This is a genomic window from Methylocystis sp. Uni0008, from assembly GCF_056838045.1.
In genome coordinates this window covers 3497753-3555423 of the sequence record NZ_CM166370.1, presented here as the reverse complement: position 1 = coordinate 3555423, position 57671 = coordinate 3497753, and the positions used below count along the sequence as shown (strand labels likewise).

The window sequence follows — 57671 nt, the reverse complement described above, 5'->3', positions numbered from 1 at the left end:
CGAGAAAGCGGCGCTCGCCAGGACGACCGCTGTGGCGCTCGCCTGCTGCAAAATCTTGCTTCTTGCCGCTCGGCCTCATAGGGTCATGCTACGCCCGCCGCGCCCTCAGGACAAGCGGCGCAAATCACGTAACTAACTGCCTTGACTACGGGACGGGGCGCGGCAGGAGCATGATGCGCTCAAAATTCTTTTGGTTCGCGCCGCTAGCGGTCACGCTCGCGCAGGGAGTGGCGACGGTGTCGCTCGCGGAGCAGGCGAGCTTCGCCTCTGCGGTCGTTAAGAGCGCCGCGTCGAGCGCTCGGCTCCTTTCCGCAGGTCCGCCGCAGAGCGGCTCATATCGGGCCGCCGTCGAGATCGCGCTCGATCCCGAAACCATCACCTATTGGCGCCAGCCTGGCGAAGCAGGCTCCGCGCCCACCTTCGATTTCTCAAAGTCCGTCAACGTCGCGAAGGTCGAACCGTCCTTTCCCGTCCCAAAACATATCGACGAAGCGGGAACCATCGTCGCGGGCTACGCTTCTCGGGTCATTCTGCCGTTGAAGGTCACCGCGCGCGATCCGAACGCGCCGGTGACGCTCAATCTCGCGCTCGACTACGCGTCATGCGGAAAGATCTGTCTGCCGGCGCGCGCCGATCTGTCGCTGCAACTGCCGCGTGATGGCGCTTCGCCACACGCCGCCGAGATCGCAGAAGCCGAACGGCTGGTGCCCAAAAAGCTTTCCGCGACGGAAGCGAAGAAGCGTTTCGCGCTCTCGCGGAGCGGCGCAGAAGGATCGTGGCGGCTGCGCTACCTGGGGCCCGGCAAGGCCGAGGATGTCTTCGCCGAAGCGGACTCGCCGTTCTTCATCGAGAGCGCGCGCGTCGGAGAAGGTTTCGAACTCAAGCTGTTTTCCGGCGATGCGCCTGCGAAGGCCGCCGATGCGACGCTCACCATTGTCACCGACGCCGGCGCTTTCGAGGCCCCGGCGCGGCTCGAGTGACGCGGCCCGTAACGTCCCTTATTCCACTTCGGCGTCGATCGGCGCCGCAGCCTCATGATCGAGCTTCGGCGTGCGCTTGAACGTCGATTTACGGCCGCGCAGCGTCTGGAGAATCTTCGCGCCGTTGGCGAAGGCGAGATAGATCATCAGCGGCGGAATTGACGCGACGGTCTTCACGTAATCGCCGACGCTCCCGCGCTTGAGCGCCAGATAGGGCGGCAGCGTGATGCCGAGCGCCACCAACGCCGTCATGATCCCGATGATCTCCAGCATGCCGGCATAGGGCGCGAGAGACCCGTGGAGGATTATGCCAAGAACGAAAGCGATGAATCCGATCGCGGCGACGGGGAAGAAAATCTGATGGGCGATGAGAGAGATCGCCATGACGCGCCGCGTCAGGCTCCAGGGCGAGCGCCAGATCGGCACGATCGTCTTCTGCGCGACCTGCACGAAACCATTGGACCAGCGTCTCTGCTGGCGGCGGAAATCGCGAATGCCTTCCGGCACCTGGCCGGGAATCGGCGGCTCCGAGACAAACAGCCCATGCCATCCGTTGAGCGCCGCGCGCACCGTGAGGTCGAGGTCTTCGCACAGCGAATAGTCTGACCAGCCGCCGGCGTCCTCGATCGTCGCCCGTCGCCAGATCCCGCCGGTGCCGTTGAATTGGAATAGCCAACCCGCATGCGCGCGCGAGCGCTGCTCGACGAGATAATGGCCATCCTGAACGAGCCCCTGGGCGCGCGTCAGCCAGTTCTTTTCGAAGTTCTGAAACTCGCAGCGCGACTGCACGAAGCCGACGCGTTCGTCGGTCAGAAACAGCGGGACTGTCCGCTTGAGCCAATTCGTCGGCGGGCGGAAGTCCGCGTCGAGCATCGCGACGAAGGGTTCATCGGTGAGCGTGAGGCCGTGCGCGCAGGCGCCGGCCTTGAAGCCCGAGCGATCGGCGCGCCGCACGTGATCGATGACCGCGCCGCCGAGGCGAAGCTCCGCGGCCACGGCGTCCGCGCGCGCGCTGGTCTCGTCAGTTGAATCGTCGAGCAGCTGAATGCGCAGCTTCTCCTTGGGCCAGTCGAGAAGCGCCACGCAGCGCAGCGACTGCTCTGTGACGAGCGGCTCGTTAAACACCGGGATCTGCAGCACGACGCGCGGCAGATCCGAGTCAGGCGTGGCGGGCGCTTGCGGATCGCGGACGCCGCGCAGCTGGTCGTAAAAGAAGCGGCCGATGACGATCAGATAGCCGATCCCGATCGCAGCCAGGATCGAAGCGGAGGCAAACGTGATCGCGTCGGCAAGGAATCGAAAAAGCCCCAGCACCAAACGGTCTATCCTTCTTCATGCGGAACCGGCGAGGGCTTCGCCCCGGCGCGCGCGTTCACGCTGTCCCTCGCCCAGACCACCTGGTCAGTGACCCAGGCGTTCAACCAGACCGCCAGCATCGTCGCCTCGCGAACCACAAACACGATGGGCGCAGCCCAAGATAACTGCCATCCTTTGACTATGGAAAGCAATGTTTCGAGCGTAAACCACAGAAGAAGCGTCGCCGACGCCGCTGAAAGGGGGGCGACCCCGATAAGCGGCGCCGCCAGCGCAGATGCGATAACCGCTGGAACTGCTTGGCATATCGGTTCAGCGAGGAAAGAAATCAGCTCGTCCTTCCGACGAACGACGCTCCAGCGCAACTGCCGCTGATACACGTCGACGAACGCGCGCGCGCCGAGTTCCTGTCGCACCGGCCAATGGGAGAAGACGGGCCGTTTGCCTGCGCGCCGCATAGCTTTCGCCAAAGCGTTGTCTTCGCCGACGGTATGAGAAATCGCGTCGAACCCTCCCGCGCGCAGGAAGTCCGAACGCCGAAACAGCATGATCTTGCCGACGCCATGCCCCTGCCCCAGGGCCGAGGCGAGAAACAGCATACGGGCATGCGGACCGTTGATGATAGCCGCCTCGACGTGAGCGGCGAAATTCTCGAGCCGCGCGCAATAGGGGATCGCGCAAACGAGCCCGACGTCCTCCGTCAGTTGCCTGACATGCTGCGCCAGCGCGTCCGGCTCCAGCAGCACATTGGCGTCTTTCATCAGTATCACGTCATGCGTCGCCTGCATGAAGGGCGCGTAGAGATTGTCGACCTTCGGACTGACCGCGAATCTCGCCGTCGAACGGAGAATGCGCGACGGCACTGATGGGTGACGCGCGAGAATGGCGCGCATGCGCTGGACCGCCGGCGCGTCAAGGTCGGTCGCCGAGACAGTCACGTCGAACTCGGGATAGCGCTGCGTCAGCGCCGATTCCTGCGTGCGATCGAACTGATCTTCGAGCAGCTTGACGGGAAGGACGATCGAGATCGGCGGCCGATCCCGCCGTGTGGCGCGGCGCGCGGCGAGCCAGGGTTGCGCGATCGTCGCCGCCACGGAGACGAGAAGCAGAGCGACGGCGATCATCCAGTAGGCGCCTGCGGCGCCAGCGAAGACGGTGTAGGCCGTCACGAGATCTCTCGTTCCGTCGTCTCAGGCACATCGACATGGAAGCGCCGCATGACCCCGTCGACGACGGCCGGCGGCAACAGGGCGAAGAAACGCATCGCCGCATACATGAACAGCGGAAAGGCGATCACCGGACGGCGCCGCTCCAACCCGCGCTTGATGATCAGAGCGGCGCGCTCGTCGGACATGGCGCCGGGCTGCCAGGACTTCGTGCGCGCCGACATCGGCGTCTTGACGAAGCCCGGCACGATCAGACTGACCGAAACGCCATGCGGCGCCAGCGCGCCGCGCAGCGAATCCGCCCACATGTGCGTGGCGGCCTTCGCGGCGCAATAGGAGGGCGAATACGGCAGGCTGCGCACCCCGGCCATCGAGCCGACGATGGCGATTCTGCCGCTCTTGCGCGCGCACATCGGCAGGATGGCGGGCTCCACGGTGTTGAACACGCCCTCGACATTGATCTTGAGCATCGCCCGCACGGCCTCGGGCGTTTCGAGAAGCTGGCCGCGCAGCAGCCCCGTCGCGACGCCGGCGTTGGCGACGAGAATGTCGATGGGGCGTTTCTCATGGGCCGAATGAACGATGCCCGCCATGGCGTCCCGGTCGCGCACGTCGGCGACGTAAGTCTCCGCCTCTTGCGCGCCCGCCGCGCGACAGGCGCTGGCGGCGGCCTCCAGCCGTTCGGCGTCGCGGCCGAGCAGCACGAGGCTCGCGCCCTCCGGCGCATAGGCGAGCGCCAGGGCGCGCCCGATGCCGCTCGAGGCGCCGGTGATCAGGACCCGAGGGGCGCTTCTACCCACCGGCGCGCTCCGTTCTCCGGTGCGCGGGGAAATTCATGTGGCTGCCCTCGGCCGCAGGGTGGCTTCGCCGATGACGCCAGGCGCCCGCGCAGCGCCATAGGCCGTCAGACGAACAAAGATCTCGTTCTCCGTCGCCCGCAGCACCCGGCCCGTCAGCCGCACCGTCTCTCCGCGCAGGATCGGCTGCACGAACTTTCCGCCGATGGAAGAGATCACGAGGTCGGCGCGCCACGCTCTCAGCATCGGCTCAAACGCGGCGATGAGCTTCATGCCGTGCACCGGCGGCGCGGCGAGCCCGATCGCCGCCGCCACGGCGTCGTCGAGATGCAGCGGATTGGCGTCCCCCGAGACCTCGGCGTAACGCTCGAGCGAAGGCGCGTCGAACGGGCCGATGATGGTCTCCGGCAATTTGTCGCCGACCTTGACGGGATCGCTCATGACGCGCTCCCAAATCCGGCGCGCGGGACGAGCCGCAGGATCGTTTCTATGCGAGCGCAGGACTCCCCCTCGGGCGTCGCGACCGTCGCGATCATCGTCAAGCGCGGCGGCGTTTCCTCGCGGCTCATGGTGACGCTCAAATCGTAGCTCTCGCCCGCGACAAGCGGCGCATCGTAAGAGAAGGTCTGCGCCTCATGAACGGGCACCACGTCGAGTTCGGCGCAGAGGTCTCGAACGACTGAAAACAGCGAGGGCTCGGCGAGCCAGACCGCCGGATAGGCGAGCGGGACGTTGGCGCCGTCGCCGCCCGTTTCGCGCGCATAGGCTGCGGCGCGCGCCGGATCCACGCGCAGCCTGAACGGCCCCAGCGCGAGCGACGGCTCAAGCGGCATGACGTACGATCAACACGGCGTTGATCCCTCCGAAGGCGAAGGAGTTGGACATGGCGGCGTCGATCCTGTGCTTGCGCGCGGCGTTAGGGACGACGTCGAGCGGGCACTTGGGATCCGGCTCCAGGAAATTGATGGTCGGAGGCGCGGTCTGCTCCCGCAGCGCCTGTATGGTGATGACGAGTTCGAGGCCGCCGCTCGCGCCGAGCGCATGGCCGTGAATAGGCTTCGTCGACGACACCGGCACTGCGCGCCCGTAGTCGCCGAATACGCGCAGAATCGCTTCCGCCTCGGTGATGTCGTTGGCGTGCGTCGCGGTGCCGTGCGCGTTCACGTAATGAATCTCCTGCGGCTCCATTTCCGCGTCTTCAAGCGCCAGGGCGATCGAGTTTGACGCCCCTTCGAGGTCCGGCCGCACCGGATCCTTCGCGTCGCTCGTCGTGCCGTAGCCGGCGAGTTCGCACAGCGGCTCATGGCCCCGCGCGCGCGCCGCCTCCTCCGTTTCAAGGATGAAGACCGCCGCGCCCTCCCCGAGCGACATGCCGTTGCGGCCTTTCGAGAACGGACGGCACAAATTCGGCGTCATTACGCGAAGGCCTTCCCAGGCGCGGATCGTCGCATTGATGACGCAGGCCTCGGCGCCGCCGACGATCGCCCTGTCCACGAGGCCCTGCCGGATCATCTGCATGCCGAGCCCGATCGATTGCGTCGCCGACGAGCAGGCGCTTCCAATCGCGAATGTCGGGCCGAGGCAGGAAAACCGCATCCCGATGGTCGCGGGGCATGCGCTCGGGATGAGCTTCGGGACGCTCAACATCTCGGGGCGCGTCCCCTCGACATAATAGCGGTAGATGCCGTCCTCGATCGTCGTCATCCCGCCGATCCCTGTCCCGATGATGACGGCGGTTCTGGGTCCGGCGATGTCCTTGCGCGCGAAACCCGCCTGCGCCATCGCTTCATCGGCGGCGACGATGCAGAACTGCGTGAAGGGATCGCAGAACGGAAGGACTTCCGGTTCGATGTAGTCGGCGGGATTGAAGTCGGGCACCTGGGCCGCGATTTTGATGCGGCCGTCGTAAGGGCGTTCCGTCCGGAGCGGCCGGATCTGGGCGAGGCCGTCGCGCGCCGCTTCCCACAGCTTTTGCGCGCCGACGCCCGAGGCGCACACCGCGCCCATCCCAGAAATTACGACGCGGCGTTCTCCGGCCCGCGCACGCGAGAACGCCATTTACTGCTTCTCGCGCTCTTTCTGAATATGATCGGCGATCGCCTCGATCAGACTCTTGACGTCTTTGGCTTCCTGCAGCGATCCATCCATCGGAATATAGACGTTGAACTTCTCCTCGAGCGCCGTGAGGATCATCACGATGTCCACGGATTTGAGGTCGAGGCTCTCGATCGACGCGTCGGGCGTGATCTTGGTTCGGTCGACCATGCCCTCAGACGCGATCACCTCGATGATCTCGTCAACGAGCTGGCTGTTGTCCTGCAGATTCTCTGTCACGAAATCCCTCCGTCTCAGGGTTCTTCGCCGCCTGGGCGACAACTCGCTTTCGCACGCGACGCGTTGACGCGGCGGCGCCGATCCGACGCCCTTTAGTTCGAGGCGCGCCGCCGGATCGCCCGCCTGAAGTCCGGCTATTCCGCCCCAGCGCCCTGTTTTCCGCCCTCAGAGCGCGGTCGGCACTGGTTAAGGCGTTTGGGCGCGAAAATAAAGCCCGCAGCTCCCGAAGCGGATTTGCAGTGGCCCGTCGGGTCGCTTCATGCGAAAAGGCCGGCCGAAACAATGGAGGGCGACAGCGAAAATGACGGGACAGGAGACGGCGCTCGCGGGGGTTTTTCCACAGGCCACGGAATCGCAGTGGCGCGTTCTCGTCGAGCGGGCGCTCAAGGGCGCGTCCTTCGAAACGCTCGTCTCCAAGACCTATGATGGCGTTTCAATTCAGCCGCTTTACGCCCGCCCCGCCGGTCTGCCCGTCCCTGCCCTGCGGAAAAATCCTGGCCGCTGGGCCATTCTCGCGCGCGTCGACCTCGCCGACGCCGACGCCGCCAACCGACTGGCGCTGCAGGATCTCGACGGCGGCGCCGACGGACTGCATCTCGTCTTCGCCGGCTCGATGGGCGCCTATGGCGGCGGATTGGCCAGCGACGATGATGAAACGATCGCCCACGCGCTCGCCAATATTCGCCTCGACTACGGCATTCCGCTGACGCTCGACTATTCGCCCCGGGCGCCGGGCGCCGCCCAGGCGCTCATGCGTTACATCGACCGCCAGCATATCGAGCCGTCGATCACACGGGTTTCCATGGGCTTCGATCCGCTCGGCGCGCAGGCGCGGCACGGGTTCGCGCCGGAGCCATGGGCGCAGGACGCAAAGCGCTTCGCGCGCGACGTAAAGGCGGCCGCCGACGCGGGATTCATCTACGCGACCGCGGTCGCGGACGCCCGCGTCGTGCATTCGGCGGGCGGGACCGAGGCGCAGGAACTCGCCTTCGCGCTTTCCTCGGCGCTCGCCTATCTGCGCGCGCTGGCCGACGCCAGCCTAGATCTCGATTCGGCGCGCAGCCTCATCGCCTTCCGATTCTGCGCCGACGCCGATGAATTGGCGGGCGTCGCCAAGTTCCGCGCCGCGCGGCGCCTTTGGGCGCGCGTCGAAGAGGCCTGCGGACTCTCCGCGAAGCCGGCGCTGGTCTTCGCCGAGACGGCGTGGCGGATGATGTCGCGCCGGGACCCGTGGAACAATATCTTGCGCGGCACGCTCGCGGTCTTCTCCGCGGCGGTCGGCGGCGCGGACGCCATTTCCGTCCTCCCCTTCACCCAGGCCCTCGGCGCCCCCGACGAATTCGCGCGGCGGCTGGCGCGGGACACGCAGCTCGTCCTGCAGGATGAATCGCATATCGACGCCGTCGACGATCCGACGAGCGGCGCCGGCGGCTTCGAGGCGCTGACGGATGAGCTGTGCCAGCGGGCGTGGACGCTTTTTCAGCAGATCGAAGCGGACGGCGGCCTTGCCCAAGCGCTGGAGACGGGAGCCTTCCAGGCGAGCGTCGCGGAGGTCGCCGCGCTGCGCGCGAAAAACGTCTCGCGCGCCAAGGACAGAGTCATCGGCGCGAACCAGTTTCCCGATATCCACGAGAGCGCGCTCGATGTCCTAATGCCCTATGACGCGGCGGGCGAAAGCGTCGAGCCGCCGGCCGGCGCGTTAAAGAGCGATCCGCTCGCGCCCCACCGTCTCGCCGAGCCCTTCGAGCGGCTGCGCGAAGACTCCGACGCGCATTTCGCCGTCTCGGGCGTCCGCCCCAGGATCTTCCTCGCCAATCTCGGCCCGGTCGCCGCATTCACCGCGCGTGCGAATTTCGCCAAGAATTTTTTCGAGGCCGGCGGCGTCGAGGCGGTTTTTGGTCCTGAAACCGAGTCCACGAGCGAATTGGTCGACGCTTACCGTGCGTCTGGCGCCAAACTCGCTTGCCTTTGTTCGTCCGACAGGATCTACGGAGACGCGGCGGAAACGGCGGCGCTTGCGCTAAAGGGCGCCGGCGCGCGGCTTTATCTCGCCGGACGGCCGGGCGAACTCGAAGAGCGTCTTCGCCAGGCGGGCGTGACCGAATTCATCCACGCGGGCTGCGACATGCATGGCGCGCTGCAGCGCGCGCTTTCGGAGGCCAAATGAGACGATTAGCGTTGGCGCTTGCGGCCTGCGTGGCGGCCCAGGGGGCATACGCCAAACAGCCGCGCGGCCCGAAGTCGAAGCCGGCCGCCGAACAGGCGCTGACCGGCCCCCTCGGCGATCCGAACGGCAGGTGGAATATCGACGCGACGACGACCGTCGGCGAGTGCCAAACGCTCATTCCGCAGTCCCTGGCGATCGTCGACAATAAGATCGTTCCCTCTCCAGGCCCCGCCGTATCGTCCTGGGGCTATGTCGACGAGGAAGGGACGGTCGTCGCGAGATTCACCGGCGAAGGAGAGCGCGTGGCGCGTTTCCATGGAACGCTGCGCGGCGGCAGGGGCTCCGGCGCCTGGTCGTCCTCGACGGACCTCTGCGGCGGAACCTGGCGCGCGTCGCGCAGCGACGCGGCGGCGCAATAGCCGCCGCCGTTATCGCGGGCGCTCCTCGAAATAGCTGTCGTCGTCGCCCGAGAACATCCCCTCGCCGCGCATCGGACGCGCCGCCTGCACGACCGTCGGCGCCGCCGAATCGGCGCCGGCCGACCGAACGCCGAGCCCGTCGCGCTGATAGATGTCCTCGCGGAACTGGGTCACGCCGTCCGGCGTCGCCCACGCCGTGATGTAGACCCAGTAGACCGGCACGGCCGGCGTGATCTTGACGTCCACGCGCTCGCCGGAGGCGATGACTTCGTCAATGTGGTCGCGATCCCAGCCGGGCGTCTCCTTCAGGAGCCAGGCGACGTAGTCGCGAACGTTCTGGAGCCGGATGCAGCCCGACGAGACGAAGCGGAAATCGTCGCCGAAAACGCCCTTGGCGGGCGTATCGTGCATGTAGACGCCATAGGGGTTGGCGATGTCGATGCGCACGACGCCCAGCGAGTTGAAGTCGCCGCCGATGTCCTGGCGGAATCGGAAATTCAGCGCGTCGAGCGAGCGCCAATTGATCTGCTCGGGCTGAAGCTCCTGGTTGTCCTTGCTGTAGACGCGGATGTGGTTGGCGCTGAGATAGTTCGGATCCGCCTGCATCTTGGGGATCAGATCCTTGCGGATGACCGAGGCCGGCACGGTCCAGAATGGGTTGAAATTGACCTGGATGGCCTTGGTCTGCATCACCGGCGACTGGCGGTCGATCTTGCCCACGCCGGCCATGTGATGGGTCATGACCTCCCCGTTCTCCACGGTCTCCACGGTGGCGGCGGGGATATTTGCGGTGACGTAGCGGTTGCCGAGATCGCGCGAAAAGCTGTGCAAGCGCACGAGGTTGGTCTCAAGCTGCTTCAGCCGGATCTCAGCCGGAACGTTCAGCGCCTGGATGGTCTGCTGATTGACGACGCCGCTCGCGATGAGGCCGTGGCGCGCCTGAAAACGGCGAACCGCCGCCTCGACGTAGGAGTCGAACACCGGGCTCGCGCCCGTTTCCTGGCCGATATCGCCCGAAACGATCAAGCGACGCCGCAGCGCCGACACCGCGGGACTGTTCGAGCCCAGCCGCAACTGCTGGCCGGCGGGCACCTGCGGCCAGCCGCCGTTGGCGACGATTTCGCGGATGCGCTCGATCGCCGCTTGAGTTGCGGCCACGGTATGGGTGGAGAGGATGGGAGTCGTCGAGCGCGACACGGTCAGGCGCGCGTCGGCGTCGTAGCGCTGCGCCCACTCGGCCTGTCCGTCCTGGTCCCAGGCCGCCGAGGCTGGCGTGAGAGCGACAGCGCCCAGAACGAGCGCGGCGCCGCGGGCAAACTGGAATATTGCGGATTCTCGCACAGATCGCTCCAATCGCATCGCCGGAGACCACTCCGGCGGTCAAGCCAAAAGACGGCGCCGCCTAGAGGACCGCGCCGGCTCTTTTGATCGAGTTGTGCATCTTCAGCGTTAACAAGGCGCGAATAGTCCGGCGATTTTGTGGCCTGGGGCGCAGCGACCAGTCAGCCCACCCGGATCCATCCGCTCATGCCGAGGCGTTCCTGGGGCAGGAAGCGCGATTTATATTCCATCTTGCGCGAACCCTCGACCCAATAGCCAAGGTACACATGCGGCAGACCGAAGTCCCGGGCGCGATCCGCATGATCCAGAATCATGAAAGCCCCGAGCGAACGATGCTCGAGTTCAGGCTCGTAGAACGAATAAACCATCGACAATCCGTCGGAGAGCCGATCGGTCAGGCAGCAGGCGACGAGCGGGCCGATTTCGCCATTCGCCTGCGCCAGACGGTATTCGATGAGGCGGGTGTCCACGTGGCTGTCTTCGACCATCATCTGATAGTCGACCATGCTCATGTCCGCCATGCCGCCATCGGAATGGCGGGCGCCGACATAGCGGCGGAACAAGGCGTATTGCTCCTGCGTCGCTCGCGCCGGACGCGTTTCGGCGACAAGATCGCCATTGCGCCGGCGCACGCGCCGCATGCCGCGCGTCGGCGTGAATTCGTCGACCTTCACCCGCACGGAAACGCAGGCGCGGCACTGCTCGCAGGCGGGCCGGTAAGCGATGGTTTGCGAGCGACGGAAGCCTGACTGCGTCAGCGTGTCATTGAGCGCCGGCGCGCGCAGGCCGATCAGATGGGTGAAGACCTTCCGCTCCTCGCGGCCCGGCAGATAGGGGCACGGCGCCGGAGAGGTCAGATAGAATTGCGGCGCGTCGCGCGGCTCTTTCGTCACGCTCTATGATCCCAGATTCTCAATTAATCTAGAGCGCCCGTACCGCGCGCGCCAAGGGCGATTTGCAGCGTAGAAGTTGCGAATTTTAAGACGAGCGCCGCAAAACGATGACGTCCGCGAGCATGTCGTGCAGGCAGCGCTTGTCGCTCGTGAAGAGCGATACGAGCAGCAGCGGCGGAAACAGCCAGGTGACGTAGAACAGCACGGCATGGACGGCGGCCTGCAGAAACGGCACGGGGTCGCCGTCCATGGTGCGCATCTCCAGGTCCATGAACGCCATGCCCGGCGTCGCCATTCTCGACCCGGAGACTGTCAGGCCATTGTAGAAAAAGGCGACGATCGGGAACAGCGGCGGCAGGATGAACGCCGACAGCCCCGCGCTCAGGATGAAGAGAGCGACGAACAGCGCCGCCGACATGCCGGCGACCAGGATCAGGTCAAGCATGACGGCGATGATGCGGCGCGTGCGCACGCCCTCGAGCGCCTGTGGCGGAATATAAGGGGCGGCGCGCGCGCCTATCGGGTCGAAGGGCTGCCCGCGTCTGGAAAAGGGATCGCGCTCGGTCATCGAGTTAGCCGCCTTTCGGTTGACCCGCCAAAGATCGGCGACCGCGGACGCGGTTTCAAGTGCGCCGCTCGGCCTGCGGAATGCGGGGATTAGCGCCCGCTCGGCCTTGACGGAGGCGGCCCCTTTGTCGCAAGCCTCCCCAGCCGGCGCGCGCCCCTGCCCGCCCGGAGCAGCCTCGGGAATGCACATGGACAGCAACGCCGTCGACGGCGGACATTTGCGCGCCTTCATCGAGCGGATCGAGAAGCTCGAGGAGGAAAAACGCGCGATCGGCGACGACATCAAGGATGTCTACGCCGAAGCGAAGGGCACAGGGTTCGACCCCAAGGTGATGCGCAAGATCGTGTCGCTCCGCCGCCAGGACAAGCACAAGCGGCAGGAGGAGGAGGAAATCCTCGACCTCTACCTTTCGGCGCTCGGCATGGAATAGGCCCGTAAGCTCCCGTTAACCATATTTCCCTAACGCTAGCTGGGCCGCCTTTGCGCCGACGCGCGAGGAACGCGCACGCGCGAGGGATGACGTGCCGCCGGACAGCCTGCCGAGCCGCGCCGCAGTTGCGGCGGTCTGCGTCGCGCTTGCGGCGCTGGCGGCTTCGCCGGCTTCAAGCCAGACCAGGCAACGCGCAATCGACGCTCGACCGGCCGCCCCGCCGCTCGCGCCGCTGGGCCGACCCGCGCCTCCCCTTCCCCAAATGGACGTCGAAGTTCCAGCCGACGCGGAGCCGTTGACGCGCGGCGCGCCGATGGACAAGGATCCGCCGGTCTCCGGCTACGCCAATTACGGCGCGCCCAAGCGCAAGGAAAAGCTGCCGAAGCCCTACCCGCCGCCGCGGGTCTATACGCCGCGCCCCTTCGCCCCGAAGAATCCGCTGCCGCCGCTCGAGCCCTATCGCAAGTCGTCGCAAGCCAGGGCGCTCCTGAAACTGCGAGGAACGCTGACGCAGCCCCTGGCGCCCATTCCGCCGCCCGTCACGGTCGCCGCGCTTCCGACGCTCCCGTTGAGGCCAAGACCAAGGCTGGAGCGGAGTCCGTTCGAGCCGCTGGGGATTGGCGTCGGCTCGATGCGCTTCTCGCCCTTCCTCGAACTCTCCGGCGGCTATGATGACAACCCGAACCGGCTCGCGCCCGGCACAGTCGGCAAGCGCGGCTCCTCGGTCATTCGCGGCGACGGCGGGTTTGCGTTGCGTTCGGACTGGGCGCGCCACAGCCTCACGGCCGAGTTGCGCATGGGCTATGCGGTGTATCCGGAATATTCGCCCGCCAACAGGCCGGACGGCGCCGGCCGGCTCGTCGCGCGCTATGACGTCACGCGCGACACGCAGCTCGACTACAGGATGACTTTTTCGCTGGACACCATTCGTCCGGGCGCGCCGGGACTCTCGACCGGCGTCCCCGATGTTTTCGTCGTCAACCGGCCGATCGTCATCGGCGCCACCGCCGAGCCAGGGATCACACACCGCTTCGGCAGGCTCCTGGTGTCGATGAGAGGCGTTTACGAACGCGTCAATTACGAGAACGGCGTCAACAACGACGGCACGATTCTCAATCTCTCGTCGACGAGCTACAACGGTTTTGGCGGCGTCGGCCGGATTTCCTATGAAATGACGCCGGATCTCAAGCCCTTCATCGAAGGCGATTTCGCACGGCGGCTGCACGATAGTCCGGTCGACTTCAACGGCTATTACCGGGACAGTTTCGGCTTCACGGTCCGCGGCGGCGCGCTGGTGAATTTCAGCGAATTGCTGAAGGCCGAAGCTGGCGCGGGTTATGGCGAACGAGATTACGCCGACCCCCGACTGACGACGCTGCGTGGCCCGATCGTCGACGCCGCGCTGATCTATACGCCCTCTGCGCTGACGACCGTGACGCTGACCGCCAACACGGCCTTCAACGAAACGACATTGGAAGGCGCCAGCGGCGTGCTAAGCCAGCTATACACTCTGCAGCTGTCGCATGATCTCCTGCGCAATCTCAACGTGACGATGCTCGGCTCCTATTTCATCAACGACTACGAAGGGGCCGACGTCTTCGAGCGCGGCTACTCGGCGGGCGTCAAGCTCGATTATAAGATCACGCGCACGATCTCGCTGCGCGGCAGCTTTGTTCACGAGGTTCTGGATACGAGCTTTCCGAACGCCGACTATATCGCGAACACTCTGCTCGTCGGGTTGAGGTTTCAACTTTGAAGGCGCCCGCTCTCGCGATTAGTCGTGCGCGAGCGCTGGCGACAACGGGAGCGCTGGATGGATTTTGGCGCGCAGGATGAAGTCGTGCGCTTTCTCGTCTCGCTTGACGGCGGCGCGGAGCGAATCGTCACCACCCACATTTCGATCGTCGCACTCTGCAAGACGCACGCCTATAAGCTGAAAAAAGCCGTGCGCTTTCCCTATCTCGACTTCTCGACGTCGAGCCGGCGATTGGAGATGTGTGAGCGCGAAGCGGCGCTCAACATGCGTTTCGCGCCCGAACTCTATCTCGGCGCCCATCGCGTGACCCGCGAGGCGGATGGCCGGCTGGTGCTCGACGGCGCGGGTGAAACGGTCGACGCGGTGGTCGTCATGCGCCGCTTCGCAGACGACGATCTCTTCGAGCAAATTGCAAAAGAGGGCCGCCTGACGCGCGCAATGGTCGAAGCGCTCGCGCGGCGAGTGGCGAAGACCCACGACGAAGCGACGGCGGACTATCAGAGCGGCGGCGCCGCGGCGATGCGCCGGACGCTGGACGAGACCGCCTTGAGTTTGCGCAACGCGGCGGCGGCAAGCCCGGCGCAAATCGACACGCTCGTTGCGCGTCTCAACGAAGACCTGAACGCCCATGGCGCGCTTCTCGACTCTCGCAAGGCTCAGGGCAAGGTGCGCCGCTGCCATGGCGATCTGACGCTGCGCAACATCTGTCTGTTCGAGGGCGCGCCGACGCTCTTCGACTGTCTCGAATTCGACGAGGAGCTCGCGACGATCGACGTGCTCTACGACGTCAGCTTCCTGCTGATGGATCTTTGGCGCGTCGGCGCGCTTGCCTCCGCGAATATAGCGTTCAACCGCTATCTCGACGCACGCGACGAGACCGATGGCCTGCCGGTTCTCCCACTTTTCATGTCGCTGCGCGCCGCCATACGCGCGCATGTCGAAGCGTCGCAGCACAACGCCGATCGCGCGCGCCTCTATCTCGATCTTGCACAGACGCTGCTCACGCCCGGCAAAGGCGCCGTCATCGCAGTTGGCGGTCTCAGCGGGTCGGGCAAATCGAGCGTCGCCGCTGCGCTGGCGCCGCGCGTCGGACGCCCGCCAGGCGCGCGCGTCGTCAACAGCGACCGGATCCGCAAGCGGCTCTTCGCCGTCGAGCCCACGGCGCGCCTGCCGCAAGAGGCCTACGCCAGCGCAGTTTCGGCGAAGGTCTACGGCGAAATGTTCGACGTTGCGGCGCGAACGGCCGCGCTCGGCTGGCCCGTCATCGTCGACGCCGTCTTCGACCGTCCTCAGGACCGCGAGGCGATAAGAGCCGCGGCCGAGCGCGCGCGGACGCCATTCTTTGGCGTCTGGCTGGATCTCGATCTCGACCGGCGCGCGGCGCGCGTCGATTCGCGCGTCAATGACGTATCCGACGCGACGCGAGCAGTGCTCGAGGCGCAAATGGAAAAGCCGACCTGCGAAATCGAGTGGCTGAAGTTCGACGCCTCGAAAGACCCGGAGACGATCGCTGATGAGATTAAGAATGCTTTGAAGTCGTCGTCGCAAACCGCCAAACTGTAATGTCATTCCCGACGCGCGCGAAGCGCGCGTCGGGAATCCAGAACGAAACCCGTCACTCATGCCATTGCTCTGGATTCCCGGTCAGGCCTGCGGCCCGCCGGGAACGACAGCAGCGCCTATGGAACGAGCACCGCCGCGCCTTGCAGCCGGCCTTCGCGGAGGTCCGCAAGCGCTTCGTTCGCCTGCGCCAGAGGATAGCGCGTCGCATGCATCTTCAGCGGCAGCGTCGGCGCGAGCGCCAGAAACTCGCGCGCGTCCTCGCGGGTGAGATTGGCCACTGAGAGCAGTCGCCGCTCCTCCCAGAGCAGCGCATAGGGAAAGCTCGGAATGTCGCTCATGTGAATGCCGCCGCACACGACGGCGCCGCCTTTCTTCGTCGCGGCGAGCGCGCGCGGAATGAGCGCGCCGACCGGCGCAAAGATCAGCGCGGCGTCGAGCGGCTCCTGCGAGGGCGCGTCAGAGTCCTGAGCCGACGCCGCGCCGAGCGACAGCGCAAAATCGGCCGCCGCCCGATCGCCCGGCCGCACGAAGGCGTGAACGCGCTTGCCTTGAGCGATCGCGACCTGAGCGATGATATGCGCTGCGGCCCCGAAGCCGTAGATGCCGATCGCTTCCGCCGGACCCGCCATCTTCAATGTGCGCCAGCCGATGAGGCCGGCGCACAGCAGCGGCGCGAGCGTCGCCGGATCCCCAGTCTCGGGCAGCGGGAAACAGTATGACGCATCGGCGACGGCATGGGTCGCATAGCCGCCGTCGCGCGTGTAGCCGGTGAAGAGCGGGTCGTCGCACAGGTTTTCGCGCGCGCTCAAGCAGTAGGCGCAGTGCCCGCATGTGTGGGCAAGCCAGGGCACGCCGACCCGTTGCCCAGGCGAGAAGCCGGTTACGCCAAGACCGCTCGCGTCAACCCGCCCAACGATCTCATGGCCAGGAATGATCGGAAGCTTCGGCTTGGTCAATTCGCCGTCGATCACATGAAGATCGGTGCGGCAGACGCCGCACGCCTCGACCTTGAGCCGCACTTCCCCCGCGCGTGGCGCGGGGAGCGGCAGTTCCTCCATTACGAGCGGCGTGTTGGGCCGCCGCAGGACCATGGCCCGCATGATTTCCGTCATTGCAGCGACTTCCGCAGAAACAGCCGCGCATGTCCGGGCGGAAAGCCGACAATCTCGCCCGCGCGCGTGAATCCCAGAGCTTCGTAAAAGGCAGCCGCCAGCGGGTCGAAGGTGTCGATATAGATGCCGACGCAGCCGCGGCCCCTGGCCAGCCGCTCGGCCTCGGCCATCAGTCGGCGGCCCAGGCCGCGCCCCCGCCGCGCAGGCTCGACCCAGAGATGACGAACATAGAGCCAGCGCCAGTGGGTGACGCCATTCAAGCCGGCGACGAGGACGCCCTGTGGATCGCGCGCCGCGATGCAGGCTCCACTTTCGTCGCGGGGGCCGAACTGGTCCGCGATCTCATCGCCGAGCCTTGCCGCAATCTCGGCCGACTCCATTTCCTGAATGGAAAGGGCGATCTTCTCAACGTCTTCGCTCTTGATCATGATCGCGCCGTGAAACGGGTCCTCGTTACGCTATTTTGGGCGTGCGCCGCCGGCGCCGCAACGGCTGCGGGCGAAGCCTGCAGGCCCGTCGAAATATCGCCCACGCCGGCGCCGGCGAGCCAGCGGGTGCGCGACTATTCGCCCATATTCGAACTTTGCCGCAAAGACGGCGACTCGCGGCTCGCGATCCGCCGAATGAACGTCGATGGGCAGTCGCTGCTTCTGACCGTCGACCCGCAGACGCTGCAGACGTCGCTGGGTCGCGCCGACTGCTGGCGCTGCGCCGCGACGAGCGACGCCGCTCAGGCCGAAACGCGGTATCTCAAAGCGCTGCGTCCTCCCCAAGAAGCGGCGCGGCCGGCGGCGCTCGTCAACGCGGGACTGATCCATGGCGCGGGCGACGGCGCCTTCGTCACCGGCGACCTCTGCCCCAGCCGCAAGCCGCTCGACCGCAGCTTTTTCGAAAAACTCGCCGCGCAGGGCCCGCACACGCCCGTGACCCTCGCCGTGTCGGGCGCATGGCTTCAGCGTCACCGGGCCGACTTCGCCTGGCTGCGCGAGCAGGAGCGGGCCGGAGCGCTGGCCATCGTCTGGGCGAACCATTCCTACAGCCACCCCTATGTCGCCCGGCTGCAGGAGAGCCGGAACTACCTCATGCGGCGCGGCGTCGATCTCGATCGCGAGATTTTCGAGACTGAAAAGCTCATCATCGCGCAGGGGGAGTCGCCTTCGGTATTTTTCCGATTTCCCGGGCTTGTGGCCGACGGCGCGCTGCTCGAGCGCCTGCGCAGCCGCCATCTGGTGGCGCTCGGAGCGGACGGCTGGCTCGCGCTCGGCCTGCGGCCCCGCCCTGGCTCGGTCGTGCTTGTGCACCCCAACGGCAATGAGCCGGCAGGGCTGCGTTTGTTCTGGCGCCTTCTCGAGACCGGCGCGATGCCTCTCCCCCTGCGGCCGATCAGTGACGCGCCTTAACGCCGGAAACGCCCTTCATTGACAAGGTTTCCGGCGGCTCTTATCTCTCCGGCGGAAATGCCGCGTCGGTCTCGGCGCCCCGCCGTTGGCGCGATGTCGCAGGCGGATGTTATTCATGCATTATGCGACGTTCCGCCGGCCGCCGTCCCCCGGCGCGCCGAGAAGGCGGCAGACGCTGCGCGGGAGAAAGGTTCGCACGAATGATCGGCGCACTCGCCAAGAAGATATTCGGCTCGGCAAATGAGCGCCGGCTTAAGACCTATGCGCCGAAGGTCAAAGCGATCAACGCCCTGGAGCCGGAAGTCGAGGCGCTGAGCGACGATGAGCTCCGGGATCGCACCCGCCAGTTTCGCGAAGAGCTCGCCGCCGGCAAAAGCCTCGATGACCTGCTCGTCCCCGCTTTCGCCACCGTGCGCGAGGCGGCCAAGCGCACCCTCGGCCAACGCCATTTCGACGTCCAGCTCATCGGCGGCATGGTGCTGCATGAAGGGGCGATCGCCGAGATGCGCACTGGCGAAGGCAAGACCCTCGTCGCGACCCTCGCGGTCTATCTCAATGCGCTCGCCGGCAAGGGCGTTCATGTCGTCACGGTGAACGACTATCTCGCCAAGCGCGACTCCGAGTGGATGGGCGAGATCTACAAATTTCTCGGCATGACCGTCGGCGTCGTGGTGCATGAGATAACCGACGAAGAGCGCGCCGCCGCCTACGCCTGCGACATCACCTACGGCACGAACAACGAATTCGGCTTCGACTATCTGCGCGACAATATGAAGTTCGAATTTTCGCAGATGGTGCAGCGCGGCCACAACTTTGCGATCGTCGACGAGGTGGACTCGATCCTCATCGACGAGGCGCGCACGCCGCTCATCATTTCGGGCGCCATCGACGACAAATCCGATCTCTACAACACGATCGACAAGCTGATCCCCAAACTCAACGCCGACGACTTTGAGCTCGACGAAAAGCAGCGCACAGTTCATCTCACCGACGCCGGCAATGAGCACATGGAAGAGTTGCTGGGCGAAGCGGGAGCGCTGACCGAAGGCGCGCTGTACGAGGCGCACAACGTCACGCTAGTGCATCACGTCAATCAGGCGCTGCGCGCCCATAAGCTGTTCCAGAAGGACAAGGATTACATCGTCCGCAAGGGCGAAGTCGTCATCATCGACGAATTCACCGGCCGCATGATGCCGGGCCGCCGCTATTCGGAAGGTCTGCATCAGGCGCTCGAGGCCAAGGAGCGCGTTCAGGTTCAGCCCGAAAACGTCACCCTCGCGTCGATCACCTTCCAAAACTACTTCCGTCTCTACGCCAAGCTCGCCGGCATGACCGGCACGGCCGCCACCGAAGCGAATGAGTTTGCGGAAATCTACAAGCTCGACGTCGTCGAAATTCCGACGAACCGGCCGGTCTGCCGCCTCGATGAGGACGACGAGGTCTATCGGACCTACAAGGAAAAGCTCGGCTCCATTGCCGCCGAGATCAAGGACGCGAACAGCCGGATGCAGCCGCTTCTCGTCGGCACCACGTCGATCGAGAAATCTGAGCAGCTTGCCGAGTTCCTGCAGTCGCAGGGCTACAAGATGATCGACTTCGCCGATCCGAAGGGCCTCTCCAAACTGTATGAGGCCGCGCGCTCGGGCAAGCCGTCGAAGCTGTTCGCCGTCCTCAACGCGCGCTTCCACGAGCAGGAAGCCTATATCGTCGCGGAAGCCGGCGTGCCCGGCGCGATCACCATCGCCACCAATATGGCGGGCCGCGGCACCGACATTCAGCTCGGCGGCAATGTGGAGATGCGCGTGGCGCAGGAATGCGCCAGCCTCGAAGGCGACGCGCGCGTCAAGAAGGAGGCGGAGATCCGCGAGGAGGTCGCGGCCTTCAAGGAGAAGGCGATCGCTTCGGGCGGACTCTACATCATCGGCACCGAGCGTCACGAGAGCCGGCGCATCGACAATCAGCTGCGCGGCCGCTCCGGACGCCAGGGGGACCCGGGCCGCTCGAAGTTCTTCCTGTCGCTGCAGGACGATCTCATGCGCATCTTCGGCTCCGAGCGCATGGATTCGATGCTGGTGAAGCTTGGCCTGCAGGAGGGCGAAGCCATCGTCCATACCTGGATCAACAAGGCCATTGAAAAGGCGCAGCACAAGGTCGAGGCGCGCAACTTCGACATCCGCAAGAACATCCTCAAGTTCGACAACGTCATGAACGACCAGCGCAAGGTGATCTTCGAGCGCCGGCGTGAAATCATGGATGAGGAGAGCGTCGAGGAGCAGGTCGCCGACATGCGCGCCGACGTCGTCGACGCGCTGGTGTCGCAGCACATTCCGCACGACGCCTACGCGGAAGCCTGGAATGTCGAAGGTCTTGTCGAAGAGGTGAAGGCGAAGCTCAATCTCGATCTTCCGGTCGCCGATTGGGCGAAGGAAGAAGGCATCGCCGACGAGGAGATCAAGGAGCGCCTGCTTGAGGCGGCGGACTCCGGCTACGCCGAACGCGTCGAAAAGAACACCGGCCCGCTGATGCGCATGATCGAGAAGCAGGTCGTCCTGCAATCTCTCGATACGCTATGGCGCGAACACCTCGTCGCGCTCGACCATCTTCGGCAGGTGATCGGCTGGCGCGGCATGGCGCAGCGCGATCCGCTCAACGAATACAAGTCCGAGGCGCTCGAGCTGTTCAAGAGCCTTATGACGCGCTGGGACGAAACGGTGATCGCGCAACTGATGCGCGTCGAAGTGTCCTTCGAGGCGCCGCCGTCGGCGCCGCCGGAACTGCCGCCGATGGAGATGTCGCATCCCAATCCGGAGGCGCTGGTTGGCGGCGGCGGACCGCAGGGCGGCGCGCTCGACGAGCTCAACACGCGTCTCGCGGCGGCCGATTTCTCGGCGCGCGGGCTCGCGGTCAGCGAGGCGCCGGTCGCGCGCGATCCCGCCAATCCAGCCACCTGGGGCAAGGTCGGCCGCAATGAGCCCTGCCCTTGCGGTTCGGGCAAGAAATACAAGCACTGCCACGGCGCCCTGGTCTAAGATGAAGATGAGGACGGCGATGTGGAAGATCAGCGTCTCGGCTCTCCTGTCGACGCTGGCTGCTTCCGCCTCGGCCAGAGCCGATTGGGCGCCCGTCTCAAGCGACGGGTTTTCGACCGTTTACATGGACCGCGCCTCGCGCCGCACGTCGGCTGAGGGGATCGTCACGGTCGACGCGCTCACCGATTACAACGCCGCCTCGCCGCAAGCCGCCGCATTTGGCCTCGCCGAGAAGGGGCTGTCGGAAATCGAAAAAGTGTCGTTCGATTGCGCCAATCGCAAATACAGATCCGAGGGCGGCGGCTGGCGCGAGCGCCAGATGGGCGAGGGAAAGATCACCAAGCCCTATCCGCCGAAGGATCAATGGTCGCCGGTGCCGCCCTATTACGACGGACTCTTCGCCAAGGTCTGCGCGAGCAAATCCTCGGATTAGCGGCTGGTTCGATTTGAACCGCCTCGCGGCTGAGAATATAAGCGCAGCGCGATTGAAGCGCCGTCCTGCGATCGCGGGAAAGCGCCGCCGCGGGTTTCCAGGAGCTTGTCGTGACCGCCATTGATTTCTCCAAAGTGCTCGTCGCCCAGGGTGGCGGCCCCACCGCCGTCATCAACCAGTCGCTTGTCGGCGCGGTGCTGGAATCCCGCAAGTTTCGCGAAGTCGAGCGGGTCTATGGCGCGTTCCACGGCGTCCGCGGCATCGTGAACGAGGATTTCGTCGATCTCACGCAGGAGACGACCCATAATCTCGAACTCGTCGCCTGCACGCCGTCGTCGGCGCTCGGCTCGACGCGCGACAAGCCGGACCTCAAATACTGCCAGGAGATCTTTCGCGTCCTGCGCGCGCATGGCGTCGGCTGCTTTTTCTACATCGGCGGCAATGATTCATCGGACACGGTGCGCATCGTCTCGCAGGAAGCCAGGAGCGCCGGCTATCCGCTGCGCACCGTCCACATCCCGAAAACCATCGACAATGATCTGATGGTCAACGACCACACGCCGGGCTTCCCCTCGGCGGCGCGCTGGGTGGCGCAGGCTTTCGCTGGCGCTAACCTCGATAACTGGGCGCTGCCGGGCGTCTATATCGCGGTCGTCATGGGGCGTCACGCCGGCTTCCTGACCGCCGCCTCGGCGCTCGGCAAGAAATTCCCCGACGACGGCCCGCATCTCATCTACATTCCCGAGCGCGCCTTCATCATCGACAAATTCCTCGCCGACGTGAAGGCGACGATGGCCAAATATGGCCGCTGCGTCGTCGCGATCTCGGAAGGCGTTTGCGACGAAGACCACATGCCGATCGCCGAGAAGCTCGCCAAAGCCGTGGAGCGGGACGATCACGGCAATATCCATCTCGGCGGCGGAGCGCTCGCCGACGAACTGACCCGACTCGTGAAGGATCGGCTCGGATTCAAGCGGGTGCGCGCCGACACGTTCGGCTATGTGCAACGGAGCTTCGTCGGCTGCGTCTCCGACGTCGACCAGCGCGAGGCGCGCGAGGTCGGCGAAAAGGCCGTGCAATACGCCATTTGGGGCGATCGCGACGGCTCGGTGACCATCCACCGGACCGGCTTTTATTCCGTCGACTATCAGCTGACCCCGCTTGAAGAAATCGCGGCGAAGACCAAAGTCATGCCGGACGAATTCATCAGCCCCTGCGGGACCGACGTCACCGACGCCTTCCGGCTCTATCTGCGCCCGCTGCTTGGAAGCGGCATGCCGGACGCCTATCGGTTGCGGCTCAATCGGGTCCCCAAAATCCTCACGGCCTAAGCCGGCCCCCCTGGGGCGCCTTTCTTGCTTGAACGGAATTTCCGGCGAAGGTTGCAATTTGGCCGTCGTGTAAAATACACTAACTAGTCATGGTTCTCGGGCGCTCGTCGCATGACCGAAACGATGGATGGGGAACGGGCACGCCAACCGCTTCCACCTTTTGTTAGTCTGGCGCCGGTAACACAGGTGTTCGGGCCGATTCGCCCGGCAGTCCGGCCCGATAGGAGAACAATATGAGCAAGGTCGGCGGCGGCGATTCCAAAAACACGCTTTACTGCTCCTTTTGCGGCAAGAGCCAGCATGAGGTGCGTAAGCTCATCGCCGGACCGACGGTGTTCATCTGCGATGAATGCGTCGAACTGTGCATGGACATCATCCGCGAGGAGAACAAATCCTCGCTGGTCAAACAGCGCGATGGCATTCCAACCCCGCGGGAAATTTGTAAGGTTCTGGACGATTATGTCATTGGCCAGGCTCAGGCCAAGCGCGTGCTCTCGGTCGCCGTCCACAACCACTACAAGCGCCTCAACCATGCGACGAAGCATGGCGACGTCGAGCTCGCGAAGTCCAACATTCTGCTGATCGGTCCGACCGGCGTCGGCAAGACCATGCTGGCGCAGACCCTGGCCCGCATCCTGGACGTGCCCTTCACCATGGCGGACGCCACGACCCTGACCGAGGCGGGCTACGTCGGCGAGGACGTCGAAAACATCATCCTCAAGCTTCTGCAGGCGTCCGACTACAATGTCGAGCGCGCGCAGCGCGGCATCGTTTATGTCGATGAAATCGACAAGATTTCGCGCAAATCCGACAATCCCTCGATCACCCGCGACGTTTCCGGCGAAGGCGTGCAGCAGGCGCTCTTGAAGATCATGGAGGGCACCGTCGCCTCGGTGCCGCCGCAGGGCGGCCGCAAGCACCCGCAGCAGGAATTCCTGCAGGTCGACACGACCAACATCCTGTTCATCTGCGGCGGCGCCTTCGCGGGCCTTGAAAAGATCATTTCCGCCCGCGGCCGCAACACGTCGATCGGCTTCGGCGCCACGGTGCAGGCGCCCGACGAGCGGCGCACCGGCGACATTTTCAGGCAGGTGCAGCCCGAAGACCTGCTGAAGTTTGGGCTCATCCCGGAGTTCGTCGGCCGTCTGCCGGTCATCGCCACGCTCGAAGACCTCGACGAGGACGCGCTCAAGAAAATCCTCACCGAGCCCAAGAACGCGCTGGTCAAGCAATATCAGCGGCTCTTCGAGATGGAAAACGTCGAGCTCACCTTCCAGGACGACGCGCTTTCGGCCGTCGCCCGCAAGGCGATCGAACGTCATACCGGCGCGCGCGGCCTGCGCTCGATCATGGAAGGAATCTTGCTAGACACGATGTTCGACCTGCCAGGACTGGAGGGCGTCGAACAGGTTGTCATCGGACCGGAAGTCGTCGAGGGCAAAGCCCGGCCGCTCTACATCTACGCCGAACGCAGCGAGAAGAGCGGCGCAAGCGCCTAACCGGCTGCGAAGACGCGCGTTACGGCGGCGTTAGGCCGCCGGCGCACGCGAGTTAAGCTTGGGCGCCGCAGCGCCTTGAATCAATTGTTCGCGTATCCCATTTGCGTTAACGGGGCCGTCGGGCGTGATCGCCGGCGGTCTTTTATTGGCGCGGAACCGGCGGGCGACCGTATCGCGGCCTTAACCCAAATTCGCCTGCGGTCTCGCGTCGCCGCTTTAGCGGGGCGCGTCAAGGACAGGACAAGAAGAATGTCGAACGAGAAGCGAGACGCCGTCACGCCCGGAGCGGTCGAAAGCTATCCGGTGCTGCCGCTGCGCGACATTGTCGTCTTTCCGCACATGATTGTTCCGCTTTTCGTCGCGCGCGAGAAATCCATCCGCGCGCTCGAAGAAGTGACGAAATCCGACAGGCTGATTCTGCTCGCGACGCAGAAGAACGCGGGCGATGACGATCCTGCGAGCGACGCCATCTACCCGATCGGCACGCTCGCCTCCGTGCTGCAGCTGCTGAAATTGCCCGACGGCACCGTGAAGGTGCTGGTCGAAGGCGTGGCGCGCGCCAGCGTGCGCACATACACGCGCGCGGACGACTATTACGAAGCCGACGCCGAAGTTCTCGCCGACGATCTCGGCTCTCCGGTCGAGGTCGAAGCGCTCGGCCGCTCGGTGATCGCCGAATTCGAAAGCTATGTGAAGCTCAACAAGCGGGTATCGTCCGAGGTCGTCGGCGCGGTCACCCAGATCGACGATTATTCGAAGCTCGCCGACACGGTCGCGTCTCACCTTTCGGTGAAGATCGCCGAGAAGCAGGACGTGCTCGAGACGGTCAGCGTCGCGCGCCGCCTCGAGAAATGTCTGTCGCTGATGGAGAGCGAGATCTCGGTCCTGCAGGTCGAGAAGCGCATTCGCACGCGCGTCAAACGCCAGATGGAGAAGACGCAGCGCGAATACTATCTCAACGAGCAGATGAAGGCGATCCAGAAGGAGCTGGGAGACGAGGACGGCAAGGACGACCTCGCCGAGCTCGAGGAGCGCATCAAGAACACCAAGCTCTCGAAGGAAGCGCGCGACAAGGCCCTCGCGGAGTTCAAGAAGCTGCGGCAGATGTCGCCGATGTCCGCCGAAGCCACCGTCGTGCGCAACTATCTCGACTGGATCCTGTCGATCCCGTGGGGCAAGCGCTCCAAGGTGAAGCGCGATCTTGGACAGGCCGAGGAAGTGCTCGACGCCGAGCATTTCGGCCTCGAGAAGGTCAAGGAGCGCATCGTCGAATATCTCGCCGTGCAGAGCCGCGCCAACAAGCTGACCGGCCCGATCCTCTGCCTCGTCGGCCCGCCCGGCGTCGGCAAGACCTCGCTCGGCAAGTCGATCGCCAAGGCCACGGGCCGCGAGTTCGTGCGCATGTCGCTGGGCGGCGTGCGCGACGAGGCGGAGATCCGCGGCCATCGCCGCACCTACATCGGCTCGATGCCCGGAAAGATCATTCAGTCGATGCGCAAGGCGAAGACGTCCAATCCGCTTTTCCTGCTCGACGAGATCGACAAGATGGGCATGGATTTCCGCGGCGATCCGTCCTCGGCCCTGCTTGAAGTGCTGGATCCTGAGCAGAACGCGACGTTCAACGACCATTACCTCGAGGTCGACTATGACCTCTCGAATGTGATGTTCGTCACGACGGCGAATACGCTCAACATTCCGGCGCCGCTGATGGACCGCATGGAGATCATTCGCATCGCCGGCTACACGGAGGATGAGAAGGTCGAGATCGCGCGCAGGCACCTCATCCCCAATGCGGTGCACAAGCACGGTCTGTCGCCTGACGAATGGATGGTCGCCGACGACGGGCTGCTCACGCTCATTCGCCGCTACACGCGCGAAGCCGGCGTGCGCAATCTGGAGCGCGAAATCTCCAATCTCGCGCGCAAGGCGGTGAAGGAAATCCTTCTCAAGAAGAAGGACAAGATCGTCGTCACGAGCGAGAACATCTCGGATTATCTTGGGGTGCCGAAATTCCGCTACGGCGAGGCCGAGCTGGAGGATCAGGTCGGCGTCGTCACGGGGCTCGCCTGGACCGAGGTCGGCGGCGAACTGCTGACGATCGAAGGCGTCATGATGCCGGGCAAGGGCAAAATGACGGTGACGGGCAATCTGCGCGACGTGATGAAGGAGTCGATCTCGGCGGCGGCGTCCTATGTGCGCTCGCGCGCGGTCGACTTCGGCGTCGAGCCGCCCGTGTTCGACCGCCGAGACTTCCATGTGCACGTGCCGGAAGGCGCGACGCCCAAGGACGGGCCGTCCGCGGGCGTGGCGATGGCGACCGCCATCGTCTCGATCATCACCGGCATTCCGGTGCGCCGCGACATCGCCATGACCGGCGAGATCACGCTGCGCGGCCGCGTGCTGCCGATCGGCGGCTTGAAGGAAAAGCTGCTCGCGGCGCTGCGCGGCGGATTGAAGAAGGTGCTGATCCCCGAGGAGAACGCGAAGGATCTCGCGGAAATCCCGGACGCGGTGAAGAACGGCCTTGAGATCGTGCCGGTCGCGCGGATGGAGGAAGTGCTGCGGCATGCGCTCGTCTCCCAGCCGACGCCGATCGTATGGCAGGAAGATGCGGCCGCTATCGCCAAGCACGGCGCCGCCGTCGCCGACGATGACGGCACGGGCGTTCGCGCCCACTGACGCCGACTGTTCGGCAAAAGACGAAAGGGCCCCGCTCCTCGGCGGGGCCTTTTGTTTTGGGCGCCTGAGCGCGAGATGCCCCGGAATTCATGATTTTTTCGCGGCGCACCGTCCATTTTCCCCGGAAAACCAAGGATTCAAAGCCTTTGGCGGCCGGTATCCCTTGCCTTTCCTGCGATTCGCGACCAACACTCGCCATCGCTGCGCCATGCCGATTCGAGGTCGCGCATTCATACGCCGGGCGGCTCGCAGTGAAGGAGAAGGAAAAAAGCCATGAACAAACTGGAACTCGTCGAGCACGTCGCGAACGAGACGGACAGCTCGAAAGCGGCGGCGGCCGCCGCCATCGACGCCGTCATCGACGGCATCACCAAGGCCCTCAAGAAGGGCGATGAAGTTCGGCTCGTCGGCTTCGGCACCTTTTCGGTCAAGAAGCGCGCCGCCGGCAAGGGCCGCAACCCGGCGACCGGCGAAGAGATCAAGATTCCTGCGTCCAAGAGCGCACGCTTCAAGCCCGGCGCGACGCTGAAGACCGCGCTGAACAAGACCAAGTAGCTCCATCGCTGGGAGGCGCAGGCGTCGCAGCTTTTGCGCATTTTTCAGGACGGCCGTCGGAGCCCCGGCGGCCGTAGTTGCGAGTCGGCTTGCCTAGCGCCGACCCCGCCCTTAAAACCCGCGGACGCGCATCGCGTCGCCGGGGCGGTTAGCTCAGTTGGTAGAGCATCTCGTTTACACCGAGAGGGTCGGCGGTTCGAGACCGTCACCGCCCACCACTGGCGCCATCGAGGCGGCGGCGCGGGGAATGGTGTTCCAAGGCCTAGGAATTCGCTTTAGGTTGTTGGGACAAAGAAGGCGCCCCGAATGAGACTGATCAAAACCGTCCTTTTCACCCTCTGTTTCGCCGCCTCCGCCGCGCACGCCGAAGAGATGAGCTTTCGCGCCGTCGGCGTGAATTCCGGCGGCTGCGGCGATCACTGCCCGCAGGTGATCGCGGCGCAGGGCGAGATCAGCGCCGAAACGCCCGACGCCTTCCTCTCCTTCGTGCGCCAGAACGCGCGCGGCGGCAATCTGCACGGAATCGTGCTGCTCGACTCCCCTGGCGGAAAAGTTGTCGCTTCGATGGAGCTCGGCCAGGTCATCCGCAAGCTCGGCATGGCGGTGATCGTCGCTCGTCCCGCGGCCGATCAGTCGCGCACCATGGCGCTCGTTTCCGGCCGCTGCTATTCGGCATGCGTGTATGCGCTGATGGGCGGCAGAAAGCGCGTGATCCCGGCGCAGAGCAGCGTCGGCGTGCACCGCATGTTCAATTATTCAACGAATTTCGATATCGCCGAAGGCGGATTCGTCCGCGAGCGCAATTACGACGACGGCGGCATGCTGCAGACGCTTTCGCGCTACGCCGCGATGATGGGCGTGAGCACCGATCTCGTGAAACTCGCCGAGCGCACGTCGCCCGATAAGCTTTACGTGCTGACCGGCGCCGACATCGCGCGATGGCGGCTTGGGTCGCGCAAGCTCTAGGACCCGCCGCCGGACAAGATACAATCAGCAACAGGGCAGGACATGAAACATATTCTCGAGGGGCTCGAACGGCGGCGCGCGTCCGCCCGGCTTGGCGGCGGACATAAACGCATCGAGGCGCAGCACGCCCGCGGCAAGCTCACCGCGCGCGAAAGAATCGAACTGCTGCTCGATCACAATTCTTTTGAAGAATTCGACATGTTCGTCGCCCACCGCTGCACCGATTTCGGCATGGATCAGGGCGAAAAAATCTCCGGCGACGGCGTCGTCACCGGTTGGGGCACCGTCAACGGACGCGCGGTGTTCGTCTTCGCCAAGGACTTCACCGTCTTCGGCGGATCGCTCTCCGAGACTCACGCGCAGAAGATCACCAAACTGCAGGACATGGCGCTGAAGAATCGCGCCCCGATCATCGGCCTGTTCGACGCGGGCGGCGCGCGCATCCAGGAAGGCGTCGCGGCGCTCGGCGGCTATGGCGAGGTATTCCAGCGCAACGTGATGGCCTCGGGGGTCATTCCGCAGATCTCGGTGATCATGGGCCCTTGCGCCGGCGGCGACGTCTATTCGCCGGCCATGACGGACTTCATCTTCATGGTGCGCGACACGAGCTACATGTTCGTGACCGGACCCGACGTCGTGAAGACGGTGACGAACGAGACGGTCACGGCGGAAGAGCTCGGCGGCGCATCGGTCCATACGACCAAGAGCTCAATCGCCGATCGCGGCTATGACAATGACGTCGAAGCGCTGCTGCAGATGCGCAGACTGATTGATTTCCTGCCCTCCTCCAACCAGGAGGAGCCGCCGGAATGGCCCGCCTTCGACGACGTCGACCGCATCGATGATTCGCTCGACACGATCGTTCCGGATAATCCCAACAAGCCTTACGACATCAAGGAGCTCATCCATAAGGTCGTCGACGAGGCCGATTTCTTCGAAATTCAGGAAGCGCATGCGCGCAATATGGTGATCGGCTTCGGCCGCATCGAAGGGCGCACCGTCGGCTTCGTCGCCAATCAGCCGCTCGTGCTCGCCGGCGTGCTCGACATCGACGCCTCAAAAAAGGCGGCGCGCTTCGTGCGCTTCTGCGACTGCTTCAACATTCCGATCGTCACCTTTGTCGACGTTCCAGGCTTCCTGCCCGGCACGGCGCAGGAATACGGCGGGCTGATCAAGCATGGCGCGAAGCTGCTGTTTGCATACGCCGAAGCGACAGTGCCGAAGGTGACCGTCATCACCCGCAAAGCGTTCGGCGGCGCCTATGACGTCATGGCGTCAAAACATCTGCGCGGCGACGTCAACTACGCGTGGCCGTCGGCGCAGATCGCCGTCATGGGCGCCAAGGGCGCCGTCGAGATCATCTTCCGCTCCGACCTCGGCGATCCGGAGAAGATCGCGCAGCGCACGAAGGAATATGAAGATCGCTTCCTGTCGCCATTCGTCGCCGCGGAGCGCGGCTATATCGACGAAGTGATCATGCCGCATTCCACGCGCAAACGAATCGCGCGTGCGCTTGCATTGCTTCGTCACAAGGAACTCGAGAATCCCTGGAAAAAGCACGACAACATTCCGCTGTGACGCGGCGCAATAACGCGCGCGTTGTGGCGTTGCGCCATTCGAGATAGGTGTGAGCGTTAAGCCTAATTCCGCGGCGCCTGACCACAAAATTCGTCAGAGTGCACATTTTTGAAGTGACAGCCCGCCCGTTTTGTCATAGTGTTCGCTCGCCAGGTTGGTTGGGTAAAAGCCTAAGCGTCGGATGCGTCGCAGGAATTAGGCCCAGCTACGGTCCAAGTCGGGGAGGACGCCGAACAGAACGCGGTTCGCCGAGGCTCGAAAGATGAGCCGGCGCGAACGGGCTATCGGAGCGACTTAAGACTTCGGAGCTTGGCGTTTCAGTTTGGTTAAGGACGGGGTGCCAAAGAGCGGGGAGCGGCGGGACGCCATCCCCGCTCTTTGTGTTTCATCGACCTGTTTCGTGTTTCATCGACCTGTTTCATCAACGCCAGCTTTAAACGAATCGCTAAGCGCCGAGGAATATTCCCGTTGAGCTCAACCGGAACTGCCCTGGCCGTCGCCTTGACGGGCGATGACGCGCTTCCTACCTTCCGCGCACGTCTGATGAAAAGCCCTAACGAAAGGCCGGCCATGTCCACGCAGAAAATCACCGACGCCACTTTCGAACAGGAAGTGCTCAAATCCGCCGAGCCGGTCGTCGTCGATTTCTGGGCGGAATGGTGCGGCCCGTGCCGCATGATCGCGCCGGCGCTCGAAGAGATCGCCGCCGAGATGAAGGGCAAGGTCAAAGTGGTCAAGCTCAACATCGACGAGAATCCGGCCGTCGCCAGCAAGCTCGGCATCCGATCGATTCCGACTCTGATCCTGTTCAAGGACGGCAAGGCCGCAGCGCAAAAGGTTGGCGCCGCGCCGAAGGGCGAATTGTCGCGCTGGATTTCCGCGGCCGTCTGAACGAACCCTGCAAGTTGAGGCGCGGGACAACGCGATAGCGCTGCTCCCCGCGCTTTTGCCGCGATCGCCGGTTCGCCGCTCAACATGGCGCCGCCAACCGTCGGCGCAGAGCATTCGCTAACGTAAGTCGGTCATCCTGGCCGAGCGCGGATCACAGCCGAACCCAGTCCTGCAGCCACATCGCCGCGAGCGCGCCGGCGACGGCGAGGGCTGAAGCGCCGGTCAGCCTCACTCCCATGCCGGGCCCCCCGATGATCCAGCCCATCGCGGCTTTCGCCGCCGTATTGGACAGCAACGCCAGCAGCACAGCGCCCGCCGCCGCTCCTGCGCCAATTTCCGTCGCGCCCAGCCGCGCCATGGTCAGTCCGATCGCATCGACGTCCACGACGCCGGAAATCAGCGCGAGCGCATAGGCGCCGGCGCTTCCGGCGAAATGCGTCGCGAGTCGCGAGAGGACCATCACGGTCGCGAGAAGAGCGCCGAATTTGAGCACCGCGACGAGATCAAGCGGATTGCCGAGCGAAAGGTCGCTTGGCTCCCGAGGCGGTTCGCTTCGTCGCAGGAGAAAGATTCCGGCAAGCGCGAAGAGAACGCCGCCGGCCGCGACCGGCGGCGCGAGGCGCCAAGCGAGCGTTGAATTGATGATCGCTATGATCGCAAGGATCCGCGGCGCCATGATCGCATTCGCGAAGATCGCGCCCGCGGCGGAAGCGCCAATCTGCGATGGATGTTCGCGCGCCAGCCGCGACATCGCCGCCGTCGCGGCGGTCGAAGACGCCAGCCCGCCCGCCATTCCGGCGACCGCGACGCCGCGCCGGTAGCCGATGACTCTTACGGCGACGTAGCCGGCGAAGGAGATCACGCCGATCAAAACGGTCATCAGCCACAATTCGAAAGGGTTCACCGCATTCCACGGGTCGACGGCGCGATTGGGCAGAACCGGGAGCAAGATGAAGCTCATCGCGAGCAGCGCCAGTCCCGAGCGCAATTCGTCCCAGGTGATGCGCGCGACGAGGCCATGGAGAAACGCCTTCAGCGCCAGGATCGCCGTCGTCGCAACCGCCGCCGCGGCCGCCGCCTGAATGTCGCCGATCACCGCGAAGGCGCCGAGCGAAAAGGCAAGCGCCACCGCGAGGACGGTGGTCGCGCCAAAGGTCTCGTCGCGGACGTTTTCGCGATAGCGATAGACGCCGATCAAGGCGCTGACGAAGGCGAAGGCGATCGCCAGGGCGACAACGCCGGCGGCGCCGAAAGGCAGAACGATTGCGCCCCACACGCCGCCAAGCAGTCCGGCGAGCCCATGGGTGCGCAGACCGGCGGCGCGTTCGCCCTCCGCTTCGTCACGTGACGTCCAACCCCGCTCGAGACCGATAAGCAGGCCAATCGCCAGCGCGATCGACAGTCTCTGAATCAGTTCGACGGGGCTTAAGTCGTACATGCTGTTCTTCGTATCTATTTCCTTGCGGTCTTCTTCTTGGCGGCGTGACGCCAGGCCGTTTCGAGGGCGCCACGCAGTTCGCCGACATCGATCGCGTGAAGCAGAATCGTCGTCCAGCCTTGGCGCCCCCAGGCGTTCGGCACGGGCGCAAACGCGTGAGGGGCCATCATGCATTTGAACGCCTGCTCTTCGGGAGCAAGCTTCAGATTGGCCGTCTCGCCATCCGCGGCGAGCGTCGCGTAGATCCGCGCGACCTTGAAAGCGGTTCTGTCGAAATGCGGCGCTTCGCTCGTTCCTTCGAGAGACTTTGCGATGCGCTGGAAATCACGGCTGGTGGCCACGACTGCTCCACGAAGGGCCGGCGCGGCGCCGCCCTCAAGATAGATATGGCGCAAGCCGAGACGTGCGCCTGACCCAGATTGGCAATAGAACAATTGTATGAACTTACCCTTGTCTCCTTCTCGCCGCTCCAGCGTCGCGCCGTTCATGGCGATGGACGTGCTGCGCGACGCGCTCGCGTTGGAGCGCGCAGGCCGCCGTGTCATCCATCTGGAGCTTGGCGAGCCAGGCGTTCCCACGCCGCGCCGCGTGCGCGAAGCCGCCATGGAGTCGCTGCACGCGGGATCGGTCGGCTATGGCGAGGCGCTCGGCGACGCCGCACTGCGCGCCCGCATCGCGCTTCACTATGGCGAGCGCTACGGCGCCGACGTGACGCCCGACCGCGTCATCGTCACGACCGGCTCATCGGGAGGCTTTCAGCTCGCCTTTCTTGCCGCGTTTGATCCGGGCGCGCGCATCGCCGTCACTGCGCCGGGCTATCCGGCCTATGCGAATATCCTTTGCGCGCTCGGCCTGGAGCCGGTCCTGCTCGACGTCGGCGAAGAGACGCGCTTTGCGCCCACGGCGGCGATGTTGGAGGCGGCGCATCGCGCGAGCAGACTTCACGGCGCGCTTTTTATGAGTCCGGCCAATCCGACCGGGGCGATGATCGCCGGGGAGGAGCTGGCGCGGATCTGCGCCTTTTGCGACGACGCCGGAATCGTTCTCGTCTCCGACGAAATCTATCACGGACTGGAATATGAGATGCGCGCGGAGACCGCACTGCGCTTTTCGCAACGCAGTCTCGTCATCAATTCCTTCTCGAAATATTACGCGATGACCGGGTGGCGTCTCGGCTGGCTCATCGCTCCGCCCGAATTGATGCGTCCGCTCGAACGCCTGCAGCAGTCGCTGGCGATCTGCGCGCCGACTTTGTCGCAGCGCGCGGCTCTCGCCGCGTTCGACGCTGGCGACGAATTGGAGACGAACCGCGCCGCCTACGCGCGAAACCGTGCGCTTCTGCTCGATCGCCTGCCTAAATTGGGATTGGACAATTTCGCGCCGCCCGACGGCGCCTTCTACATCTATGCCGACATTTCGCGCTTCACCGATGATTCGATCGGCTTTTGCCGGCGGATGCTGCATGAGGCCGGCGTTGCGACGACGCCGGGCCTCGATTTCGATCCGCGTCGCGGCGGCAAGACGCTGCGGATCTCCTACGCGGGTCCCGAAGCTGACGTGCGCGAGGGCGTCGCCCGCCTGGAGGCCTGGCTCAGAGCCTAACCGCCAAACGGCGTGCGCACGCGCTGCCACCAGCCGCCCTTCTTGGGACGGTTGGGATCGGCTTCGGTGATAACCACTTCCGTCGGTTTGCGCGGCGCGACTGGCTGCGGCGGAGCGATCGGCTCTGGCGCGGGCTCGGACGCCGCCGCCCCCGGGCGAACGGTCTCCGGCGCCGCCGCCTCGCTTTCGCGCTCCTCGGGGGATGGCGCAATGTCAGTCCCGTTTACAGGGAGCTCGGGCGGGAACGCCGGCATATGGGCCTCGAACGGAGAGGCCGGGGCGTCCTCCTCGGCGTCATCGAGCGGGAAGACCGCCGAAGGGTCTTTGAATTCCTCCGGCAAGGGCGCCGAACGCCGCCAACGGCCGGGACCACGATCCGGGCCGCGACCTGCGCCGCGCCTGCCGCCGCGGCGATCAGGCCGCTCCTCGGTCGGCGCGGGAGCGCCCTCGATCGCCGCCATAAGCGCAAGCCCCTCGTCGGACGGCTGCTCGGCGCCGGGCGCCAGATGTTCGCCCTGCCCGCCGCGGCCGCGGCGACGGCGGCGACGCCGGCCCCGCGACGCGCCATCATCCTCTCCGCTGAAACGCGACCGGCCGCCATTCTCGTCTCGGCGCAGTTCGCCGCTGGCCTCGACGCCTTCTTCCTCTTCCTCGACAAGGTCGCCGGAGAGAGCTTCTTCGGGCGCTTCCTCTTCAAGCGGTTCGGCGCGAATGGAATCGACGCGCAAAGGCGCATCGCGCTGCGGAACGCGTGGCCCGCTCGCGAGTTCGCCGCGCTCGAGCGCGTGATAGGTCGCGCCGGTGAGCGTGTCGTCCGCCGCCACCGTGATATGGACGCCGAAGCGGCGTTCCAGCTCCTGCAGATGGGTGCGCTTCTGGTTGAGGATGTAGAGCGCCACGACGGCGCGCGTGCGCAGCGTCACGTCATGCGCCGAACTCTTGACCAGCGCCTCCTCGAGCACGCGCAGCACATGCAGTGCGATGGAGGCGGTGGAGCGCACATGGCCGGCGCCGGCGCAATGCGGACATGGCACCGTGGAGCCTTCGACGACGCCGGCGCGAATGCGCTGACGCGACATTTCCAGCAAGCCGAAATGCGAGATGCGGCCGACCTGAATGCGGGCGCGATCGTTCTTCAACGCATCCTTCAGGCGACGCTCGACGGAGCGATTGTTGCGGCTCTCCTCCATGTCGATGAAGTCGACGACGATCAGCCCGGCGAGATCGCGCAGCCGCAATTGCCGCGCGACTTCGTCGGCGGCTTCGAGGTTGGTGCGGAGCGCCGTATCCTCGATATTGTGCTCGCGCGTCGAGCGCCCCGAGTTCACGTCGATCGCGACAAGCGCCTCGGTCTGATTGATGACGAGGTAGCCGCCCGATTTCAGCGTGACATGGTTAGAGAACATCGCGTCGAGCTGCGCCTCGACGCCGCTCTCGGCGAAGATCGGGAAAGCCTCGCGATGCAGGCGCACGTTTTTGGCGTGGCTCGGCATCAGCATGCGCATGAAGTCTTTCGCCTCGCGGTAGGCGTCTTCGCCGGAGACGACGACTTCCTCGACGTCGCGGCCATAAAGGTCGCGGATGGCGCGCTTGATCAGCGAGCCTTCCTCATAGACGAGCGTCGGCGCAGAGGAGCGCAGCGTCAATTCGCGCACGCTTTCCCAAAGCCGCAGCAGATATTCGAAATCGCGCTTGACCTCCTGCTTGGTGCGCGTCGCGCCGGCCGTGCGCAGGATGACGCCCATGCCCTCCGGCACTTCGAGATCATGCACGATCTCTTTCAGTCGCTTGCGGTCGGCGCCGTCGGTAATCTTGCGCGAGATGCCGCCGCCCCGCGCCGTGTTGGGCATCAGCACCGAATAGCGGCCCGCGAGGGAAAGATAGGTGGTGAGCGCCGCGCCCTTGTTGCCGCGCTCTTCCTTGACGACCTGGACGAGCAGCACCTGACGGCGCTTGATGACCTCTTGAATCTTGTATTGGCGGCGGGCGCGGGGCGCGCGATAGGGCGCTTCGTCCATGGCGTCGCCGCCGATGTGCTCGACGTGATCCTCTTCGTCGTCGTGCTCTTCCTCGTCGTGCTCCTCGACCGGAGCTTCGATGCGGGCGCTCACTTCGGCGCTGTCGTCTTCCACTTCTTCCGGCTCTTCGCGGGCGCGTTCGCGCGCCTCGTCGCGCTCGTCCTGCCGGCGCGCCTTCAACTCATGATCGGGCTCCGGCGCCTGGAGGACGAACTCCTCGGCCTCGCCGGTCTCGACCGAGCCAAAGCCCGCGGGATCGATGGAAATGCGTTCATGCTGCGCGGCGTCGACCGGCGGCTCGCCCGCCTCCGCCTCACGGGGCTCGATCTCATTGGGCTCAACCTCGAGCCCGCTTGCTTCCGCCTCCGCGGCGACAGGCGCATGGGCCTCGGGGACGGCGTCCTGCGCTTCGGGTTCTATCGTCGCGGTCGGCGTTTTGAGTGCTACTTCCGACTCAGATTCAGCGCCGGCCTCTGCCACGGATTGCGGCGTGTCCTCGATCGATTCCGCGAAACCGGTCTCGGCCTGGTCCTCGACGATGACGATCGACGTCGCGATCGCGTCGTCGATGGGGTCGCTCGTCACCGCTTCGTCGGCGCTCGCGCGCTTTTCGGCGCCCTCATACTGGCGGCGGCGCGAACGGCGACCACGGCCGTGCGGCGCGCGCTCTTCCTCTTCGGCCTGCTGATGGGCGCGGCTTTCCTCTTCGAGGAGCGCCTGTCGGTCGGCGACGGGGATCTGGTAGTAGTCGGGGTGGATTTCGGCAAAGGCCAGAAAACCGTGGCGGTTTCCGCCGTAATCGACGAAGGCCGCCTGAAGCGACGGCTCGACTCGCGTGACCTTCGCGAGGTAAATGTTGCCTCGCAGCGGTTTTTTGTCGGCAGCCTCGAAATCGAATTCCTGAACGCGGTTTCCACGTAGAACGACTACGCGCGTCTCCTCCGGGTGGGAGGCGTCGATGAGCATCTTGTTAGCCATGGGGGACTCTTTTGCGGCGTCGCGCGCAATGACGCCGACGGGGCAACCCTAAGTCCAAGCATGGACTTGGCGACCGCTCTTTGGCGCAGCCTGACGGCGCGAACGCTTCTTGTGATGATGAGGGGGGCAGGCGTTAAACCTGCGATACGCTGGCCGGCGTTGGCGCCGGCGGGACGACGAAGCGCGGAACGCCTCGTCCCCGTGAGATGACGAACGGGCCGAAGGGCCATGATTTTGGCGAAGCCGCGTCCAGCCGCGCGGACAAGCCGCACAGCGGTAACGCCTACTCTCGCGCCTATCACGGTCCTGGCCATGAGATCGTCAAAAAACCTTTCGCGCCGCGAAAGGCGGCGAACAAACGTCACGGCCTGCACAAGGCGCGACGGAAAGACGTCAACTGTCCCGAAATTCCCTTGGCCCGATTTGACGGCCGCATTTCGCGGCAAATATCGCGCCGCAGAATTCCGCAGCTTCTCCTTACATATCGGTCGCCGTTGGTCGGCGCAAGCGCCGCCTCGGCTATTCACCAAAAAAATCGTGGAGAAAGGTCCCTCAGGGGGAGGCTTTCGGATAAGCTAACGGCGCGTTAACGGCGCTGTCTCAAAATCGGCGGACGTCGGACCATTTAGGGACCAAGTTGAGGAGGATCGCTTTGCGCGCAGGAGGGCCACGACGGATCATTCTGGCCGCGCTGGCGATTGCGGGCGGCCTCGCCTGGCCCGCCGGAGCCGACGAGCAGCAGAAGGAAATCTCTGCGCTGAGCGCCCGCATCGAGGCGCTCCCTGACCGCTCCCGCCTTCTGTTCGATCTCACGGGTCTGCCGCCGGTGACCGCCCACCCGGTGGCGAACCCGCCGCGCATTATCGTCGATCTTCCCCAGGTGCTCTTCCGCATGGAGGCGAACGCCGGTCTGTCGACGGGCGACAAGCTGATAAAATCATATCGATATGGCATCTTCGCGCCTGGACGCTCGCGGGTCGTGATCGATCTTGCGGGGCCCGCGAAAATTCTAAAGGCCGACAGCGAGGTGGCGATCGGCGGACCGCGGCTCGCGATCGAACTCGCGCCCACCAGCGCCCAGCATTTCGCCGCAACCGTCGCCGAACAGGCCCGCCTCCAGCCCGCCGATCCGCCGGCCCTGCCGCCGCAGATCTCAGGGATCGCGCCCAAATCGCCCGCGGACAAACCCATGGTGGTCATCGATCCCGGCCACGGCGGGGTCGACATGGGCGCGACCGGCAAGCACGGCGAACTGGAAAAGGACGTCGTGCTCGAATTCGCGCGCGCGCTGCGGGAGAAGATCGAAGCAACCGACCATGCGCGCGTAATTCTGACCCGCGACCACGATATGTTTCTCCCGCTTGCCGAGCGGGTGCGAATCGCGCGTGAAAACAACGCCTCGCTGTTTGTCTCGATTCACGCCGACACCCTCTCCTCATCCCGGGTCGAGGGCGCGACTGTCTACACCGTCTCAGAACGCGCGTCGGACGCCGAAGCCGCGCGGATGGCTGAGAAGGAGAATCTCGCCGATCAGGCCGCCGGACTCGAGAGCAAGGCGGACGCCGAGGAGGTCGGCGACATATTGTTCGAGCTCACGCGACGGGAGACCCGCGCGTATAGCCGACAGTTTTCCCATTCGCTGATCTCCTTCTGGAAGGAGGTGGGGGCGCTCAACAAGAATCCGAGCCGCTCGGCAGGCTTCGTCGTGCTCAAGGCCTTCGACGTTCCCTCCGTCCTGCTGGAGCTCGGATATCTCTCGAGCGAACAGGATCTCGTCCGGCTGACGTCCCAGAACTGGCGCGACCGGGCGGCGCAGAAAGCCGCCGAAGCCGTCGACGCCTTCGTCAGCGCCCGCAGCCGCGAGGCGCGCGCGCCGGCCGACGCGCCCTCGGGCGCGGCGCGCCCACAATAAAACACAAAATCACGCCAAATGGAGAATGTCGCGACGCACGACCGCCCGGGCGTCGCAGGCCGCCGAACGACGAGAAACGCAGAGGCGTCGTCATAGGTTTGCCGATAAGCCCTTATCGGGTTGCGGCAATTTCGTGGCCGGCGGCGCTGGCAGTCGAATGCGCCGCGAACCGGCGCCGAGAATTCGCGAATGGTGGAATGATCGAAACCAGCGTTGTTAGAAAAACAGACGCAAAACGTGCGATCGCTCACTATATCTCAGCCGGACGGACCGGCTGACGCGCCGACCGGGAGCGCCCCGGCCTCGCGATAAACGTGATTCGACATTGGAAACGCTAGCCGACGCCCCGCGTCGGCCGCTCTAAGGGTGATATTTCATGCGAATGCTCGCGAGGTTTTTGGGCTTCGTCTTCGCGACCGCGACGATCCTGTTCCTTATCGGATCCGTCGCCGTCGCCGGGCTGGTCTATTATTTCTCCAAGGACCTGCCGGACACCGAGCAGTTGCGCAACTACGAGCCGCCGGTGACGACGCGGCTGCACGCCGGCGACGGATCGATCCTCGCGGAATATTCGCACGAGCGCCGCCTGTTCCTGCCGAGCTCCGCAATACCGCAGCTGGTGAAGCAAGCCTTCATCTCCGCCGAAGACAAGAATTTCTACAATCACATCGGCATCGACCCGGAAGGCGTGATGCGCGCGGTGACGGTGCTCGCCCAGGGCGGCCGCCATGTGCAAGGCGCCTCGACCATTACCCAGCAGGTCGCCAAGAACTTCCTCGTCGGCAATGAACGCTCCATCGAACGCAAGGTCCGCGAAGCGCTCGTCGCCTTCCGCATTGAAGCCGCTTATCCCAAGGACAAGATCCTCGAACTCTATCTGAACGAGATCTATCTCGGCCTTGGAAACTACGGCGTCGCCGCCGCGGCGCTCAACTATTTCAACAAATCGGTCAATGAACTGACGCTCGCCGAGGCGGCCTATCTCGCCGCTCTTCCCAAGGCGCCGAGCAATTATCATCCGTTTCAGAACCGCGAGCGCGCGCTCGAGCGCCGCAACTATGTCATCGACCGCCTGATCGCCGACGGCTATGTGACCGCCGAAGAAGGCGCGAAGGCGAAAGCCGAACCGCTCGGCGTCAATCCGCGCGTGCTGTCGCCGAACACCTATGTCGCCGGCTATTTCGCCGAAGAAGTGCGCCGTCAGCTTCTCGAACAGTACAGCGAGAAGAAGCTCTATGAGGGCGGCCTCTCCGTCCGCACCACGCTCGATCCCAAGATGCAGGCCTGGACCCGAAAGGCCCTCGCCGACGGCCTCGTGCGTTTCGACGAGGCGCATGGCTTCCGCGGCGCGATGAACCACATCGACATCTCGTCGGATTGGGGCGTGACGCTCGCGACAATTCCGGCGCTTGGCGACGTCAAGCCCTGGCGCCTCGCCGTCGTGCTCGACGTGACCGGCGACGCTGCGCGCATCGGCCTTCAGCCGGGACGCGAGAAATCCGGCGAAGTGGCGCGCGAACGCGAGACCGGCCTGCTCACAGCGGAGGGTATGCGCTGGGCGGGCCGCAATCCGCGAACCGCCTTCACGCCGGGCGACGTAGTCTACGTCGAACCGCTCGCGGGCCGCGCCGGCCAATATCGTCTGCGCCAGATCCCCGACATCTCCGGCGCCATGGTGGCGATGGATCCGCATACCGGCCGCGTCTTCTCGATGGTCGGCGGCTTCTCTTTCGACCAGTCGGCGTTCAACCGCTCGACCCAGGCGCTGCGTCAGCCCGGCTCCTCGTTCAAGCCGTTCGTTTACGCGACGGCGCTCGACAATGGCTACACGCCTTCGTCCTCGATCCTCGACGAGCCGATTTCGATCCAGCAGGCGGACGGCACCTATTGGACGCCGGAGAACTTCGAAGGCGGCCACGGCACCGGCGCGCATCCGCTGCGCTACGGCATCGAGCACTCGAAGAACATGATGACGGTGCGTCTGGCGAAGGACGTCGGCATGCCGCTCATCGCCGAATACGCCAAGCGCTTCGGCGTCTATGACGAGATGACGCCCTATCTGTCGATGGCGCTCGGCGCCGGCGAAACGACGCTGCTGCGCATGGTCGCCGGCTATTCGATGCTGGCGAATGGCGGCAAGCGCATCAAGCCCACGCTGATCGACCGAATTCAGGATCGCTGGGGCAAGACGCTCTACCGCCATGACGAGCGCCAATGTATCGGCTGCGACTCGGCGAAATGGGAAAATCAGCTGGAGCCGAAGCTCATCGACAAGCGGGAGCAGGTGCTCGATCCGCTCACCGCCTATCAGATCACCTCGATCATGGAAGGCGTCATCCAGCGCGGCACCGGCGTTTCGATCAAGGCGGTGGGCAAGCATCTCGCCGGCAAGACGGGCACGACGAACGAAGCCAAGGATCTCTGGTTCGTCGGCTTCTCGCCCGATCTCGCGGTCGGCGTTTTCATCGGCTACGACCGGCCGCGTTCGCTCGGCAGCCACGCCCAGGCCGCGCAATTCGCCGCGCCGATCTTCCGCGACTTCATGACGGTGGCGCTCAAGGACAAGCCGGATACGCCCTTCCGCGTGCCGCCGGGGATCAAGCTTATTTCCGTCGACGTCCATTCGGGACTGCGTTCGTCGGGCGCCGGCACGATTCTCGAAGCGTTCAAGCCGGGGACGGCGCCGCCCGATTCCTATTCCGGCGGCGGCGGCCCGCGACAGCTCGATACGCCGCATGACGTGGATCAGCAGGTCGGCAGCGGCACCGGCGGTCTTTACTAATCAAGCACGGCGGCCGGCGACCTTTGGTTTCCGGCCGCCGGCTTTATATGCTGAAAGCGATGACCACCCTCGACGCCGATGCGACCGCGCGCGTGACGCTGGAAACCGCGTCCGGCGTCGCGATCCTCACGCTGAACAGCGCCGCTTCGCGCAACGCCCTCTCCCTCGCGATGATCGCTGAGCTCGCGGCCAGGCTCGACGCCCTCGCCGGCCGCAATGAGATTCGCGCCGTCGTGCTGCAGGCGGAAGGGCCGGCCTTTTGCGCCGGGCACGATCTCAAGGAACTGACGGCGCATCGCAACGATCCCGATCGCGGCCGCGCCTTCTTCGAAGAGACGATGCGCGCCTGCGCGGCGCTGATGCAGAAAATCGTGACGCTGCCCCAGCCGGTGGTCGCGGCGATCGACGAGATGGCCACGGCCGCCGGCTGCCAGCTCGTCGCAAGCTGCGATCTCGCCGTCGCAGGGCCGCGCGCGCGCTTCTGCACGCCGGGCGTCGATATCGGCCTCTTCTGTTCGACGCCGTCTGTCGCGCTCTCGCGCAATGTGGCGCAGAAGCAGGCGATGGAGATGCTGCTGACCGGCGTTCCGATCGGGGCCGAAGAGGCGCTCCGTATCGGGCTCGTTAACCGCATTTCCGCCGATGGCGCGCGAACTGGCGCGCTGTCGCTGGCGCAGCTCATCGCGAGAAAATCCCCACAAGCGATCCGCTACGGCAAGAGGGCGTTCTACGCCCAGCGCGAGCAGCCGCTCGCAGAGGCCTATGAGCTGGCAAGCGCGGTGATGGTCGAGAATATGCTGGCGGAGGACGCCGAGGAAGGAATTGCAGCCTTTCTTGAAAAGCGCGCGCCGACATGGTCGCGCGAGTAGAAGCGCCATAGCGAAGCGCGACGCCATAGGCTGTTCAGACTGCGCGCATCATTGCGCCGTAAACGCGCCGTTCTCGCCTGCCCTGCAACGCTAATTTCTTTCGCGTGCTCTCAGCCAACCGGATGAGGCGCCTCGTGCGATTTCATTCATAATGATGCTACTGCGCGTCATTCTTCGTGCGCGCAATTTAAGGGAGTCGAGACATGTCCAGATTGCGCAATCGCGCCCTGCATCTGGCGCTGCTCCTTGCGCTCGCCATCGCCTTCATGCTCGCGGCCTTTCCGGCGCGCGCAAGCTGACGATCGCAAGCAAGCGCGTCTGTTGTTGACGCAGCACGGACGACGCCGTGAAGCGCCGCGATATTGATTTACGTATGGAGATTGAAAATGAATCCTTTGCATCTTTCCCTCGCGACTGCCTTCACGCTCGCCATCGCATGCTGCGCCTTCGCGCCGGCGGCGAGAGCCGATCTCACCGTCTGCAACAGGACGCCGGACCAAGTCACCGTCGCGGCGGCCTGGGTCAGTCCGACTGGCGGGTTCACCTCGGAAGGCTGGTGGAAGCTTCGCGCCTGCGGCGGCTGCGAAAGAGTCGTCCTGCGCAGCGAAACGTCCGATCCGCACAATTACTTCTTCTACGCTCATGGCGGCGGCAGGGAATGGCGCGGGGACTCGTCTTTCTGCACGACTCCGGGCGCGTTCAAGATCGGCGACGCCAAGCGCTGCATATTTGGACGACGCGGCCAGATGAAGAATTTCGTTCATGTCACGAGCAGCAGCGGCAATCATACGCATAGTCTGACCGGCCGCTCGAGCAGCGGACGCGTGTGCATCGATTGAGCGCTTCTATTCGCCGAGATACCGCAGCGCGGCGGCGGCCGCGAAGGGGCAGAGCGCGAGAGCGGCGAGCGTGATCGCGCAGAGAATGGCGAAGGGCGCGTAGAACGGCACGGTCCCGCCGCTCGCGGCCTCCGCGGCGGAGACGCCGAAGATCAGCACCGGAATGGTCAGCGGCAGGACGAGCAGCGCCATCAGTAGACCGCCGCGTCGCACAGTCACCGTCGCCGCCGCGCCGATGGCGCCGATCAGGGTGAGCGCCGGCGTGCCGGCAAGCAGCGTCGCGACGACGCCTAAGAGCGCCATGCGCTCCTGCTGCAGCATCAGGCCGAGAAACGGCGCGGCGAGAACGAGCGGCAGTCCCGTCGCCGCCCAATGCGCCGCGCATTTGACGAGCACCGCGAGTTCGAGCGGCGTCTCGGCGAGATGGAAGAGATCCAGCGAGCCGTCCTCGGCGTCGGCCTGAAACAGGCGATCGAGACAGAGCAGCGTCGCGAGCAGCGCCGCGATCCACAGAATCGCCGGTCCGATGCGGGCGAGGAGATTTGGATCCGGTCCGACGGCGAAGGGAACGATCGCGACGAGCGTCAGGAAGAAGACGACGCCCATCGCGCCGGAGCCGCCGATGCGGCGCGCGACGCGCCATTCGCGCAGGAAGAGCGCGGCGAGCGGGGAATTCAATCTACACTCCAGGCTTTTATGGCATTCGAGCCAATCCCCCGGCCCCTCACCTCGCCTCTCCCCGCTCTCGCGGGGAGAGGGGGCGGCAAGCGCGGCGCCGATGACTCCTCTCCCCGCTGGCGGGGAGAGGTGAGGTGAGGGGGCGGGGCAAGAAGCCGCAAAGTGAAACGCAGCATTATCCCACGCTCCCTAGGGCCAATTCCTGCGCTTCTCCCAGCCCCAGCGGCTCATGCGTCGCCGCGACGATCAATCCGCCATGAGCGCAATGATCGCGCATGGCGACGGCGAATTTCTCGCGCGAAGCCCGATCGAGCGCGGTCAGCGGCTCGTCGAGCAGCCAGAGCGGCCGGAAGGCGACGAGAAGACGCGCCAGCGCCGCGCGCCGCTTCTGACCCGCCGAGAGCGCGCCGACCGGCGCGGCGGCGACATGCGCGAGGCCGACAATCCCGAGCGCCGCGTCGACCGTGCGGCTGCGCCGATCGGGCTCCCGGGCCAGATAGCGCGACCAGAAATCGAGGTTCTCCTCGACGCTCAGCGCCGACTTCATGCCGTCGCTATGCGCGAGGTAATGCGCCTGCTGCGGCAGCTCGGCGTCGGGCGGTCCGCCGGCGAGCGCGACGGCGCCTCCCGCGCGCGGCAGGAGCCCCGCGAGCGTCCGCAGCAACGTCGATTTCCCGGCGCCGTTGGGGCCGGTCACGATCAGCGCCTGCCCGGAAGAAAGCGAAAAGCTCAGACGATCCAGCACGGTGCGTCCGCCGCGCAAAACGCTGAGATTGTCGACGCAAAGGCGCAGCGCGCCATCGGCGAGGGGTAGAACGGTCTGGGCGGGCTCGGACATGCGCCGGGCATAAGGCTTTGCGACCGAATCCGCCAGCCGCCGCCCGGCGCCCGCTGGCTAGCGCACCTTCGAACTCGGGCTCATTTCAGCTCACTTTCAGCTCATGCCCGCGCTTGTCGCGGCCATCCACGGCGGACAATCGCGAAACGCATCACGCGGAGGCGGCATGTTCGGCTCATGTTCTCACACTTGCATCGCGTCGTCGCGTGGATGGCCGCGACAAGCGCGGCCATGACGCGGCGAGATGGCGCCTCGTCAATGTGGATTCGAAACCCCGCGGCCCCGCCGCCCTGGCCCTCCGCCCGCTGGCGCAGACCGGGCGGGAATGCTAAGCAGCCGGATCATTCCTTGGGCGCTTGGGGCCAAGGTTCTTCGCCAATCGCGCGCGGCGCGCCCGTTCTTCAGGGACTGCGGAATAAGTGACGAAGCATAAGAGCTTAGAGGATTATGCGGCAAGGCGATTCCGTTTTGCTGGCAACGCCTTGCTGGAGTTCAACGATCCGTTTTTCGCCCAGATCGACCGGCTGCGCGCCGAGTTCGAGGCGCAGGGCAAGCATTTCGTCAGCTTCGCCAACTACGACTATCTCGGCCTCGCGAATCATCCGCGGATCCGGGAGGAGGCCAAGCGCGAGGTTGACGGGCTTGGCGTTGGCGCCCTCGCCTCTCGACTCGTCGGCGGCGAGCGCACGACGCACAAGCCCTTCGAAGCGGAGATCGCCGAATTCCTCGGCATGGAGAGCGCGCTGACGCTCGTCTCCGGCTATCTCTCCAACGTCACGACCATCGCCTGGCTGATGAACGGCAAGCGCGACGCCATCTATATCGACGAACTTGCGCATAACAGCATCGTCGCGGGCGCCGACGGCGCGCCGGCGCATGTCGTCAAGTTCCGCCACAATGATTTCGATCATCTCGAACATCTGCTCGCCCGCCATCGCGAGGAATACCGCAACGTCCTGATCGTGGTGGAAGGCGTCTACAGCATGGACGGCGACACCGCCGACCTGCCGCGGCTCCTCGCCATCAAGGAGAAATACAAGGTCTGGCTTCTCGTCGATGAGGCGCATTCTCTCGGCGTGCTCGGCGCGACGGGCCGGGGCCTCGCCGAGCATCAGGGCGTCGACCCCGACCGCATCGACCTTATCGTCGGGACGATGTCGAAGACGCTTGCGTCCTGCGGCGGCTATGTCTGCGGGAAAAAGCAGGTCATCGACTGGTTCCGCTATACGCTGCCGGGCTTCGTCTACAGCGTCGGCCTGTCTCCCGTCATTCTCGCCGCCGCGCGCACGGCGCTGCGGCTGATGCAGGAAGAGACCTGGCGCATCGACAAGCTCGCCGCCAACGCCGAACTCTTCCGCACGGTCGCGCATGAGGCGGGCTTCTCCACGGGGCCGGCGATCGGCCGCGGCGTGGTGCCGATCCTGTTCTCGAGCGACCTCGAAACGATGTGGGCGTCGCAGCATCTGCTGGCGAACGGCTACTATGTGCCGCCGGTGGTGCGCATCGGCGTGCCGAAGGACGGGCCGCGACTGCGCTTCTTCTTCTCCGCCAATCACAGCGAGGCGGAAATTCGCGGCGTCATCCAGACGCTGCGCGACATGCCGCCGGTGACGGAAGAGGCGCATCAGATCGTCGCCGCCGCCATGGCGGGCGGCTAAACGCCCGCTTCCCGCGTCACTTTGACGCTTTCGATAAAGGCTCTGCGGCCGCTAGGACTTATCTATGGCGCGGATCGAGATTCTTCCGGTCGACGGCCTTTCGCGCTTTGCGACCTTCTGCAAGCTGCCGCGGCTGCTCTACGCCGGCGCGCCAGGCTTTGCGCCGCCGCTCGACGTGGAGCGCTGGAGCGTCTTCGCGCATAAGCTCAACCCCCATTACAAACTGGTCGAAGAGCAGAAATTTCTCGCCCGTCGCGACGGCGAATGGGTCGGCCGCATCATGGCGCAGATCTACAAGCCGGGCGTTACGCCGGTCGGCGCCTCCAACGCGCAGTTCGGCGCGCTCGACGCCGTCGACGACATCGACGTGGTGCGCGCGCTGACGCAGGCCGCCGAGGACTGGCTGCGCGCCAAGGGCGCCGAGCGGATCAACGGACCCTTCTCGCCGTCGGTCAACAAGGAGTGCGGACTTCTCGTCGATGGCTTCGAAGCCACGCCGATGTTCTTCATGCCCTGGCATCCGCCCTATCTCTCGCGCCATATCGAGGCGCTCGGCTATGAAAAGGCGCAGGACCTCCTGTCCTACCGCTTCGAAATCTCAAGCGACGAAGTCGAAAAGCCGGCGCGGATATCAACGCGGCGCGAATGGCGGGACCGTTTAAAGCTCAGACCGTTGAACATGAAAGCCTTGAAGAAGGGCGAGACCGCTCTGATGGCCGAACTGTTCAACGACGGCTGGAGCGGCAATTGGGGCTTCGTGCCCTTCACCAAGGAAGAATTCGATTCCGACGCCGACGCGCTGCAATTTCTCGTGACGGAGGATTTCGGAATCGTCGTCGAGCTTGACGGCGCGCCGCAGTCTTTCGCGATCGCGCTGCCCAATCTCAACGAGATCATCGCCGATCTCGACGGCAAACTGTTCCCGTTCGGCTGGCTGCGCGCGATTTTGCGATACCGCTCGCATCAGTTCAAATCAGCGCGGCTGCTGTTGCTCGGCACGCGCAAGACGCTGCAGAAAAGCGCGACCGGCGGCGCCATTTTCCTCGCGCTGATTGAGGAGATGCGGCGGCGTTGGGCCAAATTCGCCGTTCCGCATCTCGAAGCCGGCTGGGTGTTGGAGAGCAACGCCGACATGCGCCGGCCGATCGAGATGTTCGGCGGCAAGGTCGACAAGATTCATCGCATTTATGAAAAGCGCCTCACCGTCGGCGGCGGCGACGAGGCCATGCGTATGCGCGACGGCGTCAGGGCTAATCATTTGCAGGATGCAACGTCATGAACGGCATATCCGTCACCGCCAATGGGGCCGACCGTTCGCATGTCGAACGGCGCAAGCTGATCCTCGAGAAATATCCGCAGGTGCGCGAGCTTTTCGGCAAGGATCCCGTCACGTTCAAGATCACGGCGGCGATCTTCGTCGGTCAGCTCGCCATCGCCGCCATCCTGGGCTCGCTCGGCCTTTCCTATTGGTGGCTGTCGCTCCTCATGGCGATCTGCGTCGGCGCCTTCGCCAACCACGCAAATTTCGTGATCATCCACGACGCGATCCACAATTGCGTCTTCGACAGTCCGCTCGCCAACAAATGGACGGCCATTCTCGCCGACCTGCCGAACGCCTTTCCGACGGCGATGGGCTTTCGCTGCTACCACATCAAGCATCATTCGCATCTCTCGGCCTATGATTACGACGCCGACATTCCAAGCCGCTGGGAAGTCGAGTGGGTCGGCAATAGCTCCTGGCGCAAGGCGGTGTGGATCTTCTTCTTTCCGGTCATTCAGCTTGCGCGACTGTCGCGCCTGAAAGGCACCGTGCCGATCTGGGGAACCTGGACCTACGTCAATATCGCCGTCATCGCTCTCTTCGATTTTTTCGTGCTCTGGGCGTTCGGGTGGAACGCCCTGCTCTATCTCTTCTTCTCCTTCTGGTTCTCCGTCGGCGGACTGCATCCGTTGAGCGCGCGCTGGCTGCAGGAGCATTTCGCCTTCGGTCCCGACCAGGGCACGTTCGACTATTACGGCCCGCTCAATACGCTCGCGCTCAACATCGGCTACCACAACGAGCATCACGATTTCCACGAGATCCCGTGGAACCGTCTGCCGGAGCTGAAGGCGATGGCGCCGGAGTTCTACGACGATCTGCGCTGCCATCGCTCATGGGTGGCGCTGCTCGTCACCTTCATCTTCGATCCGACCTATTCGCTCGGAACCCGATCCGAAAACGTGACGCAGGCCGCGCGCGAGGCGCACGCCATGTCGCCGGCGGAGTAGACCATGTCGCAGGACGCAAGAACGGAAGCGCTCGACGCTTCGCCCCGCCTCTTCGAGAGCGATCTCCTCGATAAGCTCTCGCGCGTGCATCATCTGACGCCGGTGATCGTCTACTGCCCGATTATTCTCGGCCTCTTGATCTATTCGCTCACCCTCAACAGCCTGACGCTGGTCGCGCTGGGCCTCGTCGTCGGCTATGTCGGCTGGACGCTCACCGAATATTTCGGCCACCGCTATCTCTTCCATACGGTGTTCGCGCTGCCCTTCGGGCTCGGTCCGCGCTTCCAGTTCCTCATTCACGGCGTGCATCACATCTACCCCAACGATCCGCTGCGGCTGGTCATGCCGCCGCTGCTCTCGGCGCCGATCATGCTGATCGCGCTCGTCTGCGCGCGCCTGATCTTCGGCGCGACATTCGCCTGGCCGGTGCTCGCCGGCTTCATCAGCGGCTATGTGATCTATGACTGCGTGCATTACTGGACGCATCACGGCCAGCCGAAGTCCGACTTCGGCCGCCTGGTGAAGCGCCTGCACATGCTGCACCATTTCCGCGACGCCGAGAAAGGCTTCGGCGTGCACGCGATCTGGTGGGATTATGTGTTCGGCACGGCCTACCGCAAAGACGAGACGCCGGGCACGCGCGCGGTGTGAAGCGCGAATACCTCCCCCTTGCGGGGAGGTCGATCGCCGCAGGCGATCGGGTGGGGGTAATCAGGTCACCCCACCCGGCTTGCTGCGCAAGCCACCCTCCCCGTCGAGGGGAGGGAAAACGCCCCTGTCTGCAACGATAGGGCTATCCCTGCCCCGTCCGTGCGAACCACTCGTCCTCGCTGATCACTTCGATGCCGAGCTCCGCCGCCTTCTTGAGCTTGGAGCCAGCGCCGGGGCCGGCGATCACGAGATCGGTCTTCTTCGACACCGACGCCGCGACATGCGCGCCGAACCGCTCGGCCTGCGCCTTGGCTTCATCCCGCGTCAGCCGTTCGAGCGCGCCGGTGAACACCACGGTCTTGCCGGAGACCGGCGATGTGGACGCCACCGCGGGCATCGGCTCCAAGGCGATCTGCTCTAAGAGTTCGTCCAGCTCCCGCTCATTGTGCGGCTCGGCGAAAAAGTCGTGCAGCGCCTCGGCGACCACGGGACCGACGCCGTCGATCGAATCGATGCGCGCGCGCGCCTCGGTCCCGATCGCCGCCTCGCGCGCCGTCTCGCGCAGCGTTTCGAAATCGCCGAAATGGCGCGCCAGCCGCCGGGCGTTTGTCTCGCCGACATGGCGCACGCCCAGCGCATAGATGAAGCGGTTGATGGGAACCCTTCTCCGCGCCTCGATCGCCGCGAAGAGATTGCGCACGGACGTTTCCCCGTAGCCCTCGCGGTTCTTGATTTTGGCGAGACTCGCGCGGTCGCGTTCCTCCAGCGTGAAGATGTCCGAGGGCGTTCGGATCAGTCCCTCCTGAAAGAAATATTCGATCTGCTTGTCGCCGAGTCCTTCAATATCCATCGCGTTGCGCGAGGCGAAATGCTTTAAGCGCTCGATCGCCTGCGCCGGACAGATGAGCGATCCCGTGCAGCGGCGCACGACATCCGCTTCGCCGGTCTTCTCGTCGATCTCGCGCAGAGCGGCAGAGCCGCAGCGCGGGCAGACATGGGGGAATTCGTAGGGCTTGGCGCCTTGCGGCCGCTCCGCCTTCACCACTTCGACGATCTGCGGAATGACGTCCCCCGCGCGCTGCACGACGACCGTGTCGCCGATGCGAATATCCTTGCGCGCGATCTCGTCCTCATTGTGCAGCGTGGCGTTCTGCACGACGACGCCGCCGACCGTGATCGGCTCGAGCCTTGCGACCGGAGTCAGCGCGCCGGTGCGCCCGACCTGGATCTCGATGTCGCGCAGAATCGTTGTCGCGCGTTCGGCGGGGAATTTGCGCGCGACCGCCCAGCGCGGCGCGCGTGAAACAAATCCGAGGCGCTCCTGCAGCGCGATGTCGTCGACCTTGTAGACGACGCCATCGATGTCATAGCCGAGCGTCGCGCGCTGCGCCTCGATCGCGCGGTAATGCGCCAGCATGTCTTCCGCGCTGTCGCAAAGCGTCGTGAGCGGATTGACCGGCAGCCCGTTCCGGCGGAGCGCCTCAAGAACGCCCATTTGCGTCTTCGCCGGCAGCGCGGAAGCCTCGCCCCAGCCGTAGGCAAAGAAGTGCAGCGGCCGCGAAGCGGTGATCTTCGGATCGAGCTGGCGCAGCGAGCCGGCCGCGGCGTTGCGGGGATTGGCAAAAAGAGTCTTGCCTGACTCCTGCTGCCGCGCATTGACGGCGGCGAAATCCTTATGGGTCATGTAGACCTCGCCGCGCACTTCAAGGACGTCGGGATGACCGCCGCGCAGACGTTGCGGGATTTCGGCGACCGTTCGAACATTGGCGGTGACGTCTTCGCCTTCATAGCCGTCGCCGCGCGTCGCCGCCTGCACGAACTGGCCCTTCTCGTAGCGCAGCGAACAGGACAGCCCATCGATCTTCGGCTCGAAGGTGAAGCGCAGAGCGCCGTCGCGAAGACCAAGGAAGCGGCGAACGCGCGCGACGAAATCATCGAGCTCTTCGTTCGAAAACACATTGCCGAGCGAGAGCATCGGCACGGCGTGCTTCACCTTGGCGAATTTTTCGGAAGGCTTGGCGCCGACCTTCTTCGTCAGCGACTGCGGCGTCGCGAGTTCGGGGAAGGCCTGTTCCAACTCCTCGTAGCGACGGCGCAGCGCGTCATATTCGGCGTCGGAGACCGTCGGAGCGTCTTCCTGATAATAGCGGCGATCATGCGCCGCGATCTCGTCCTGCAGCCGCGCATGTTCGGCGCGCGCTTCATCCGGCGTCAGCGTCTCGATCGGAGAGAGAGAAGGGACCGAAGATTTCTTGATCATAAAACGATGCAGCCCGACGTGGCATTGCGAGAAGCGCCGACTGAAGCAGTCGAAGCGCTTTCCGACCTCTGGATTGCTTCGCTTCGCTAGCAATGACGGCCGAAGACGAAGCGCGCTCCGTCGAACACTAATCGTTTCGGGTCGTCTGGGGGAGAGAAACTAAGCCGCTTCCGGGGCGGCGCCAACGAGGCGGCGGGCGTCGCGGGCGCTGATCGGGCGCCCGAAGGCGTAGCCCTGCGCATAGCCGCAGCCGAGCTGATAAAGTTCGATCGCGTCCTGCTCGGTCTCCGCGCCTTCGGCGACGACGTCGAGGCCGAGGTCCTGCGCCAGCGCGATGATCGAGCGCAAAACGATGGGACGCGCGCCCTTGCCGGACTGTTTGACGAAGGAACGGTCGATCTTGATCGTGTCGAAGGGGAAGCGCTGCAGATAGGAAAGCGACGAATAGCCGGCGCCGAAATCGTCGAGCGCGAGTCCCGCGCCGAGCTCCTTGATGCGCAAGAGCATCTGCGCGGCATATTCGGGATTCTCCATCACCAGGCTCTCGGTCAGTTCGAGCTTGAGGCTACCCTTGGCGATGTCGTTGCGCATCAAGACGCTTTTGACGTCGCGCAGGAGGTCGTGGCGCAAGAGCTGGCGTGATGAGACATTGACGGAGGCGAAGATCGGCGGATCGACCGCGAGGGCGCGCTGCCAGGCCGCGAGTTCGCGCGCCGTGCGCTCGAGCGCCAGGAGTCCGAGATCGACGATCAGCCCGCTCTGCTCGGCGACGGGAAAGAATTCGGAAGGCTCGAGCCGTCCCAGCCGCAGATGATCCCACCGCAGCAAGGCCTCGAATCCCGCGATGGTGCGGTCCTCAAGCCGGACGATCGGCTGGAAGAAGACCTTGATCTCGCCGCGTTCGAGCGCCCGCCGCAGATCAGCCTCGAGGGTCAGACGGTCGGAGCGCTGCGCGCGCATCGCCGGGCGGAAGACTTCGATGCGGTTGCCGCCCGAGCGCTTGGCGTAGCGCATGGCGATTTCGGCGTCGTCCAGCATGTCGCTCGCGCCGGGATGGGTCTGCTGGTCATAGAGCGCGACGCCGATCGACGCGAAGATCGCGATTTCCTGGTCGGTGAAGCGCACCGGCGTCGATAGCGCGCGGCGCACCGAGTCGGCGACGGAGATGACGTGATCGGCGTGCGTTTCGGAAACCAGAATGATGGCGAACTTGTCGCCCGAGAGCCGCGCGAGCGTGTCCTGCGGCTGCAGCAATCTTGTCAGGCGATGCGCGACGGTGAGCAGAATGCTGTCGCCCATGGCCATGCCGACCTGCTCATTGATCAGCTTGAAGCGGTCGATGTCGATGACGAGGACGGTCGGGCGCACGTCCTTTTCCATGCGCGCGAGAATCAGAGCGGCTTCAAGACGGTCGAAGAAGAGTTCGCGGTTCGGCAGGCCGGTGAGATTGTCATGCACGGCGTCGTGCAGCAGCCGCTCCTGGGCGTTTCGCTCGTCCGTCACGTCGTTGAGCGTTCCGACGACGCGGATCACCTCGCCGTCGGGGCCGACCACGGGCCGCGCCCGCAGCCGGTAGCAGAGATAGTGGCCGTCCGCCGCGCGCAGGCGGAAATCCTGATTGATGCGACCGCGCCGCTGCTCGAGAATGGCGTCGAGACAGGCGCGATAGCGGTCCTGCTCGAAGGGATGCAGCAGATCGAGCCAGGAGGAGGCGGCGCCCTCGAGCCCGCCGCGGTCCAGTCCGAGAGCCGCCTCCGCTTCCGGGCTGACGTAGATGTGATCCGAGGGCACGTCCCAGTCGAACACAATCTCGTTTGCGCCGGTGAGCGCCAGCGCCTTGCGTTCGACGTCGCTGATCGCGCCATGCGACAGCCCGCCCGCGGCGAAGGCGTTTTGCATCACCGTGAAGCCGATCAGCATGACGATGAGGACGAGGCCCCCGACGAGCGCCGGAGACACGAGGTCATTGGTGATCCAGCCGGCCACTGCGAACCCCGCCGTCGCAACCCAGACGGCCAGCAGGAACCAGGTCGGTATCAGCATGATCGCGCGGTCGAATCCGTGCGTCGCGAGATAGAGGATCAGGACGAAGCCGACGACGGCGATGGTCGCGAGCGAAATTCGCGCGACGCCGGCGGCGACCGGCGCGTCGAACACCGCCAGGCCGACGAGATCCAGGAGGATCAGCAGCCACAGCGCCGCGACATGCCATGCCCGCACATGCCAGCGGTTGAGATTGAGATAGGCGAAGAGGAAGACGACGAGCGTCGCCGAAAGAATCGTTTCTGCGCCGGCGCGCCAGATGCGGTTGGCGTTGGCGTCGAAGCCGAAAATCTTGTCCCAGAAGCCGAAGTCGATGCACACATAGGCCAGCACCGCCCAGGCGAGCGCCGCCGCCGCCGGGAAGATCACGGCGCCCTTCACCACGAAGACGATGGTCAGAAACAGCGCGAGCAGACCGGCGATGCCGATGACGATGCCCTTATAGAGCGTCAGGCTCGTCACCTTGTCCTTATAGGCGGCGGGCTCCCACAGATAGAGCTGCGGCAGGTTGGGCGTGCGCAGCTCCGCGACATAGGTGACCGTCGTGCCAGGGTCGAGAGTCAGCCGGAAAACGTCGGCGTCCGACGCGTCTTCGACCTCAGGCGGAAAGCCCTGGCTGGCCGTGATCGCCGTAATGCGCGAGGAGCCAAGGTCAGGCCAGATGACGCCCGAGCCCTGCAGACGGTAGTGCGGCGCGACGATGAGGCGCTCGATCTGCTCATCCGTGTCATTGGTGAGCGCGAAAACGATCCAGTTGGGCTGGCTGCCCGCCTCCTTGGCGCCCACCTCGATGCGACGGACGATGCCGTCCGAGCCGGGCGCGGTCGAGACCTGCAGCCGGTCGCCCTGCGACGAATGTTTCTCGACGACATTGGTGAGATCGATCGCCCGCGCGCCTTGCGGCACCCGCACCGACTCCATGGCGAGGGCCTGAGCGGACACGATGAACAAAAAGAGAGCGATCAGGTATTTTTTCAGACGCACGAAATCTCTTCTCGATGCCGCCGGCTCGGAGAACGCGTCTTGCGCGGCCGAAGACGGGCGCCAAGCGCATGGGCTGTCGTCGCCACACTCTGATCGGCAAGTGGTAGAGGCTTCGAGCCCTGCCCGCAAGCCGATTCGCCAAGCTTTGCTATAGCGGTATGTTCCTTGCGTTGCTGCGCTTCTTGGCCGCGCTTGCGGAGCGCGGACGGCGCCAATATACGCTGCTTGAAGGCCACCGTCGCAATCTACAGGCGCATGGCGGTTTTTTTGCGGTGGGCTTGCCCACGAAATTCTGGGAAAACGGGAAAGGATTGGATGCGAAGCGCTCTCGGCGGCCCTCGCCTTCTGCTGCGCCGGCTCCGCGAGATCAGCGCGGAGCCGGTCAGCGCGCAGGCGCGGCTCGACAAGATCGTGGTGCAGATCGCCGCGAATATGGTCGCCGAGGTTTGTTCCGTATATGTGCTGCGCGCCGACCAGCGCTTGGAGCTATACGCCACAGAAGGCCTTAACCGCGAGGCCGTGCATCTGACGACGATGCACGCCGGCGAGGGCCTCGTCGGCCTCATCGCCAAGAGCGCCGAGCCTCTCGCCCTTTCGGAGGCGCAGGAGCATCCCGCCTTCTCCTACAAGCCGGAGACGGGCGAAGAGGCCTATCACTCTTTCCTCGGCGTGCCGATCCTGCGCGGCGGCAACACCCTCGGCGTGCTCGTCGTCCAGAACAAGGTGCGCCGCGTCTATTCGGAAGAAGAGATCGAGGCGCTGCAGACGACGGCGATGCTGCTCGCCGAACTCATCGCCTCGGGCGAATTGCAGGCGATCGAGGATCCACGCGATCTTGCGCTCTACCGTCCGGCGTCGCTGCGGGGCGCGCCGATGGCGGAGGGCGTCGGCCTCGGCCATGTGCTGCTGCATGAACCGCGCGTCGTCATCAAGCAGCTCGTCGCCGAAGACATGCCTGGCGAACTCGCCAGGCTCGAACACGCGATCGACGCCATGCGCCAGTCGATCGACGAGCTCGTGGCGCATAGCGATCGCATCGCCGCGGGCGAGCCGCGCGAAGTGCTCGAAACGGTGCGCATGGTCGCCTATGACCGCGGCTGGGTGCGCCGCCTGCGCGAAGCGGTGATGACCGGCCTGACCGCGGAGGCGGCGGTCGAGCGCGTGCAGAACGACGCGCGGGCGCGCATGCAGCGCCAGACCGACCCCTATCTGCGCGACCGCCTGCACGATCTCGACGACATCGCCAACCGGCTGCTGCATCAGCTGACCGGCCAGAGCTATGTCGCCGACCGCGACAGCGTGCCGGAAAACGCGATCATCGTCGCACGCACGATGGGGCCGGCGGCGCTGCTCGATTATGACCGCAAGCGGCTGCGGGGTCTGGTGCTGGAGGAAGGCGGACCGACGAGCCATGTCGCCATCGTCGCGCGGGCCCTCGGCGTCGCCACCGTGGGTCTCGTTCCCGGCCTGATCGATATCGTCGAAACGGGCGACCCGATCATCGTTGACGGCACGACCGGCGAGGTGCACGTCCGGCCGCAGCCGGACGTGCAGAGCGCCTATGCCGAAAAGGCGCGTTTGCGGGCGCGGCGCCAGGAGCAATACGCCAAGCTCCGCGACGTGCCGGCGGTCACCAAGGACGGCGTCGAGATCTCCTTGCATATGAACGCGGGCCTCGCCATCGACATGCCGCACCTGCATGAGACCGGCGCGCAGTCCATCGGACTGTTCCGCACGGAGCTGCAGTTCATGCTCGCGCCGCGCTTCCCGCGGATGGACGAGCAATACCGTTTCTACAAAGCGGTGCTCGACGCAGCGCCGGACAAGGCGATCACGTTCCGCACGCTCGACATCGGCTCCGACAAGATCCTCCCCTATATGGCGAAGATCGAAGAGGAGAACCCGGCGCTCGGCTGGCGCGCCATCCGTATCGGTCTCGACAGACCGGGACTGCTGCGCATGCAGCTGCGCGCGATGTTGAAGGCGGGCGCGCATCGCGATCTGCGCATCATGTTCCCGATGATCGCCAATGTCGCCGAATTCGATGCGGCTAAGTCGATCGCGCTGCGCGAGCTCGAACATATCAAACGACACCGTCACCCGCTGCCGACGCGGGTGGAGCTCGGCGCCATGGTGGAAGTGCCCTCGCTCCTGTGGGAAATCGATCTCATCGCCAAGCGCGCGGATTTTCTGTCGGTCGGCTCGAACGATCTCGTGCAGTACATGTATGCGGCCGATCGGGACAACACGCGCGTCGCCAAGCGCTACGACAATCTCTCGCGCCCGGTCCTGCGCGCGCTGGAGCGCATCGTTTCTGCCGGCGCGCGGCACAACGCGCCGGTGACGCTCTGCGGCGAGATGGGCGGACGACCGCTCGAGGCGCTGGCGCTGGTCGCGATCGGCTACCGCTCGCTGTCGATGGCGGCCTCCGCGATCGGCCCAGTGAAGTCGATGATTCTCAACCTCAATCTCGAAGAGGCGCAGGTTTATCTCGCCTCGCTGCTCGCCTCCGACGACGGCGGCGCTTCGGTGCGCGAGCAACTGCGCGATTATGCGGTGGCGCGCGGCGTGCCCTTGTAGCGCAGCCTCTTTCTTTCCGCCGTCGCCGTCATCATTTCACAGAAACGCTCACATGTTCGCTCAAGACAAGCT

At 65.0% G+C, this 57671-nt stretch carries 47 protein-coding genes and 1 tRNA gene (2 of these 48 running past the window's edge); 28 read left to right on the top strand and 20 right to left on the bottom strand.

All coding sequences use genetic code 11. The annotated features are described in order from the left end of the window. Nucleotides 1–79 carry the start of a YqgE/AlgH family protein gene (locus AC0X69_RS17635; protein WP_482609308.1) on the bottom strand. 566 nt of this gene lie to the left of the window's left edge, so only the first 79 of its 645 coding nucleotides appear in the window; its start codon is at nucleotides 77–79; its stop codon lies beyond the left edge, outside the window. A 91-nt stretch (nucleotides 80–170) separates the two neighbouring features. Between AC0X69_RS17635 and AC0X69_RS17630 the strand changes: the two genes are divergently transcribed. Then, the gene (locus tag AC0X69_RS17630; protein ID WP_482609306.1) at nucleotides 171–980 is read left to right on the top strand and encodes a protein-disulfide reductase DsbD domain-containing protein; all 810 of its coding nucleotides are present in this window, start codon (nucleotides 171–173) and stop codon (nucleotides 978–980) included. Nucleotides 981–998: 18 nt separating this feature from the next. Here the strand turns inward: AC0X69_RS17630 and AC0X69_RS17625 are convergent, their stop codons facing one another. From AC0X69_RS17625 to AC0X69_RS17595, 7 genes are read right to left on the bottom strand one after another with little or no spacing between them, the layout of a single operon-like run. Then, entirely contained in the window at nucleotides 999–2294 is a 1296-nt protein-coding gene (locus tag AC0X69_RS17625) for a glycosyltransferase family 2 protein (RefSeq protein ID WP_482613435.1), read from the bottom strand. 8 nt (nucleotides 2295–2302) lie between these two features. Continuing rightward, entirely contained in the window at nucleotides 2303–3463 is a 1161-nt protein-coding gene (locus tag AC0X69_RS17620) for a glycosyltransferase (protein WP_482609304.1), read from the bottom strand. Next, a complete protein-coding gene (locus AC0X69_RS17615) occupies nucleotides 3460–4260 on the bottom strand; it encodes an SDR family NAD(P)-dependent oxidoreductase (protein WP_482609302.1) in 801 nt (266 codons plus the stop codon). Before AC0X69_RS17615 ends, AC0X69_RS17620 begins: the two co-directional genes overlap by 4 nt. A 33-nt stretch (nucleotides 4261–4293) precedes the next feature. Next, entirely contained in the window at nucleotides 4294–4698 is a 405-nt protein-coding gene (locus AC0X69_RS17610) for a MaoC family dehydratase (RefSeq protein ID WP_482609300.1), read from the bottom strand. Then, the gene (locus AC0X69_RS17605; protein WP_482609298.1) at nucleotides 4695–5090 is read right to left on the bottom strand and encodes a hypothetical protein; all 396 of its coding nucleotides are present in this window, start codon (nucleotides 5088–5090) and stop codon (nucleotides 4695–4697) included. The genes AC0X69_RS17610 and AC0X69_RS17605 overlap by 4 nt, the downstream gene beginning before the upstream one ends. After that, on the bottom strand, nucleotides 5080–6315 hold the full coding sequence (locus AC0X69_RS17600) for a beta-ketoacyl-[acyl-carrier-protein] synthase family protein (protein ID WP_482609296.1): 1236 nt from the start codon (nucleotides 6313–6315) through the stop codon (nucleotides 5080–5082). The genes AC0X69_RS17605 and AC0X69_RS17600 overlap by 11 nt, the downstream gene beginning before the upstream one ends. Beyond that, nucleotides 6316–6591, bottom strand: a complete 276-nt coding sequence (locus AC0X69_RS17595; protein ID WP_482609294.1) for an acyl carrier protein — start codon at nucleotides 6589–6591, stop codon at nucleotides 6316–6318. Between the two features lie 301 nt (nucleotides 6592–6892). Here AC0X69_RS17595 and AC0X69_RS17590 point away from each other — a divergent pair, with 301 nt between their 5' ends. Next, nucleotides 6893–8758, top strand: a complete 1866-nt coding sequence (locus AC0X69_RS17590; protein WP_482609293.1) for a methylmalonyl-CoA mutase family protein — start codon at nucleotides 6893–6895, stop codon at nucleotides 8756–8758. Continuing rightward, nucleotides 8755–9177: a hypothetical protein gene (locus AC0X69_RS17585; protein ID WP_482609291.1), complete on the top strand. Its 423-nt coding sequence runs from the start codon at nucleotides 8755–8757 to the stop codon at nucleotides 9175–9177. Before AC0X69_RS17590 ends, AC0X69_RS17585 begins: the two co-directional genes overlap by 4 nt. Nucleotides 9178–9186: 9 nt before the next feature. On the opposite strand, the gene AC0X69_RS17580 is transcribed toward AC0X69_RS17585, so the two are convergent. The 3 genes from AC0X69_RS17580 to AC0X69_RS17570 form a co-directional block, all read right to left on the bottom strand. After that, nucleotides 9187–10536: a L,D-transpeptidase family protein gene (locus tag AC0X69_RS17580; protein ID WP_482609289.1), complete on the bottom strand. Its 1350-nt coding sequence runs from the start codon at nucleotides 10534–10536 to the stop codon at nucleotides 9187–9189. Nucleotides 10537–10679: 143 nt separating this feature from the next. After that, nucleotides 10680–11411, bottom strand: coding sequence for an arginyltransferase (locus AC0X69_RS17575; protein ID WP_482609287.1), 732 nt, complete (start codon nucleotides 11409–11411; stop codon nucleotides 10680–10682). Nucleotides 11412–11496: 85 nt separating this feature from the next. Next, entirely contained in the window at nucleotides 11497–11979 is a 483-nt protein-coding gene (locus tag AC0X69_RS17570; protein ID WP_482609285.1) for an RDD family protein, read from the bottom strand. 181 nt (nucleotides 11980–12160) lie between these two features. Between AC0X69_RS17570 and AC0X69_RS17565 the strand changes: the two genes are divergently transcribed. The 3 genes from AC0X69_RS17565 (at nucleotide 12161) to AC0X69_RS17555 (ending at nucleotide 15728) form a co-directional block, all read left to right on the top strand. Beyond that, entirely contained in the window at nucleotides 12161–12409 is a 249-nt protein-coding gene (locus tag AC0X69_RS17565) for a DUF2312 domain-containing protein (RefSeq protein ID WP_428381152.1), read from the top strand. Between the two features lie 91 nt (nucleotides 12410–12500). Next, entirely contained in the window at nucleotides 12501–14165 is a 1665-nt protein-coding gene (locus AC0X69_RS17560) for an outer membrane beta-barrel protein (protein WP_482609283.1), read from the top strand. A 57-nt stretch (nucleotides 14166–14222) separates the two neighbouring features. Further along, nucleotides 14223–15728, top strand: coding sequence for a bifunctional aminoglycoside phosphotransferase/ATP-binding protein (locus AC0X69_RS17555; RefSeq protein WP_482609282.1), 1506 nt, complete (start codon nucleotides 14223–14225; stop codon nucleotides 15726–15728). A 116-nt stretch (nucleotides 15729–15844) separates the two neighbouring features. Here AC0X69_RS17555 and AC0X69_RS17550 read toward each other — a convergent pair whose 3' ends face one another. Together AC0X69_RS17550 and AC0X69_RS17545 are read right to left on the bottom strand one after the other, a co-directional pair. Beyond that, the gene (locus AC0X69_RS17550) at nucleotides 15845–16828 is read right to left on the bottom strand and encodes a zinc-dependent alcohol dehydrogenase family protein (protein ID WP_482613433.1); all 984 of its coding nucleotides are present in this window, start codon (nucleotides 16826–16828) and stop codon (nucleotides 15845–15847) included. A gap of 8 nt (nucleotides 16829–16836) precedes the next feature. Next, complete coding sequence (locus AC0X69_RS17545) at nucleotides 16837–17268, bottom strand: GNAT family N-acetyltransferase (RefSeq protein ID WP_482609280.1); 432 nt, start codon at nucleotides 17266–17268, stop codon at nucleotides 16837–16839. Nucleotides 17269–17277: 9 nt separating this feature from the next. Between AC0X69_RS17545 and AC0X69_RS17540 the strand changes: the two genes are divergently transcribed. The 11 genes from AC0X69_RS17540 to trxA all read left to right on the top strand — a co-directional run bounded on the left by AC0X69_RS17540 (nucleotide 17278) and on the right by trxA (nucleotide 31201). Beyond that, complete coding sequence (locus tag AC0X69_RS17540; protein WP_482609278.1) at nucleotides 17278–18240, top strand: polysaccharide deacetylase family protein; 963 nt, start codon at nucleotides 17278–17280, stop codon at nucleotides 18238–18240. A gap of 200 nt (nucleotides 18241–18440) precedes the next feature. Further along, nucleotides 18441–21269: a preprotein translocase subunit SecA gene (gene secA, locus AC0X69_RS17535; RefSeq protein ID WP_482609276.1), complete on the top strand. Its 2829-nt coding sequence runs from the start codon at nucleotides 18441–18443 to the stop codon at nucleotides 21267–21269. Nucleotides 21270–21288: 19 nt separating this feature from the next. Continuing rightward, nucleotides 21289–21702 (top strand): surface-adhesin E family protein, encoded by a 414-nt coding sequence (locus tag AC0X69_RS17530; RefSeq protein ID WP_482609274.1) that lies wholly within the window; start codon nucleotides 21289–21291, stop codon nucleotides 21700–21702. 110 nt (nucleotides 21703–21812) lie between these two features. Then, nucleotides 21813–23033 carry a 6-phosphofructokinase gene (locus tag AC0X69_RS17525; RefSeq protein ID WP_482609272.1) on the top strand — a complete coding sequence of 407 codons (1221 nt, stop codon included), beginning with the start codon at nucleotides 21813–21815 and terminating at the stop codon, nucleotides 23031–23033. 233 nt (nucleotides 23034–23266) lie between these two features. Then, a complete protein-coding gene (gene clpX / locus AC0X69_RS17520) occupies nucleotides 23267–24532 on the top strand; it encodes an ATP-dependent Clp protease ATP-binding subunit ClpX (protein ID WP_482609270.1) in 1266 nt (421 codons plus the stop codon). Nucleotides 24533–24781: 249 nt separating this feature from the next. Then, nucleotides 24782–27211 (top strand): endopeptidase La, encoded by a 2430-nt coding sequence (gene lon / locus AC0X69_RS17515; RefSeq protein ID WP_482609268.1) that lies wholly within the window; start codon nucleotides 24782–24784, stop codon nucleotides 27209–27211. A 273-nt stretch (nucleotides 27212–27484) separates the two neighbouring features. Further along, nucleotides 27485–27766 carry an HU family DNA-binding protein gene (locus AC0X69_RS17510; protein ID WP_482609266.1) on the top strand — a complete coding sequence of 94 codons (282 nt, stop codon included), beginning with the start codon at nucleotides 27485–27487 and terminating at the stop codon, nucleotides 27764–27766. A gap of 142 nt (nucleotides 27767–27908) precedes the next feature. Then, a tRNA-Val gene (locus tag AC0X69_RS17505) sits at nucleotides 27909–27984 on the top strand. 88 nt (nucleotides 27985–28072) lie between these two features. After that, the gene (locus tag AC0X69_RS17500) at nucleotides 28073–28732 is read left to right on the top strand and encodes a COG3904 family protein (protein ID WP_482609264.1); all 660 of its coding nucleotides are present in this window, start codon (nucleotides 28073–28075) and stop codon (nucleotides 28730–28732) included. Nucleotides 28733–28774: 42 nt separating this feature from the next. Then, nucleotides 28775–30310 carry an acyl-CoA carboxylase subunit beta gene (locus AC0X69_RS17495; protein ID WP_482609262.1) on the top strand — a complete coding sequence of 512 codons (1536 nt, stop codon included), beginning with the start codon at nucleotides 28775–28777 and terminating at the stop codon, nucleotides 30308–30310. A 570-nt stretch (nucleotides 30311–30880) separates the two neighbouring features. Next, a complete protein-coding gene (gene trxA, locus AC0X69_RS17490; RefSeq protein WP_363349950.1) occupies nucleotides 30881–31201 on the top strand; it encodes a thioredoxin in 321 nt (106 codons plus the stop codon). Between the two features lie 151 nt (nucleotides 31202–31352). Here the strand turns inward: trxA and AC0X69_RS17485 are convergent, their stop codons facing one another. Together AC0X69_RS17485 and AC0X69_RS17480 are read right to left on the bottom strand one after the other, a co-directional pair. After that, on the bottom strand, nucleotides 31353–32639 hold the full coding sequence (locus tag AC0X69_RS17485; protein ID WP_482609261.1) for an MgtC/SapB family protein: 1287 nt from the start codon (nucleotides 32637–32639) through the stop codon (nucleotides 31353–31355). 14 nt (nucleotides 32640–32653) lie between these two features. Continuing rightward, nucleotides 32654–32980: an MmcQ/YjbR family DNA-binding protein gene (locus tag AC0X69_RS17480; protein WP_482609259.1), complete on the bottom strand. Its 327-nt coding sequence runs from the start codon at nucleotides 32978–32980 to the stop codon at nucleotides 32654–32656. Nucleotides 32981–33077: 97 nt separating this feature from the next. On the opposite strand from AC0X69_RS17480, the gene AC0X69_RS17475 reads away from it, so the two are divergent. Next, nucleotides 33078–34241 (top strand): pyridoxal phosphate-dependent aminotransferase, encoded by a 1164-nt coding sequence (locus AC0X69_RS17475; RefSeq protein ID WP_482609257.1) that lies wholly within the window; start codon nucleotides 33078–33080, stop codon nucleotides 34239–34241. On the opposite strand, the gene AC0X69_RS17470 is transcribed toward AC0X69_RS17475, so the two are convergent. Continuing rightward, nucleotides 34238–37237 (bottom strand): Rne/Rng family ribonuclease, encoded by a 3000-nt coding sequence (locus tag AC0X69_RS17470; protein WP_482609255.1) that lies wholly within the window; start codon nucleotides 37235–37237, stop codon nucleotides 34238–34240. The two genes, AC0X69_RS17475 and AC0X69_RS17470, sit on opposite strands and share 4 nt — an antisense overlap. Before the next feature lie 652 nt (nucleotides 37238–37889). Between AC0X69_RS17470 and AC0X69_RS17465 the strand changes: the two genes are divergently transcribed. From AC0X69_RS17465 to AC0X69_RS17450, 4 genes are all read left to right on the top strand, one after another. Continuing rightward, complete coding sequence (locus AC0X69_RS17465; protein WP_482609253.1) at nucleotides 37890–39149, top strand: N-acetylmuramoyl-L-alanine amidase; 1260 nt, start codon at nucleotides 37890–37892, stop codon at nucleotides 39147–39149. Nucleotides 39150–39525: 376 nt separating this feature from the next. Beyond that, nucleotides 39526–41931, top strand: a complete 2406-nt coding sequence (locus AC0X69_RS17460; RefSeq protein WP_482609251.1) for a penicillin-binding protein 1A — start codon at nucleotides 39526–39528, stop codon at nucleotides 41929–41931. Nucleotides 41932–41990: 59 nt separating this feature from the next. Further along, a complete protein-coding gene (locus AC0X69_RS17455; protein WP_482609249.1) occupies nucleotides 41991–42800 on the top strand; it encodes an enoyl-CoA hydratase in 810 nt (269 codons plus the stop codon). 386 nt (nucleotides 42801–43186) lie between these two features. Further along, nucleotides 43187–43639, top strand: a complete 453-nt coding sequence (locus AC0X69_RS17450; RefSeq protein ID WP_482609247.1) for a DUF1036 domain-containing protein — start codon at nucleotides 43187–43189, stop codon at nucleotides 43637–43639. Between the two features lie 6 nt (nucleotides 43640–43645). Here AC0X69_RS17450 and ccmB read toward each other — a convergent pair whose 3' ends face one another. Both ccmB and ccmA read right to left on the bottom strand, forming a co-directional pair. Next, the gene (ccmB, locus tag AC0X69_RS17445; RefSeq protein ID WP_482609245.1) at nucleotides 43646–44317 is read right to left on the bottom strand and encodes a heme exporter protein CcmB; all 672 of its coding nucleotides are present in this window, start codon (nucleotides 44315–44317) and stop codon (nucleotides 43646–43648) included. Between the two features lie 175 nt (nucleotides 44318–44492). After that, entirely contained in the window at nucleotides 44493–45155 is a 663-nt protein-coding gene (gene ccmA / locus AC0X69_RS17440) for a heme ABC exporter ATP-binding protein CcmA (RefSeq protein ID WP_482609243.1), read from the bottom strand. Between the two features lie 419 nt (nucleotides 45156–45574). On the opposite strand from ccmA, the gene AC0X69_RS17435 reads away from it, so the two are divergent. The 4 genes from AC0X69_RS17435 (at nucleotide 45575) to AC0X69_RS17420 (ending at nucleotide 49732) form a co-directional block, all read left to right on the top strand. Beyond that, nucleotides 45575–46813: an aminotransferase class I/II-fold pyridoxal phosphate-dependent enzyme gene (locus tag AC0X69_RS17435; RefSeq protein ID WP_482609241.1), complete on the top strand. Its 1239-nt coding sequence runs from the start codon at nucleotides 45575–45577 to the stop codon at nucleotides 46811–46813. Nucleotides 46814–46877: 64 nt separating this feature from the next. Continuing rightward, complete coding sequence (locus AC0X69_RS17430; RefSeq protein WP_482609239.1) at nucleotides 46878–48092, top strand: hypothetical protein; 1215 nt, start codon at nucleotides 46878–46880, stop codon at nucleotides 48090–48092. After that, nucleotides 48089–49081, top strand: a complete 993-nt coding sequence (locus AC0X69_RS17425; RefSeq protein ID WP_482609237.1) for a fatty acid desaturase — start codon at nucleotides 48089–48091, stop codon at nucleotides 49079–49081. Before AC0X69_RS17430 ends, AC0X69_RS17425 begins: the two co-directional genes overlap by 4 nt. 3 nt (nucleotides 49082–49084) lie before the next feature. Next, nucleotides 49085–49732, top strand: coding sequence for a sterol desaturase family protein (locus AC0X69_RS17420; RefSeq protein ID WP_482609235.1), 648 nt, complete (start codon nucleotides 49085–49087; stop codon nucleotides 49730–49732). 142 nt (nucleotides 49733–49874) lie between these two features. Here the strand turns inward: AC0X69_RS17420 and ligA are convergent, their stop codons facing one another. Then, complete coding sequence (ligA, locus tag AC0X69_RS17415; RefSeq protein ID WP_482609233.1) at nucleotides 49875–51992, bottom strand: NAD-dependent DNA ligase LigA; 2118 nt, start codon at nucleotides 51990–51992, stop codon at nucleotides 49875–49877. A gap of 159 nt (nucleotides 51993–52151) precedes the next feature. Then, complete coding sequence (locus AC0X69_RS17410) at nucleotides 52152–55019, bottom strand: EAL domain-containing protein (RefSeq protein WP_482609231.1); 2868 nt, start codon at nucleotides 55017–55019, stop codon at nucleotides 52152–52154. A gap of 315 nt (nucleotides 55020–55334) precedes the next feature. Between AC0X69_RS17410 and ptsP the strand changes: the two genes are divergently transcribed. Beyond that, a complete protein-coding gene (gene ptsP / locus AC0X69_RS17405; protein ID WP_482609229.1) occupies nucleotides 55335–57599 on the top strand; it encodes a phosphoenolpyruvate--protein phosphotransferase in 2265 nt (754 codons plus the stop codon). 52 nt (nucleotides 57600–57651) lie between these two features. Next, nucleotides 57652–57671 carry the start of a peptide chain release factor 1 gene (gene prfA, locus AC0X69_RS17400; protein ID WP_482609227.1) on the top strand. 1051 nt of this gene lie beyond the right edge of the window, so the window shows 20 of its 1071 coding nt (coding positions 1–20); the start codon lies at nucleotides 57652–57654; its stop codon lies off the right edge, out of view.

What these genes read in the sequence shown, in the direction of transcription:
- AC0X69_RS17630 (WP_482609306.1), top strand. Translation starts at nt 171, where the DNA reads ATGATGCGCTCAAAATTCTTTTGGTTCGCGCCGCTAGCGGTCACGCTC.
- AC0X69_RS17610 (WP_482609300.1), bottom strand. Translation starts at nt 4,698, where the DNA reads ATGAGCGATCCCGTCAAGGTCGGCGACAAATTGCCGGAGACCATCATC.
- AC0X69_RS17605 (WP_482609298.1), bottom strand. Translation starts at nt 5,090, where the DNA reads ATGCCGCTTGAGCCGTCGCTCGCGCTGGGGCCGTTCAGGCTGCGCGTG.
- AC0X69_RS17600 (WP_482609296.1), bottom strand. Translation starts at nt 6,315, where the DNA reads ATGGCGTTCTCGCGTGCGCGGGCCGGAGAACGCCGCGTCGTAATTTCT.
- AC0X69_RS17590 (WP_482609293.1), top strand. Translation starts at nt 6,893, where the DNA reads ATGACGGGACAGGAGACGGCGCTCGCGGGGGTTTTTCCACAGGCCACG.
- AC0X69_RS17585 (WP_482609291.1), top strand. Translation starts at nt 8,755, where the DNA reads ATGAGACGATTAGCGTTGGCGCTTGCGGCCTGCGTGGCGGCCCAGGGG.
- AC0X69_RS17580 (WP_482609289.1), bottom strand. Translation starts at nt 10,536, where the DNA reads ATGCGATTGGAGCGATCTGTGCGAGAATCCGCAATATTCCAGTTTGCC.
- AC0X69_RS17570 (WP_482609285.1), bottom strand. Translation starts at nt 11,979, where the DNA reads ATGACCGAGCGCGATCCCTTTTCCAGACGCGGGCAGCCCTTCGACCCG.
- AC0X69_RS17565 (WP_428381152.1), top strand. Translation starts at nt 12,161, where the DNA reads ATGCACATGGACAGCAACGCCGTCGACGGCGGACATTTGCGCGCCTTC.
- AC0X69_RS17555 (WP_482609282.1), top strand. Translation starts at nt 14,223, where the DNA reads ATGGATTTTGGCGCGCAGGATGAAGTCGTGCGCTTTCTCGTCTCGCTT.
- AC0X69_RS17550 (WP_482613433.1), bottom strand. Translation starts at nt 16,828, where the DNA reads ATGCGGGCCATGGTCCTGCGGCGGCCCAACACGCCGCTCGTAATGGAG.
- AC0X69_RS17545 (WP_482609280.1), bottom strand. Translation starts at nt 17,268, where the DNA reads ATGATCAAGAGCGAAGACGTTGAGAAGATCGCCCTTTCCATTCAGGAA.
- secA (WP_482609276.1), top strand. Translation starts at nt 18,441, where the DNA reads ATGATCGGCGCACTCGCCAAGAAGATATTCGGCTCGGCAAATGAGCGC.
- AC0X69_RS17530 (WP_482609274.1), top strand. Translation starts at nt 21,289, where the DNA reads ATGTGGAAGATCAGCGTCTCGGCTCTCCTGTCGACGCTGGCTGCTTCC.
- clpX (WP_482609270.1), top strand. Translation starts at nt 23,267, where the DNA reads ATGAGCAAGGTCGGCGGCGGCGATTCCAAAAACACGCTTTACTGCTCC.
- lon (WP_482609268.1), top strand. Translation starts at nt 24,782, where the DNA reads ATGTCGAACGAGAAGCGAGACGCCGTCACGCCCGGAGCGGTCGAAAGC.
- AC0X69_RS17510 (WP_482609266.1), top strand. Translation starts at nt 27,485, where the DNA reads ATGAACAAACTGGAACTCGTCGAGCACGTCGCGAACGAGACGGACAGC.
- AC0X69_RS17500 (WP_482609264.1), top strand. Translation starts at nt 28,073, where the DNA reads ATGAGACTGATCAAAACCGTCCTTTTCACCCTCTGTTTCGCCGCCTCC.
- AC0X69_RS17495 (WP_482609262.1), top strand. Translation starts at nt 28,775, where the DNA reads ATGAAACATATTCTCGAGGGGCTCGAACGGCGGCGCGCGTCCGCCCGG.
- trxA (WP_363349950.1), top strand. Translation starts at nt 30,881, where the DNA reads ATGTCCACGCAGAAAATCACCGACGCCACTTTCGAACAGGAAGTGCTC.
- AC0X69_RS17485 (WP_482609261.1), bottom strand. Translation starts at nt 32,639, where the DNA reads ATGTACGACTTAAGCCCCGTCGAACTGATTCAGAGACTGTCGATCGCG.
- AC0X69_RS17475 (WP_482609257.1), top strand. Translation starts at nt 33,078, where the DNA reads ATGAACTTACCCTTGTCTCCTTCTCGCCGCTCCAGCGTCGCGCCGTTC.
- AC0X69_RS17470 (WP_482609255.1), bottom strand. Translation starts at nt 37,237, where the DNA reads ATGGCTAACAAGATGCTCATCGACGCCTCCCACCCGGAGGAGACGCGC.
- AC0X69_RS17460 (WP_482609251.1), top strand. Translation starts at nt 39,526, where the DNA reads ATGCGAATGCTCGCGAGGTTTTTGGGCTTCGTCTTCGCGACCGCGACG.
- AC0X69_RS17455 (WP_482609249.1), top strand. Translation starts at nt 41,991, where the DNA reads ATGACCACCCTCGACGCCGATGCGACCGCGCGCGTGACGCTGGAAACC.
- AC0X69_RS17450 (WP_482609247.1), top strand. Translation starts at nt 43,187, where the DNA reads ATGAATCCTTTGCATCTTTCCCTCGCGACTGCCTTCACGCTCGCCATC.
- ccmA (WP_482609243.1), bottom strand. Translation starts at nt 45,155, where the DNA reads ATGTCCGAGCCCGCCCAGACCGTTCTACCCCTCGCCGATGGCGCGCTG.
- AC0X69_RS17430 (WP_482609239.1), top strand. Translation starts at nt 46,878, where the DNA reads ATGGCGCGGATCGAGATTCTTCCGGTCGACGGCCTTTCGCGCTTTGCG.
- AC0X69_RS17425 (WP_482609237.1), top strand. Translation starts at nt 48,089, where the DNA reads ATGAACGGCATATCCGTCACCGCCAATGGGGCCGACCGTTCGCATGTC.
- AC0X69_RS17420 (WP_482609235.1), top strand. Translation starts at nt 49,085, where the DNA reads ATGTCGCAGGACGCAAGAACGGAAGCGCTCGACGCTTCGCCCCGCCTC.
- ligA (WP_482609233.1), bottom strand. Translation starts at nt 51,992, where the DNA reads ATGATCAAGAAATCTTCGGTCCCTTCTCTCTCTCCGATCGAGACGCTG.
- ptsP (WP_482609229.1), top strand. Translation starts at nt 55,335, where the DNA reads ATGCGAAGCGCTCTCGGCGGCCCTCGCCTTCTGCTGCGCCGGCTCCGC.